The organism is Pseudomonas sp. 1L-B-1-E-C1 (assembly GCF_057291835.1).
The window spans coordinates 402,806-460,476 of record NZ_JBXAWN010000002.1 but is presented as its reverse complement, the minus strand read 5'-3'; the positions used below and the strand labels follow the sequence as shown (position 1 = coordinate 460,476).

44 protein-coding genes and 2 tRNA genes (2 of these 46 running past the window's edge) are annotated in these 57,671 nt (G+C 60.5%); 17 read left to right on the top strand and 29 right to left on the bottom strand.

All coding sequences use genetic code 11. The features are described 5' to 3' along the window. On the top strand, nt 1–131 hold the 3' portion of the coding sequence (gene nadE / locus AC0Z4S_RS05700; RefSeq protein WP_253498559.1) for an ammonia-dependent NAD(+) synthetase. The gene continues 697 nt to the left of window position 1, outside the view; 131 of the gene's 828 nt are visible here — the last part of the coding sequence; the start codon falls outside the window, past its left edge; the stop codon is at nt 129–131. Nucleotides 132–243: 112 nt separating this feature from the next. Here the strand turns inward: nadE and AC0Z4S_RS05695 are convergent, their stop codons facing one another. Then, nucleotides 244–1,410: a hypothetical protein gene (locus tag AC0Z4S_RS05695; protein ID WP_485622358.1), complete on the bottom strand. Its 1,167-nt coding sequence runs from the start codon at nt 1,408–1,410 to the stop codon at nt 244–246. Between the two features lie 200 nt (nt 1,411–1,610). After that, entirely contained in the window at nt 1,611–2,057 is a 447-nt protein-coding gene (gene azu / locus AC0Z4S_RS05690; protein ID WP_042608962.1) for an azurin, read from the bottom strand. Between the two features lie 341 nt (nt 2,058–2,398). Here azu and AC0Z4S_RS05685 point away from each other — a divergent pair, with 341 nt between their 5' ends. Together AC0Z4S_RS05685 and AC0Z4S_RS05680 are read left to right on the top strand one after the other, a co-directional pair. Then, nucleotides 2,399–2,986 carry a cytokinin riboside 5'-monophosphate phosphoribohydrolase gene (locus AC0Z4S_RS05685; RefSeq protein ID WP_485622357.1) on the top strand — a complete coding sequence of 196 codons (588 nt, stop codon included), beginning with the start codon at nt 2,399–2,401 and terminating at the stop codon, nt 2,984–2,986. A 68-nt stretch (nt 2,987–3,054) separates the two neighbouring features. Next, a complete protein-coding gene (locus AC0Z4S_RS05680) occupies nt 3,055–3,261 on the top strand; it encodes a hypothetical protein (protein ID WP_485622356.1) in 207 nt (68 codons plus the stop codon). Between the two features lie 210 nt (nt 3,262–3,471). Here the strand turns inward: AC0Z4S_RS05680 and AC0Z4S_RS05675 are convergent, their stop codons facing one another. The 4 genes from AC0Z4S_RS05675 to AC0Z4S_RS05660 all read right to left on the bottom strand — a co-directional run bounded on the left by AC0Z4S_RS05675 (nt 3,472) and on the right by AC0Z4S_RS05660 (nt 12,839). Continuing rightward, a complete protein-coding gene (locus AC0Z4S_RS05675; RefSeq protein WP_485622355.1) occupies nt 3,472–4,362 on the bottom strand; it encodes a transglutaminase family protein in 891 nt (296 codons plus the stop codon). After that, nucleotides 4,362–6,848, bottom strand: coding sequence for a circularly permuted type 2 ATP-grasp protein (locus AC0Z4S_RS05670; protein WP_485622354.1), 2,487 nt, complete (start codon nt 6,846–6,848; stop codon nt 4,362–4,364). Before AC0Z4S_RS05670 ends, AC0Z4S_RS05675 begins: the two co-directional genes overlap by 1 nt. An 88-nt stretch (nt 6,849–6,936) precedes the next feature. Then, entirely contained in the window at nt 6,937–10,212 is a 3,276-nt protein-coding gene (locus AC0Z4S_RS05665) for a transglutaminase family protein (RefSeq protein WP_485622353.1), read from the bottom strand. Between the two features lie 323 nt (nt 10,213–10,535). Further along, nucleotides 10,536–12,839, bottom strand: a complete 2,304-nt coding sequence (locus AC0Z4S_RS05660) for a YgiQ family radical SAM protein (RefSeq protein ID WP_042608967.1) — start codon at nt 12,837–12,839, stop codon at nt 10,536–10,538. A 226-nt stretch (nt 12,840–13,065) separates the two neighbouring features. Between AC0Z4S_RS05660 and AC0Z4S_RS05655 the strand changes: the two genes are divergently transcribed. Then, entirely contained in the window at nt 13,066–15,678 is a 2,613-nt protein-coding gene (locus tag AC0Z4S_RS05655) for a hypothetical protein (protein ID WP_485622352.1), read from the top strand. Between the two features lie 768 nt (nt 15,679–16,446). Next, complete coding sequence (locus AC0Z4S_RS05650) at nt 16,447–20,160, top strand: NEL-type E3 ubiquitin ligase domain-containing protein (RefSeq protein WP_485622351.1); 3,714 nt, start codon at nt 16,447–16,449, stop codon at nt 20,158–20,160. A 44-nt stretch (nt 20,161–20,204) separates the two neighbouring features. Here AC0Z4S_RS05650 and dnaB read toward each other — a convergent pair whose 3' ends face one another. From dnaB to rnr, 7 genes are all read right to left on the bottom strand, one after another. Continuing rightward, entirely contained in the window at nt 20,205–21,602 is a 1,398-nt protein-coding gene (gene dnaB, locus AC0Z4S_RS05645; protein WP_016771936.1) for a replicative DNA helicase, read from the bottom strand. A gap of 119 nt (nt 21,603–21,721) precedes the next feature. Continuing rightward, a complete protein-coding gene (rplI, locus tag AC0Z4S_RS05640) occupies nt 21,722–22,168 on the bottom strand; it encodes a 50S ribosomal protein L9 (protein WP_003221136.1) in 447 nt (148 codons plus the stop codon). Nucleotides 22,169–22,186: 18 nt separating this feature from the next. After that, nucleotides 22,187–23,080, bottom strand: a complete 894-nt coding sequence (locus AC0Z4S_RS05635) for a hypothetical protein (RefSeq protein WP_253498531.1) — start codon at nt 23,078–23,080, stop codon at nt 22,187–22,189. 36 nt (nt 23,081–23,116) lie between these two features. Next, complete coding sequence (gene rpsR / locus AC0Z4S_RS05630; protein ID WP_002551829.1) at nt 23,117–23,347, bottom strand: 30S ribosomal protein S18; 231 nt, start codon at nt 23,345–23,347, stop codon at nt 23,117–23,119. A 29-nt stretch (nt 23,348–23,376) separates the two neighbouring features. Continuing rightward, nucleotides 23,377–23,799, bottom strand: coding sequence for a 30S ribosomal protein S6 (gene rpsF, locus AC0Z4S_RS05625; protein WP_038360383.1), 423 nt, complete (start codon nt 23,797–23,799; stop codon nt 23,377–23,379). A gap of 307 nt (nt 23,800–24,106) precedes the next feature. Then, on the bottom strand, nt 24,107–24,874 hold the full coding sequence (gene rlmB / locus AC0Z4S_RS05620; protein WP_252877333.1) for a 23S rRNA (guanosine(2251)-2'-O)-methyltransferase RlmB: 768 nt from the start codon (nt 24,872–24,874) through the stop codon (nt 24,107–24,109). Next, nucleotides 24,871–27,501: a ribonuclease R gene (gene rnr / locus AC0Z4S_RS05615; protein WP_485622350.1), complete on the bottom strand. Its 2,631-nt coding sequence runs from the start codon at nt 27,499–27,501 to the stop codon at nt 24,871–24,873. The genes rlmB and rnr overlap by 4 nt, the downstream gene beginning before the upstream one ends. A 227-nt stretch (nt 27,502–27,728) precedes the next feature. On the opposite strand from rnr, the gene AC0Z4S_RS05610 reads away from it, so the two are divergent. The 4 genes from AC0Z4S_RS05610 to AC0Z4S_RS05595 all read left to right on the top strand — a co-directional run bounded on the left by AC0Z4S_RS05610 (nt 27,729) and on the right by AC0Z4S_RS05595 (nt 30,956). Next, nucleotides 27,729–27,815: transfer RNA gene (locus AC0Z4S_RS05610), tRNA-Leu, on the top strand. 180 nt (nt 27,816–27,995) lie between these two features. Next, nucleotides 27,996–28,082: transfer RNA gene (locus AC0Z4S_RS05605), tRNA-Leu, on the top strand. Between the two features lie 298 nt (nt 28,083–28,380). Beyond that, nucleotides 28,381–29,391, top strand: a complete 1,011-nt coding sequence (locus AC0Z4S_RS05600) for an extracellular solute-binding protein (RefSeq protein WP_471878470.1) — start codon at nt 28,381–28,383, stop codon at nt 29,389–29,391. Next, nucleotides 29,391–30,956 (top strand): ABC transporter permease, encoded by a 1,566-nt coding sequence (locus AC0Z4S_RS05595; RefSeq protein ID WP_485622349.1) that lies wholly within the window; start codon nt 29,391–29,393, stop codon nt 30,954–30,956. Before AC0Z4S_RS05600 ends, AC0Z4S_RS05595 begins: the two co-directional genes overlap by 1 nt. A gap of 80 nt (nt 30,957–31,036) precedes the next feature. On the opposite strand, the gene AC0Z4S_RS05590 is transcribed toward AC0Z4S_RS05595, so the two are convergent. From AC0Z4S_RS05590 to AC0Z4S_RS05535, 12 genes are all read right to left on the bottom strand, one after another. Next, complete coding sequence (locus AC0Z4S_RS05590; RefSeq protein WP_485622348.1) at nt 31,037–32,971, bottom strand: methyl-accepting chemotaxis protein; 1,935 nt, start codon at nt 32,969–32,971, stop codon at nt 31,037–31,039. A 139-nt stretch (nt 32,972–33,110) separates the two neighbouring features. Next, a complete protein-coding gene (locus tag AC0Z4S_RS05585; protein ID WP_016771943.1) occupies nt 33,111–34,400 on the bottom strand; it encodes an adenylosuccinate synthase in 1,290 nt (429 codons plus the stop codon). Between the two features lie 54 nt (nt 34,401–34,454). Then, nucleotides 34,455–35,642, bottom strand: coding sequence for an ATP phosphoribosyltransferase regulatory subunit (locus tag AC0Z4S_RS05580; protein WP_016771944.1), 1,188 nt, complete (start codon nt 35,640–35,642; stop codon nt 34,455–34,457). Between the two features lie 313 nt (nt 35,643–35,955). Further along, nucleotides 35,956–36,825 (bottom strand): protease modulator HflC, encoded by an 870-nt coding sequence (gene hflC, locus AC0Z4S_RS05575; RefSeq protein WP_016771945.1) that lies wholly within the window; start codon nt 36,823–36,825, stop codon nt 35,956–35,958. Further along, nucleotides 36,825–37,991, bottom strand: coding sequence for an FtsH protease activity modulator HflK (gene hflK / locus AC0Z4S_RS05570; protein WP_253498517.1), 1,167 nt, complete (start codon nt 37,989–37,991; stop codon nt 36,825–36,827). Before hflK ends, hflC begins: the two co-directional genes overlap by 1 nt. A 96-nt stretch (nt 37,992–38,087) precedes the next feature. Next, nucleotides 38,088–39,389: a ribosome rescue GTPase HflX gene (gene hflX / locus AC0Z4S_RS05565; protein WP_042607805.1), complete on the bottom strand. Its 1,302-nt coding sequence runs from the start codon at nt 39,387–39,389 to the stop codon at nt 38,088–38,090. A gap of 12 nt (nt 39,390–39,401) precedes the next feature. Beyond that, nucleotides 39,402–39,668 (bottom strand): RNA chaperone Hfq, encoded by a 267-nt coding sequence (gene hfq / locus AC0Z4S_RS05560; protein ID WP_016771947.1) that lies wholly within the window; start codon nt 39,666–39,668, stop codon nt 39,402–39,404. A 95-nt stretch (nt 39,669–39,763) separates the two neighbouring features. After that, nucleotides 39,764–40,735 carry a tRNA (adenosine(37)-N6)-dimethylallyltransferase MiaA gene (miaA, locus tag AC0Z4S_RS05555; RefSeq protein WP_485622347.1) on the bottom strand — a complete coding sequence of 324 codons (972 nt, stop codon included), beginning with the start codon at nt 40,733–40,735 and terminating at the stop codon, nt 39,764–39,766. Continuing rightward, complete coding sequence (mutL, locus tag AC0Z4S_RS05550) at nt 40,735–42,642, bottom strand: DNA mismatch repair endonuclease MutL (protein ID WP_133337186.1); 1,908 nt, start codon at nt 42,640–42,642, stop codon at nt 40,735–40,737. The genes miaA and mutL overlap by 1 nt, the downstream gene beginning before the upstream one ends. Then, nucleotides 42,639–44,018 (bottom strand): N-acetylmuramoyl-L-alanine amidase, encoded by a 1,380-nt coding sequence (locus tag AC0Z4S_RS05545; protein WP_370593506.1) that lies wholly within the window; start codon nt 44,016–44,018, stop codon nt 42,639–42,641. Before AC0Z4S_RS05545 ends, mutL begins: the two co-directional genes overlap by 4 nt. Before the next feature lie 51 nt (nt 44,019–44,069). Continuing rightward, nucleotides 44,070–44,540, bottom strand: a complete 471-nt coding sequence (gene tsaE, locus AC0Z4S_RS05540; RefSeq protein ID WP_130910048.1) for a tRNA (adenosine(37)-N6)-threonylcarbamoyltransferase complex ATPase subunit type 1 TsaE — start codon at nt 44,538–44,540, stop codon at nt 44,070–44,072. Further along, nucleotides 44,528–46,027 (bottom strand): NAD(P)H-hydrate dehydratase, encoded by a 1,500-nt coding sequence (locus AC0Z4S_RS05535; RefSeq protein ID WP_485622346.1) that lies wholly within the window; start codon nt 46,025–46,027, stop codon nt 44,528–44,530. The genes tsaE and AC0Z4S_RS05535 overlap by 13 nt, the downstream gene beginning before the upstream one ends. A gap of 63 nt (nt 46,028–46,090) precedes the next feature. Here AC0Z4S_RS05535 and queG point away from each other — a divergent pair, with 63 nt between their 5' ends. Next, nucleotides 46,091–47,155, top strand: a complete 1,065-nt coding sequence (gene queG, locus AC0Z4S_RS05530; RefSeq protein ID WP_485622344.1) for a tRNA epoxyqueuosine(34) reductase QueG — start codon at nt 46,091–46,093, stop codon at nt 47,153–47,155. A gap of 99 nt (nt 47,156–47,254) precedes the next feature. Here queG and AC0Z4S_RS05525 read toward each other — a convergent pair whose 3' ends face one another. Further along, the gene (locus AC0Z4S_RS05525) at nt 47,255–47,869 is read right to left on the bottom strand and encodes a trimeric intracellular cation channel family protein (RefSeq protein ID WP_178081165.1); all 615 of its coding nucleotides are present in this window, start codon (nt 47,867–47,869) and stop codon (nt 47,255–47,257) included. 146 nt (nt 47,870–48,015) lie between these two features. Next, complete coding sequence (gene orn, locus AC0Z4S_RS05520) at nt 48,016–48,558, bottom strand: oligoribonuclease (RefSeq protein ID WP_227973551.1); 543 nt, start codon at nt 48,556–48,558, stop codon at nt 48,016–48,018. A gap of 107 nt (nt 48,559–48,665) precedes the next feature. Between orn and rsgA the strand changes: the two genes are divergently transcribed. The 3 genes from rsgA (at nt 48,666) to AC0Z4S_RS05505 (ending at nt 51,455) form a co-directional block, all read left to right on the top strand. Next, nucleotides 48,666–49,697 carry a small ribosomal subunit biogenesis GTPase RsgA gene (rsgA, locus tag AC0Z4S_RS05515; RefSeq protein WP_090280736.1) on the top strand — a complete coding sequence of 344 codons (1,032 nt, stop codon included), beginning with the start codon at nt 48,666–48,668 and terminating at the stop codon, nt 49,695–49,697. A 313-nt stretch (nt 49,698–50,010) separates the two neighbouring features. After that, complete coding sequence (locus AC0Z4S_RS05510) at nt 50,011–50,970, top strand: caspase family protein (RefSeq protein WP_485622343.1); 960 nt, start codon at nt 50,011–50,013, stop codon at nt 50,968–50,970. Next, nucleotides 50,970–51,455, top strand: coding sequence for a toll/interleukin-1 receptor domain-containing protein (locus AC0Z4S_RS05505; RefSeq protein ID WP_253498496.1), 486 nt, complete (start codon nt 50,970–50,972; stop codon nt 51,453–51,455). The genes AC0Z4S_RS05510 and AC0Z4S_RS05505 overlap by 1 nt, the downstream gene beginning before the upstream one ends. A 261-nt stretch (nt 51,456–51,716) precedes the next feature. Here the strand turns inward: AC0Z4S_RS05505 and motB are convergent, their stop codons facing one another. Beyond that, complete coding sequence (gene motB, locus AC0Z4S_RS05500) at nt 51,717–52,757, bottom strand: flagellar motor protein MotB (protein ID WP_042607790.1); 1,041 nt, start codon at nt 52,755–52,757, stop codon at nt 51,717–51,719. Nucleotides 52,758–52,760: 3 nt separating this feature from the next. Next, nucleotides 52,761–53,612: a flagellar motor stator protein MotA gene (gene motA / locus AC0Z4S_RS05495; protein WP_024011357.1), complete on the bottom strand. Its 852-nt coding sequence runs from the start codon at nt 53,610–53,612 to the stop codon at nt 52,761–52,763. Between the two features lie 165 nt (nt 53,613–53,777). On the opposite strand from motA, the gene AC0Z4S_RS05490 reads away from it, so the two are divergent. The 4 genes from AC0Z4S_RS05490 to AC0Z4S_RS05475 form a co-directional block, all read left to right on the top strand. Then, a complete protein-coding gene (locus AC0Z4S_RS05490; protein WP_485622342.1) occupies nt 53,778–55,316 on the top strand; it encodes an HDOD domain-containing protein in 1,539 nt (512 codons plus the stop codon). A 42-nt stretch (nt 55,317–55,358) separates the two neighbouring features. After that, nucleotides 55,359–56,192: a thiosulfate sulfurtransferase gene (gene rhdA / locus AC0Z4S_RS05485; RefSeq protein WP_485622341.1), complete on the top strand. Its 834-nt coding sequence runs from the start codon at nt 55,359–55,361 to the stop codon at nt 56,190–56,192. Beyond that, nucleotides 56,192–57,052, top strand: a complete 861-nt coding sequence (asd, locus tag AC0Z4S_RS05480; protein ID WP_485622340.1) for an archaetidylserine decarboxylase — start codon at nt 56,192–56,194, stop codon at nt 57,050–57,052. Before rhdA ends, asd begins: the two co-directional genes overlap by 1 nt. A 66-nt stretch (nt 57,053–57,118) precedes the next feature. Next, a protein-coding gene (locus tag AC0Z4S_RS05475; RefSeq protein WP_485622339.1) for a molecular chaperone crosses the window boundary here: on the top strand, nt 57,119–57,671 show its beginning. Its footprint extends 1,196 nt past the window's final position; only the first 553 of its 1,749 coding nucleotides appear in the window; its start codon is at nt 57,119–57,121; its stop codon lies beyond the right edge, outside the window.

The following is a 57,671-nucleotide window of genomic DNA, read 5'->3' as shown; positions in this document are numbered from 1 at the left end:
CCCATGGCGTGACCTATGCCGAGATCGACGCCTTCCTGCATGGCGAGCCGGTGCGTGACGAGGCGTTCAGGATCATTGTCGACACGTACAACAAGACCCATCACAAACGAGTCATGCCGTTCGCACCTTGAACGGACGTACCGCAAAGTTGCCACTGGCAGCGATGTCTGTGTTTGGAACATCAAAACCAGACGATCACTGCCAGCCGCTTCGGACCTGCAGCATAGTGGGTTTCAGCATTCTTCAATCCGCGAGCTTGGCATCCGTAACGGATTCGATCGTGATCGTGAAGTTATCGGACGGGTCGTCCGACGGCGGTTTGACGTTGAATATGTATGTTGCGGGAGGTAAAGCTTTGAGCGTTTCTGTCCAGTCGTTCTTGTAATAGACGGAGGTGTTGGCCATACCCTTGTCGCCATCACGAATCAACAATTTGAAATGCCCAGCAGCAACGCCGTGAAACGTAAGCAGAGTAGACGTGGTGGTGTCACCATCTTCAAGATCTGGGCCACTCGCGGGCGAGACGCGAGTAATCTCAGGCTTTTTCGGCGTCCCGACATAGAAACTCCGCGGTTCGGTCGCTTGACCGCCCGGGGCCTTGGCCGTCAGCGAATATCGTTTGTCGACAGGCAAATCCAGCTCCCCCCCCCAATTGCCTCCCACCACCGGAAAGTTTGTGATCGGTGTCGGGTCGTCATTATCGAATATCTCTACCGAATTGGACGTCGCTGTCCCGGCAATTGATAAATTGGTGTCCGGCGTAGCGGTTTCGTCCCCTACCGGGCCGGAGGAGTCTGTCAGAGAGGTTATGTCCACCTCGCCTCCAGACGCTGGCTCCACGGTCACGGAGTAGAGATTGGATTCCTTGCCGTCATCCGCCCGGGCCTTCAGTGCGTAGGTTTTCCCGGCTTGCAGTTCAAGATCGCCGCCCCAGCTACGATCCCTCTCGACCGTGAAAGTGGCGATCACGTCAGGGGCTGAATCGTTCAGTATCTTTATCTGACCTTCTTTTGCCAGGCCGCTAATGACCAGTTTGGTGTCCTTGGTAGTGCCTTCGTGCTCGATATCATCCCCGTTGGAATCTTTCAGCGTTTTGATGAACGGCTTTGTTACAACTGAAATCAATACGAATGCATCGGTGGACTCGTCCTCGAAGGTCACTCGAAATTCGTGCCTTCCTTCTGGTATGTCATCTATGAGAAAGAATCCGATCCCGTCTGTGCTCGTATCACCGGTGTATTTCAGGGCATCGTCCACTAGAAAACTCAACTTTACAGACGAAGGCCCGGTAACGCTGAAACTGGCTCTTTGGGAAAAAATCACGCTGCCACTGGAAACCGCCTGTCCACCAGAAACCACCTGGGTGATTTCCAGCGGCAGGAGTGTAGATTTTCTAATTTTGCCAATCATGAAGGACACCTTCTTGCCTAGCCTGAGAAGGTTCTATCTAGCCCCCTGTTTTAAAGATCGGTCTACTGTCAGAAATAACAGGTATGAGCCCACTTCGGACGAACGGTAACGGCTTTCCACATGAATGACGGATGCTGATGCAAAAAACGCCGCTGCGATCATCCCGCAGCGGCGTTTTATTTTGATTCCCTATCCCCGAGTTATTTCAGGGTTACAGTGCCTTTCATCATCGAAATGTGGCCAGGGAACGAGCAGAAGAAGCCGTATTTTTCAGCGGCATCCAGCTTCGACACATCGAAAGTCACCGAATCGGTTTCCTTGGCGCCGATGATCTTGGTGTGGGCGATGATGCGCGCATCGCCATCCTTCAGGTAACTCTTGTCGATCCCGGCTGCGAGGCCGTCGGTAGCGATTGGCTGCATGTCAGCTTCTTTGCTGATCACCAGATTGTGACCCATGACGTTCTTCGGCAGGCTGCCGGAGTGGGTCAGTTCGACGGTGAAGGTCTTGCAGCTCTTGTCGATCACGATTTCCTTGGTGTTGAAGGACATCTGATCGGTGGAATCAACGGTGGTTTTGCACTCGGCAGCCATCAATTGGCTGCTGGCCAGCGCCAGCAGGGATACCGCAACAACTTTGGAAAACATGGTGAATCTCCAAGGCAGGGTTAACAAAACACTAGTGGTGCAAAGACTGCCTGAAATCTTCGCAAGTTCCTATGACTTGAGTCAAAAATTGTATACAACTTTCCGGCTATGGCACTCATCGACACAATCTAACGGCCTTTTCATTTGGCCAGCCCTATGATCGGCCCACCTACTGAAACGGAGTGCCTGTCATGATCTTCAACGGCCTGTTGTGCAGCTTGCTCGCCGCCTACGCTTGTGGCGCCAGCGGTACTTTTGAATCACCCGAACGCGAAGTCTAGCCCTTGGACCGAGACGCGCCAGCCGGTACCCTGTGCGACTGATCGACCCAGGAGTAACGCATGTCGCTGAAATCCGTTTGTGTGTTTTGCGGTGCCAACGCCGGCACTGTTCCAGCCTACACCGAAGCCGCCGTCGCCCTTGGCCGGGCACTGGCCGAACGCAAGTTGACGCTGGTCTACGGCGGCGGCGCCGTCGGTTTGATGGGCATTGTCGCTGACGCTGCCCTCGCTGCTGGCGGCGAAGTGATCGGCATCATCCCGCAAAGCCTGATGGACAAGGAGATTGGCCACAAGAGCCTGACGCGCCTGGAAGTGGTCGACGGCATGCACGCGCGCAAGGCGCGGATGGCCGAACTCAGCGATGCGTTCATCGCCCTCCCCGGCGGCCTCGGCACGCTGGAAGAGCTGTTCGAAGTCTGGACCTGGGGCCAACTCGGCTACCACGGCAAGCCTTTGGGGCTGCTGGAAGTGAACGGGTTCTACAGCAAACTCACGGCTTTTCTCGATCATATCGTCGGCGAAGGCTTCGTTCGCACGCCACACCGTGACATGCTGCAAGTGAGCGAATCGCCAGATTCCCTGCTCGACGCCCTCGATCAGTGGCAGCCGACCGTCACACCCAAGTGGGTCGACCAAAAACCGGGTTAACCCCCGGACACCGATACAGGGCAGAATACGCGCCGCTCAACCTCACCTTCGACCCCAGAGGATCGCCCATGGCCAAACCCAATTACTCCTTCGCCAAACGTCAACGAGACCTGGCAAAGGAACAGAAGAAAGAGGAAAAGCTTCAGCGCAAGAAGCAAACCGCTGAAGAAGCGGCACTGAACCCTGACGGTGATGTGGCGACAGATGATGATGTTGATGCACCCGATGCACCCGATGCACCCGATGCACCGAAAGATCAGACGCCCGACGCCTGAGCCCCACCGGGTTTGATGATCGAATCAGGCCCTGCGGATTTGTGACGGGGCTGGCGGTTCCTGCTGCCGGCCCTCACAGCCCTGCTTTCCCTGAAACACCAAAATCCCCTGTGGGAGCGAGCCTGCTCGCGAATGCGGTATATCTGTTACAAATCTATTGGCTGACCTGACGCTTTCGCGAGCAGGCTCGCTCCCACATTTGAAAACTCATCAATTCTGCGGCATCACCGTGACCCGCACTTCCGGATCGTGATTACCGCCACCGAGAATTACCCCGCGCAGCGGCGACACATCGGAAAAATCCCGGCCCCACGCCAACGTGATGTGTTCCAGCGCCGGATGCACATTGTTGGTCGGATCGAAATCCACCCAACCCAGCACCGGGCAGAACACCGAAACCCAGGCATGTGAGGCGTCGGCGCCGATCAGACGTGGTTGCCCCGGCGGTGGCTGGGTCAGCAGGTAGCCGCTGACATAACGCGCCGCCAGCCCGCGTGAGCGCAGGCAGGCCAGCATCAGGTGGGCAAAGTCCTGACAGACCCCGCGTCGACGCTCCAGCACTTCCACCAGTGGCGTCGCCACTTGGGTGGCTTCGGCATCGAAGGTGAATTCGCTGAAGATCTTCTGCATCAGCGCCTGCACGCCGTGCAGCAACGGACGCCCCGGCGGAAAACAGCTTTGCGAGAACTCGACGAAGCTGCGCTTCAAATGCACATAAGGCGACTGGAACCGGTAGCGACAGGCTTCGAGCAAGTCGGCGGCCAACGGCTGACTGCTGTAGGTCAGCGCATCGCGGGTCTGCTCCCACGCCGGCGAGTGATTGAAATCCAGCGCCGGGCGCGCAAGCACCTCGACCGTCAGCCGGGCGTTGACCTGCAATTGGTCATGGGGCCGTTCAAATGCCAGCCGCGTCAGCGGATTACCGAATACATCCCGTTCATCCCGGCGCATGGTCGGCTCCGGGCTGATCAGCAACTGCTGTTCGGTGCAGCGCTGCCAGCTGCATTCGCGCGGCCACAGGTGCGCCAGTTGCTGCGCAAGGGAAACCGGGCTGTCGTAGTGATAACAGGTGTCGTGGAAGATCTGATACTGAGCGCTCATCAGACCGACACCGTGCGCTGGCTGACATCATCGACATGGGCGAAATGGCGCAGCGCCAGACGATCCGATACCTGGCCGCTGGCTTCGGCGATTTCCTGCAACAGATCGGCCAGACCATCCAGCGCAGCCCGCACGCTGGATTTGCCGAACAGCGGATTTTCCAGACAACCCAGATCAAATCGCGACAGGCGTTCGACCAATTGCGGCAGCACGGTCTCGCGAGGCGCGGAGAAATCGTCGTTCAGGCGTTTCAGAGTGCGGGTGACCAGTTTCAGCTGAAACAGCACGGCGTGGGGGTTCTGCTCATCCAGCAAGAGCAGATCGAGCACCGGAATCAACTGCGCCACGGCCAGGTAGCGCGAGCGATAGGTGATGCTGCTGTTACCCAGTTCCAGCAACCACTCCAGCCCCGCTTGATCAAACGCACCCGCACCGCGCAGAAACGCGGCCAGGCTGCTGCTGAGAAATTGCAGGCGTTCGATGCGCCGGCCGATCATCAGAAAGCGCCAGCCTTCGTCGCGGGTCATGTCATCCAGGGCAAACCCCGACAGCGCCGCCAGCGACATCACCAGACGGTTGAGGAAATCCAGCAACTCGCCGAAATCCGGCTCATCGACTTCCAGCTCCAGTGCTTCGCGCTGCAATTCGACCAGCGCCTGCCAGTTCTCGCGGGACAGCTTGCCGCGCACTTGCGACGCAGCCCACTGCAAGCGCTGCAAGTTGGAGCGCAGGCTGAACGACCAGTCCTCACCCAGCAGCGCAGCGAGCAGGCGCTCCGGCAGTTCGCCTTCATCCGGCAACAGCGCCAGTCGCTCACCGAGATCGACCGCCGCCTGCAACGCCTGCGGATCATCGCCATCGACATAGCGCGTGAGCATGATGCGCAGCAGCCGCGCGCTGTCATCACAGCGTTCGCAGTAGCGGCCGAACCAGAACAGGTTTTCCACCACCCGCGACGGCAGGTACGGATCACGGCGGACCAGATCGTGCACGCCGACATTGCGTTGCGCCTTCCATTGCTCGCCACTCGGCGCACGGTCGCTGAGCACCCAGGTGTCCTTGCTCGCCCCGCCGCGCTGCATCGACACCACCTCGGCATCGGCGTCGGCCGCCACTCGGGTCAACCCACCTGGCAACACGCGGTAGCCATCGTGGCTGGCCACCGCGTACATGCGCATGCCGATCGCGCGCGGTTGCAGTTGACCGTCATCGGCTTGCCAGACCGGCGCCTGCGACAGTTGCGCCAGTTCTTGCGCGACATAGGCATAAGGCCGCGCCTGCATGCGTTGCGCCAGCTCCAGGCGCTGACTTTCATTCAAGTCACGGCCGAAAACAGGCGCGAAGCTCTGCGACGGGAACGCCGGTTTGATCAACAGCTCAGGAAGTTTTTCCAGCGCTTGCGCCAGCACTGGTGCCTCCCCGCACCACCAGGTGGCGATCGACGGCAGGATCAGTTCTTCACCAAACAGGAATTGGTTGATCTTCGGCAGAAAGCCCAACAGGCCCGGCGATTCCAGCACCCCGCTGCCCAGCGCATTGGCCACCAGCACCCGCCCTTGACGCACCGCTTCGAGCAGGCCGGGCACGCCCAGCGCCGAGTCGGTACGCAACTCCAGCGGGTCGCAGAAATCATCGTCGAGGCGGCGCATGATCGCGTGCACCCGGCGCAGGCCGCTGAGGGTTTTCAGGTACACCGTGGCATTGCGCACGGTCAGATCGCCGCCCTCGACCAACGGATAACCGAGCTGGCGAGCCAGATACAGATGCTCGAAATAGCTTTCGTTGAAACGCCCCGGCGTCAGCAGTACCACCAGCGGCGCGTCCTCGCCCTCCGGAGCCTGTCGCGCCAGGGTCTCCTGCAACGTGCGGAAGAAGCCGGCCAGATGCTGCACCTTCAGATCCCGGTACAGATCAGGGAAAGCCCGGGAGACGATGGTGCGGTTTTCCAGCGCATAACCGGCACCGGACGGCGCCTGGGTGCGATCGGCGGTGACCCACCAGCGGCCGTCCGGCGTGCGCGCCAGATCCACGGCATACAAATGCAAAAAGGCTGACTCGGGCGGCGCAATGCCCTGACAGGGCCAGAGAAAATTGTTGTGCCCGAACACCAGCTCTGCCGGCAGCAGACCTTCGCTGATCAGCCGTTGCGGGCCGTACAGATCCGCCAGCACCGCATTGAGCAAGCGCGCACGCTGAGCGATGCCGGCGGACAATTGCTGCCACTCATCCGCCGCAATCACATGGGGTAGCAGATCCAGCTCCCATGGCCGATCAGCCCCTTTGGGGTCGGCATAGACGTTGTAGGTGACACCGTTTTCCTGAATCTGCCGCGCCAGCAAGGCCTGGCGCTGCACCAGTTGCGCGGGGCTGCTGCGCTGCAACTGATCGAACAGCCGCTGCCAATGCGCACGCACTGCGCCGCTGCCGTCGAGCAGTTCGTGGTAGGTGCCCGCGTTCAGCGGGTAGCGGTCTAGCAGGTCAGGCATGGAAAGCTCGGCAGACAGCAGGGAACGGTCAGACTAACGCAGGCACGTGACACGCGGATATACGAAAAATCCGCGTGTTGCGCAGGCTCTAGAAACGGCGCAGATCGATGGTCATCGGTAGCTCGTCATTGATTTCTACATGGGGTACGGGAAGTTTCCCCGGCGTGTGTCCGAGGCGGAAAAACCGCGCCATGCGCCGGCTCTCTGCTTCGTTGGCATTGACCGGCAAGGTTTCGTAATTGCGCCCGCCGGGATGGGCCACGTGATACTGGCAACCGCCCAGCGAACGACCCATCCAGGTATCGAGCAGGTCGAACACCAACGGCGCGTGCACCGGTATGGTCGGATGCAGACAGTTGGCTGGTTGCCAGGCTCGAAAGCGCACCCCGGCGACAAACTCGCCTACTCGTCCGGTCGGGTGCAACGGCACCGCGACGCCATTGCAAGTCAGCAGATAGCGCTGTGGCGGCAGGCCGTTGAGCTTGACCTGCAAGCGCTCCAGCGAAGAATCGACGTAACGCACCGTGCCGCCCGCCGTGCCCTCCTCGCCCAGCACATGCCAGGGTTCGAGGGCCTGGCGCAGCTCCAGCTCGATGCCGTTGACAGCATAATCACCGACCTTGGGAAAGCGAAATTCCTGATGCGCAGCGAACCATTCCGCACGCAACGGATAGCCGGCATGGTTGAGCTCGACGATGACGTCGGCAAAATCCTGCTCGATAAAGTGCGGCAGCAGAAAGCGGTCATGCAGCTCCGTGCCCCAGCGCGCCAGCTTCGGCGGCGCGTAAGGCTCGCGCCAGAACCTTGCGACCAATGCCCGCAACAGCAACTGCTGGGCCAGACTCATCTGCGCGTGGGGCGGCATTTCAAAAGCGCGCAGTTCCAGCAGACCCAGGCGCCCGGTGGCGCCGTCCGGCGAATACAGTTTGTCGATGCAGAATTCGGCGCGATGGGTATTGCCGGTGACATCGATCAGCAAATTGCGCAACAGTCGGTCAACCAGCCACGGCGCACACTCCTCGCCCGGCTCGGGCATCTGCGCGAAAGCGATCTCCAGTTCGTACAAGGCATCATTGCGCGCCTCATCGACCCGTGGCGCCTGGGAGGTCGGGCCGATGAACAGCCCGGAAAACAGGTACGACAGCGACGGATGGTTGTGCCAATAACTGATCAGGCTGCGCAGCAGATCCGGCCGCCGCAGAAACGGAGAGTCCGCCGGTGTCGCGCCGCCAAGGACAAAATGGTTGCCGCCGCCGGTGCCGGTATGGCGCCCGTCGATCATGAACTTCTCGGTGGTCAGACGCGTTTGCCGCGCCTGCTCATAAAGAAACTCGGTGCGCTCGACCAACTCGTCCCAGGTCGCCGACGGCTGCACGTTGACCTCGATCACGCCTGGGTCCGGGGTGATACGAAAATTGCTCAGGCGCGGATCACTCGGCGGCTCATAACCTTCCAGCAGCACCGGGCAGCGCAGCTCTTCGGCGGTGGCCTCAATGGCCGACACCAGTTCCAGATAATCCTCGACCCGCTCCAGCGGTGGCATGAACAGATACAGCCGCCCTTCGCGAGCCTCTGCGCAGAATGCGGTGCGGGTCAGCCAGTCCGCGGACTCATCGATTTTCGGCACCCGCTCATCCACCGTAGCCGGTTCGCCGTGCACACCAAGCTGCGCGGCATCCGGCAGTTGAGCAAAGTCCTGATTCGGATCGTTGGGATGGATGAACGGATATTCCGCCGCCTTCACCCACGGCTGCGACGCCAACGGCAAGCGATAACCCAGCGGCGAATCCCCCGGCACCAGGCGACAGTGCTCGTCACGCAGATACCAGCGCCCGCTCTGCCATTGATCGCCCTTGGCCGTGCGCGCCAGCGGCAGCACCTGACCGATCACCTTGTTCAGACCCTGACTGAAGACCTTGCGCAGCCGCGCGCGCTCCAGCGGTTCTTCCAGACGCGAATCTTCAGCGCTGACGTTGCCGGGCAACGCGCCCTCACGCCAGAGGTAGTAGAGGTGATCTTCGTAGGCCGGGAACACAAAGCGCACAGGCAACTTCAGACGCTCGGCAACACTGGCGAGAAAGCGTCCGGCCAGTTCCCCGTCGGCGGCGTAGTCCTGCTGTTCGTCGGCGATCAACGCGTCGTTGTGCCAGATCGGCTGACCGTCGCGGCGCCAGTAACAATTGAGCGACCAGCGCGGCAATTGCTCGCCGGGATACCACTTGCCCTGGCCAAAATGCACCAGCCCCTGCGGCGCGTATTGCTTGCGCATGCGCTGGAACAGTTCGGCGGACAGCCGGCGCTTGTCCGGCCCCAGCGCGGCGGTGTTCCATTCGGCGCCGTCCGGGTCGTCGATGGAGACGAAGGTCGGCTCGCCGCCCATGGTCAGGCGCACATCGCCTTCGAGCAGGTCGGCGTCGATCTGCCGGCCCAGCGCCTGAATCGCTCGCCATTGCTCATCGGTGTAGGGCTTGGTGACGCGCGGCGCTTCCCAGATTCGCTCCACTGACATTTCATGGCTGAACTGCGTCTCGCAAGGTTCGACCAGACCACTGATCGGCGCCGCCGAGGACGGATCAGGACTGCAGGCCAACGGGATATGCCCTTCACCGGCGAACAGCCCGGACGTGGCATCGAGGCCGATCCAGCCGGCGCCGGGCAGATACACCTCGCACCACGCATGCAGGTCGGTGAAGTCGACGTCGGTGCCGGACGGGCCGTCGAGGCTTTTCACGTCGGCGGTCAGTTGAATCAGGTAACCGGAGACAAACCGCGCCGCCAGACCGAGATTGCGCAGCAACTGCACCAGCAGCCATGCCGAGTCTCGGCAGGAGCCGGAAGCGTGCTGGAGGGTGTGCTCCGGGGTTTGCACGCCCGGTTCCATGCGGATCAGGTAGCCGATGTCTTCGCTGAGGCGCTGATTGAGCGCCACCAGAAAATCCACCGCGGGCAGCGGCGTGCGGTCGATGCTGTCGAGGTAAGCCTTGAAGGTTGGCGTCAGCGGCAGGGTTTCGAGGTACGGCGCCAGCTCCTTGCGCTCGTCGGCGGCGTAGCTGAACGGGATTCGCTCGGCGTACGGTTCGAGGAAGAAGTCGAAGGGATTGAACACCGCCATCTCGGCGAGCAGATCGACTTCGATGCGCAGCTCTGCGGTTTTCTCGGGGAATACCAGACGTGCCAGGTAATTGCCCTGAGGGTCCTGCTGCCAGTTGATGAAATGCTGCTCGGGCGAGACTTTCAGCGCATAGGACAGAATCCGCGTGCGACTGTGGGGCGCCGGGCGCAGGCGTACGATCTGCGGGCCGAGTTCGACAGCGCGGTCGTAGCGATAATGCGTGACGTGATGCAATGCGACATGAATCGACACGGCGTGCCTCCTGCGAGCCTGGGCGTAGAGGAAAGCGCGCAAGACTTATGCCATGCACAGGCCAGCGCGCTTTCTCGAAATGCTCAAGGCAGTACAGCACCAAAACCGGGCGAAGCGAGGAAATGCTTTGGCTCAGTTGCACGCAAATGTTGCGGACGCTGATTCTTGCCGTGTTTGATCGGACGCTTTCGCGAGCAGGCTCGCTCCCACATTTGGAATGCGTTCCCCTGTGGGAGCGAGCCTGCTCGCGAAGAGGCCAGCGGCAACAACTAATTTCCTGAGGCCTGATATGCAAAACGCCAACCCGAAGGTTGGCGTTTTCTTTAGCGCGGCACGACCGGCTTGCGCGTCGGCTTCGGTCCTTTGCCCTTCGCCGCATCCTTGCGCTCCTTGGCCGCCTGCTGGTTGCGGGCGAATGCCGCGGCCTTGGCCTGTTCACGCTTGTCCCATGGATTACCACCATCACTGGCACGCGGCGGCAGGCCGGTGTGCTGGGTGAGGATCTTGGTGGTCTTCTCTTTGGCGACCTTGTGGCTGCCGGCCGGAGTCGAGTTTTTGCGACGGGCGCTCTGGTAGCTGTCGGTGGCCGGCTGATGCGCCGGGATCAGTTGATCCTTGCCCGGGCCGATCAGATCGGCGCGGCCCATGCGGATCAGCGCTTCACGCAGCATCGGCCAGCCTTTCGGGTCGTGATAACGCAAGAACGCCTTGTGCAGGCGACGCTGCTCTTCGCTCTTGACGATGGTCACGCCATCGCTCTTGTAGGTCACCTTGCGCAGCGGGTTCTTGCCCGAGTGGTACATCGCAGTGGCGGTGGCCATCGGCGACGGGTAGAACGCCTGCACCTGGTCGGCGCGGAAGCCGTTGCCCTTGAGCCACAGGGCCAGGTTCATCATGTCTTCGTCGGTAGTGCCCGGGTGGGCGGCGATGAAGTACGGAATCAGGTACTGCTCCTTGCCGGCTTCCTTGGTGTACTTCTCGAACATGCGCTTGAACTTGTCATAGCTGCCGATGCCCGGTTTCATCATCTGGTTGAGCGGACCTTCCTCGGTGTGCTCCGGGGCGATCTTCAGATAACCACCGACGTGATGGGTCACCAGCTCTTTGACGTACTCCGGCGACTCGACCGCGAGGTCGTAACGCAGACCCGACGCGATCAGAATCTTCTTCACACCCGGCAGGGCACGGGCGCTGCGATACAGCTGGATCAGCGACGAGTGGTCGGTGTTCAGGTTCGGGCAGATGCCGGGGAACACGCAGGACGGCTTGCGGCATGCGGATTCGATTTCCGGGCTCTTGCAGGCGATGCGGTACATGTTCGCGGTCGGGCCGCCGAGGTCGGAAATGACGCCGGTGAAGCCCGGGACCTTGTCGCGGATCTCTTCGATTTCGCGAATGATCGACTCTTCGGAACGGTTCTGGATGATCCGCCCTTCGTGCTCGGTGATCGAGCAGAAGGTGCAGCCACCAAAACAGCCACGCATGATGTTCACCGAGAAACGGATCATGTCGTAGGCCGGGATCTTTTCCTTGCCGTACGCCGGGTGCGGAACGCGGGCGTAAGGCATGCCGAACACGTAGTCCATTTCTTCGGTGGTCATCGGAATCGGCGGCGGGTTGAACCAGACATCGACCTCGCCATGCTTCTGCACCAGCGCACGGGCGTTGCCCGGGTTGGTTTCCAGGTGCAGCACGCGGTTGGCGTGGGCGTACAGAACCGGGTCGTTACGGACCTTTTCCATCGACGGCAGACGAATCACGGTCTTGTCGCGGGTCATGCGCGGGCTGGCGAGGATCTGCACGACCTTGGCTTCCTGCGGATCTTCGACCGGCCCCTTCTCCTGCTCGATGGCGCAGGCCTGGGTGTCTTGCGTGTTGACGTACGGGTTGATGATCTTGTCGACCTTGCCCGGACGATCGATGCGCGTGGAATCCACCTCGTACCAGCCCTGCGGCGTGTCGCGACGGATGAACGCGGTGCCGCGCACGTCGGTGATGTCTTCGATCTTGTGGCCCCACGACAGACGCTGGGCAACCTCGACGATGGCACGTTCAGCGTTGCCGTACAGCAGAATGTCGGCGCTGGCGTCGATCAGGATCGAATTGCGCACGCGATCCTGCCAATAGTCGTAGTGGGCGATGCGGCGCAGCGAGGCTTCGATGCCGCCGAGCACGATCGGCACGTGCTTGTAGGCTTCCTTGCAGCGCTGACTGTAAACCAGGCTGGCGCGGTCAGGACGCTTGCCGGCCATGCCACCAGGCGTGTACGCGTCATCGGAACGGATTTTCTTGTCCGCGGTGTAGCGGTTGATCATCGAGTCCATGTTGCCCGCCGCGACACCGAAGAACAGATTCGGCTCGCCGAGCTTCATGAAGTCGTCTTTGGACTGCCAGTTCGGCTGCGCAATGATCCCGACGCGAAAGCCCTGCGACTCCAGCAGCCGGCCGATGATTGCCATGCCAAACGACGGGTGATCGACGTAGGCATCACCGGTAACAATGATGATGTCGCACGAATCCCAGCCAAGCTGATCCATCTCCTCCCTGCTCATCGGCAGGAATGGCGCTGGCCCGAAACATTCGGCCCAATATTTTGGATAGTCAAATAACGGCTTGGCTGCTTGCATGTCGACGACCGGTGTTGAAGTGAAAAATCGCGGGCGCGGAATATAGCACAAAATTTAACCAATTCCGACGGCAATGGTCGGTTTTCACGACAACGTGCCCTGCGCGCCTCCAGCAGAAAATCTCCGGTGAGCTTCAACCCGCCAGACAGCAGCAATGACGCTGAACACCTTGCAGAACCCGATGACCGGAGTTCTGCAACCGCCACTTTTTCAAGGATGAAGAAACATGGCCGTAAAACCGCCTCGCAATGGCAACATCCATGTGGACGTGGACGTCCACATCCGCTCGAACCGACCGATGGACGGCAGGACGGAAACCAGTGGTACGCCGGGCCGCAAAAACCTCGATCCGTGGCTCCTTGGCGAAAAACCGAAACCGCGGACACCGCCGCCCGGGGTGGCGGACGCCGATGCAATTCTGCCCGCCCCGCCTGTCATCCTCCACCGGACACCGGCCCCTGTTGAAATTCGTCTCTTCCACGATCAGTCGTTAAGGCGCTATTGGATCAAAACCGCGGCAAAACTGCCGCCCGCCAACGGCGAAGGATTCAGGATCTACAACAAACGACAGTACGTCGACGTCTCCGATGGCGGCGTCGTTCTGGTCGCGGTGGAGCCAGCCACCGGACAGTACCGGGCCCGGCTATCAAGCGAACTGCATGCCTCCGGGCCACTGCTGTTGCGCGATGTCGACAGCGGACTCTGGCATCCACTCAATGATGTCGACGCAACCCACGTACCGCTGACCGATGCAAGCCTTCAACCGTTTCGCACTGATCTGGATTTCAGCACATCCGAACCCGGCAGCGATGGGCTGTTTCGCCACGACGGCAAGCTCTACGTGGTCATCCACAACCAAGCGTACCAGGCAATGCTGGATCTCGACGCGTCGAGTCCGTCGCACAAGGTGTGGCGCATCGTTAACGCCAAGGATCCGGTCGCCACCGACAGCGCCAACATCTACCGGGCCAGTCGCAGCGGCGAAACCCGGGCCATCACTCGCAACGAGGCGGGCGTCTGGGTTTCTGTAATGACGGGGCTGAGAGGCGGCATGCCGCGCAATAACCCGAGGCAGGTCAATATGGCCCTGCTGATGCAACGTTATGAACCCTTCCAGAAAGCCCACACCGCTCTGATCGAATCATCCACGCAGTACGACGCGCTGTGGAGCGAGGCCCGACAACAGGCGGAAAGTCCCACAAGGACCGCGGCTCTGGTCGCCGTTGAGGTGCATTTGCTCAGGCACATCAGAAAACAGACGGCCTTCGTTCAGTCGCTCGTCGACAACAAGGACTGGATGACCATCCTCAAGGCCGGCGGGCTATTCAAGGAAGAACTGCACACCTTCCGGGTAGAACACGTCGAGTCCCTCAACAGGCTCATGGCCGTCATGGACCTCAGGGTCAGGCCTGAGACGACAGACCTGAGTGCCGACAGCTGCAGGAAAATCCTCACTCACCTGGACAAGAAGCTGAAGTTCCTCGAGGAGCGTCAGGTAGTGATGGAGCAGATCAGAAAAGCCTCCCCCGGAGCGGCCGCACAACTGGCGGAGCTCAGCCAACAGGTACCGACGGCGGAGCGCATCAACTTCAACAAACTGACGCTTTATGTGCACCTGTTTGCAGGCACTCCCGACCAGCCGCCAGACACCACAATGCCTTCGCTGTCTGCCATCGACCTGATCACCGGGGATCTGAGCAGTGTTCCAGAACGAGAGCACACCATGGCACTCCTGCTGGCCCTTGACCAGATCAGAGGGGACAAGAGTCGCTTCGAAATGCTGCTGAGCTCGCAAAGCCCCAAGGACCAATACCTTGAGCAGATCATTGCCTTGATCGAACCGATCGAGAAGAAGATTGACAGCACTTTGAACGAAATCCTTGACGTTTCTATGCCCCATTCCGATCTGCCGAGCCTCGACCAGGATATCGATTTCGACTTCATTCCGGCGCAACCCGTCTACGCCGAGACAGGGCGTCCCGCCCCCGCCAGGAAAATGTTCCGAACGCGCCGGCACGGCACTTACAGGGTACTGGTCGGGGAGACCGAGACCGCCCCGGACGGCAGCGTCATCATCAAGGTTGCCGATCCGTTGCGACCCGATTCGCCCCCCCGGCGCTACGAAAAAAGACAGGAAGAGTGGCTGCCAGTGCTGCCGCCAATCGTCCGTGTACCGCGAGCGCAACTGATCCGCGAAGCAACCGCGTCACTGGACAGCCATGAGCACCACATGGCCGATGCGCGCGTCCAGGAAGCCCAAAAAGCCAACCCGACGAACATCATGGAAACTCTGGGCACCGAAAGCGACCGGCTCAATGAGCAGGCCAGACGGCTGGAGGACCATGCAAGCCAGATCGAGGATAGCGTGATCGTCGATCTCGCCGCACGCCTGCGAACCGCAGCCGATGCCTTGACGGACCTGGGGCAGAAGATCCACATGCGGATGTACAAGGACAAAGACGTGCTGGACATCATGCGCCTGAACTATCTGATGGATCGCGCCGAAGTCAATGTCCGCAGGACGGTTAATCGCAAGGCGCTGGGCAAAGGCAAGGAAAGGGAGTTCCTGGACGTTTATTCCATCAGCGATAGCACTGACGGTGCGCCGTTGTGGGAAGCGCATTTTCACTATGACAGGCAGGACAGCCACCCGCTGGGCTTCAAAACCAGAGGCGGTCATTTGAAAACCCTTGAACAGAGCAGACTCGGGGTCAAGTCGCAGCGCCGCGATGAACTGGCCGGTCGGCCGCATACCGAGATCTGGCGCAATCATTTCGATGGCAAGACAGCGCAAAAAATATTCACCATGGCGGACAACGCCGCTGCGCTCTCCAGCTAAATGGCCATGCCCGGGCAACGGGCTTGTGCCTCCTGTAACAACCAACAGGCAATGACGCCGAACGTTATCGGCGCCCGTTCGCGGGCGCCTGACAAGCAAACTTGCAAGGAAGTAAAAATGTCACCACGACTACCCTTCAAAGGAACCGTTGAACACTCTGCACGACCGCCCCGGCAAGGCTCGGAAACAGCAAGGCCCGAGACGCCGCCGCGTGTCGATTTCGGCCCGTCGACCTCACGGGGAACACTAACCCCTGAAGGGCCCGGCAGACCTGCAAGCGACGCTGACCCGGATACCGTCACGCCGATACCGGCGGTAACGATTCGTGAGTCAGCGCCCCCAAGGGCCGCACTCACGCGTGAGCAATGGCCCCTGGAGCATTACTGGATCACCGTCCCCCCTGATTTACCAGGTCCGAACGCCGAGGGTTTCCGGATGCACAAGGGACGCCGGTACGTCGATGTTCCCAATGGGGGTACGGTGCTCCTTGGAGTCGACACGCTTACCCGTCAGTATCGAGCCCGGTTATCAACCGATCTGGAGGCCCTCGGCCCGGTACTGCTGCGTGACGCCGAAAGCGGGCTCTGGCATCCACAGGATGCCTCCAGACCAGCCCCGCCTGCATCGACCGAACCTGTTACAAGTGGATTGCCTCGGCCCGGCGCAGAACATGCGCGGCCGGTTCAGCGACGATTGGCAGACCGGGTTGCCGCCATCGTCAATCGACTGCGCAGTCCGCACGCTCGCGCAAAAAGGCTGTATCCCTCCATGAGCGAGGAACAGATTGACGCATACCTGCGCTCGCTGGGCAGCGACATCGAAGGCGGGCTGAGTCGACGCGAAACAGAATACAAAACGCTCAAGGACCAACTGACGCTCTGGCGCAACGCGTCGTCCACGACGTCAGGCGCAGCAAAAGACTGGGCAGAACAGGTCGCCCTCGAAATCAAACGCTGCTTTCGTCGCGAGACCGGCACATCGTTGAGGCTTGCACCTGGCAGCGGCACCCTGCCCGCGTTGAAGGCTGATTTCAGCCATGTCCGCGACCTGGCCCTGGACTCTGTGACCTGGACGCCCGCAGCCGACACGTTTCTCACCGGCTTCTCGCGCCTGGAGCAATTGACGATCACCCGCGCCACGCTGGACAGACTGCCGGTAGCCCTGGCGCAGATGGGCGACCTGCGAACGCTGGATCTGAGTGCAAACCGGATTCTGCTGGACACACCAAACGCAGCGACACTTACCGCACTCGGCAATATTGAAACCATCAACCTCTCGCACAATCCGCTGAGTATCGCGCCCGACTTCAGCGCACTGACCGGTTTGAAAGCGTTGAACTTGAGCAATACGCAGCTGGATCAGTGGCCTACAGGATTGCGCAACCTGAAGGGTCTGCACATCGTCGACTTGCGCAATAACCGATTGCAGGAAGTACCGCAGACACTGCTCGATCCCCCCGCCGCGCAGCTCGAAGCCACCGTCAGACTCAACGGCGTCACCCTCATCGAGGGCAACGACTTTGCGCCCGGCTATTGGAAAACCCTGGAACTGTACTGGCGCCGCCTCGCCACGGATCATCCGGCACTGCCCGGCCCCGCTCATCCGCAGGGTCTGAGGCTGGCCGAAGACATTGCCGAACTGGCGATGGTGCAGAGGATGTACCCGGACAAGGATACCCAGGCCGCCAGGGATTATGTTCTGCATCTGAGTGATGAAGCACTGACCCGACGCCTGCAAGAGTTCGAGTTGCTTGAATCGCAACTTGAAAATCATGTGGCCGATAATCACAACCGTGTATCGATAGATGTGGAAGGTCGCACCGTTAACCTCGGGGCGCCGCGACGTCTGGCCAGAATCATCAAGGCCTGCTGGCTGCAAGAGTCGGGCGCAATCCTCAGGATACCGCCCGGCAGTGGACCATTGCCGGCACTGACGGCGGACTTCAGCCATGTCCGGACGCTGGACCTTCAGGCCGTCCATTGGTCGGATGCTGGCGAGACATTCCTCGCCAATTTCACCCAACTGGAAACGCTCTCCATCAATCACTCCAGTCTTCGCAAATTGCCGGCCTGCATAGGTGATATGGACAAACTGGTTTACCTGGATCTGAGTTCGAACAGCCTTGAGCTGGATGAATCCAGTGCTGCAAAACTGAGTGCGTTGAGCCGGTTGAAGATCGTCAATCTGTCCCGGAACCCACTGAAAAAGTCCCCCGATTTCAGTGCGATGTCCGGGCTGACAGGCCTGGACCTGCATGACACGGGGATCGACCAGTGGCCCGCCGGCCTGCTGGGCAACACGGCGTTGACGGCCCTTGATTTGCGCAACAACCACTTGACTGAAGTACCAGAGGCCCTCATCAACCCGGTACCTGAACAATTGGTCTCGACCGCGAAAATCAACGGTGCCACATTACTGGAGGGCAATGACTTTCCTTCCGGCTACTGGAAAACATTCGATCGTTACTGGCGACGCGTGCACGCTGCACACCCCGAACTGATGAACCCGGCACATCCCGCGGCATTTGACAGCGATAACTCCAGGGCGCAGCGATACCGGCGTTTGTATCCGCTCAAAAGTATCAAGATGTGCAGGGAATATATCTGGAGCCTGGAGAAGGGTACCGTCGGCACAAGACTGGCGAGTCTCGAGCTGGAGTTCAGCACCCTGAAAACTCAATTGGACGCCTGGGTTTTTTCTGGAGGCGGCAACCGCCAACGGTATGTTCGCGCGAACCGGTTGTTGATCAACGCAGAAACCCGCCACGATCGAACGGCGGCAAGTCGACGGATCATCAGTTGCTGGCGACGTGAAACACCGCAAAAACTGGCCAATGACAGCACCCCCATCGGCCTTGAACTGGATCTCAGCGGCCTGAGGTTGCAAAGCCTGCCGGATATCGATGTGGACTTCAGTCACGTTGGCTCACTCAACCTGAGCAGTATGGGCCTGAGCACCTCGCCGGAAGGTTTTCTGACCCGATTCCGCCATGTCCGCTGGCTGGATCTTTCGCGCAATCAACTGCGCGAGTTGCCCCCGGCCGTGGGCGAGATGAATGGTCTGACCCGACTGTTCCTGGAGAAAAACCAGATTGTCCTGACCGACGAGACTGCCCGCATTCTTTCAGCGCGCACCACACTGCGAGCATTGGGCCTGCATGACAATCCACAGTTGGCCGTCGTCCCGGACTTCAGCGGGATCATCGACATGCGCTCGATGAGCCTGGCCAACACGGGCATCACCACCTTTCCTGCCGGCATTGCCGATCAGCCGCTATTGGATACCGTTGATCTGAGCAACAACCGGATCGAGGAAATCCCCGATTCCGTCATCGCGCCGCCGGACGAGCGACTTGCCCACACGGCCCGCGTCAACAACGTAACCGATATCTCTCATAATCCGTTGTTGCCAGAGACGCGTGCCCGGTTGAACCGTTACAACGCTCGATTGATAGAAGCAGAGATGCCGCTGACCGGCCCGAACAACCTGATCGACACAGCAGACGGCCACGTGCCTGTGGTGCCACGAATGACCACAGATAATCCAATGGCTCGCTGGACTGTCGGAATGTCGATCGATCAACTGTCAGCCCGACGAGTGCAATGGCAAACACTGCGCGACCTGCCAGGGTCGGATGGCCTGTTCAATACACTTGACCGCCTGCTGCATGTTCCCGCCGGCCATAACGACCTTCAGCAACGGGTCTGGAAGCTGATCGACAGCATTACCGAAAACAGTCCGGAATCCGAACGCCTGCGCAGCGAGCTGTTCGAACGTTCGGGCGAGGCGGCCTGCTGTGATCGGGCCGCTTTCACGTTCGCCAATCTGGAAACCCGGATGATGATGCATAACGCACGTAGCCTGGCTCGCGATCAAGCACAAGGCCCGCAACTGACAGCACTGTCCAAGGCGTTGTTTCGCTTGCATGAAGTCGACAAGATCGCATCGGCGGACATTGCACAGCGAGAGGCGAAAATCCTCGAATCCAGACAGGGCCAGGGTGCGCCGTCGCTTGCGGCACCGCATGTGTCTGAGGAAGTCGAGATCAGGCTTTTCTATCGCCACGGTCTGAAGGACCGCTTGCAACTGCCGGGGCAGCCTGAGCGCATGGGTTTCGGGCATCTGGTCAATGTATCGAAAGCACAAATAGATGCCGCGTACGAAAAAGTCATCGCACTGGATCACTCGCCGGAAGAGTTTCAGGCTTTGTTATCGAGGGAGTTCTGGCAGGAGTTTGTCATCCACAAATACCAGTCTCAATTCGAAAAGCAGCGGCAGCCGTTTCAGGAGCGACAGGCAATTCTCGACAAGGCGTATGCCGCCAACACCCTGTCGTTTGACGATTACGATGCGCAATCCAGAGCACTGCAGGCACCGCTTGCGATCGAGGAAGCCGCATTGATCGAAACGCTGACCCGGCAAGAACTGGACGAGCAAGCGAGCCTCGGCACTGTCGAGAAAGCCGCGGGCGAAGACGCATAAGGCAACTAAAGACGACGTGTTGGCCGAATGATTTCGGCCAACACTTATTCGTCGTCGTCGAAATTGTAACTGCCCGGCGCCAGGTTTTCGAAGCGCGTGTACTTGCCGATGAACGCCAGCCGAATAAACCCGATCGGGCCGTTACGCTGCTTGCCGATGATGATTTCGGCGATGCCCTTGTGCTCGGTTTCCGGGTGATACACCTCGTCGCGATAAACGAACATGATTACGTCGGCGTCCTGCTCGATCGCTCCGGATTCCCGCAAGTCGGAGTTCACCGGGCGCTTGTTGGGGCGTTGTTCGAGGGAACGGTTGAGCTGCGACAGTGCGACTACCGGGCAGTTGAATTCCTTGGCCAAGGCCTTCAAGGATCGGGAGATCTCGGAAATCTCGTTGGTACGGTTGTCACCACTGGAACCGGGGATCTGCATCAGTTGCAGGTAGTCGATCATGATCAGACCGACGTCGCCGTGCTCACGCACCAGACGCCGGGTCCGCGCGCGCATCTCGGACGGGCTGATACCGGCGGTGTCATCGATGAACAGTTTGCGATCGTTGAGCAGGTTGACCGCCGAAGTCAGGCGCGGCCAGTCATCGTCTTCGAGTTGGCCGGAACGCACCTTGGTCTGATCGATACGGCCGAGCGAGGACAGCATACGCATGATCAGCGATTCGCCTGGCATCTCGAGGGAGTACACCAGCACCGCCTTTTCGCTGCGCAACACGGCGTTTTCCACCAGGTTCATCGCGAAGGTGGTCTTACCCATCGACGGACGACCGGCAACGATGATCAGGTCGGACGGCTGCAAGCCGCTGGTTTTCTCGTCGAGATCCGTGTAGCCAGTGGACAGGCCGGTGATCGCGTCGGCGGTGTTGAACAGGGTATCGATGCGGTCGATAGCCTTGGTCAGCAGCTCGTTGACGCCGACCGGGCCACCGGTCTTCGGCCGCGCTTCGGCGATCTGGAAGATCTGCCGTTCGGCTTCGTCGAGGATTTCTTCGGCAGTGCGGCCTTCCGGGTTGAAGGCGCTGTCGGCGATCTCGGTGCTGATGCCGATCAGTTGGCGCAACGTCGCCCGCTGGCGGACGATCTGCGCATAGGCCTTGATGTTGGCGACGGACGGCGTGTTTTTTGCCAGTTCGCCAAGATAGCCGAGGCCGCCGACCTGCGACGTCTGACCTTCCTTGTCCAGCTGCTCGGCAAGGGTCACGACGTCGATCGGCGAGTTCTGATCGGCCAGTTTGGCGATCGCACGGAAGATCAGGCGGTGGTCATGTCGATAGAAATCGCCGTCGGAGACTTGATCGAGCACGCGTTCCCAGGCGTTGTTGTCCAGCATCAGACCACCGAGTACGGCCTGTTCGGCCTCGATGGAATGCGGCGGCACCTTCAGGGCAGCGGTTTGCAGATCGTATTGCTCGGGAGCGGAAATATCGTTCATGGCCACTTGAGTATTAGTGAAAAGCAGGGAATTCAGAAAGACAAAGGGCACGACCTGTAAACAGGATCGTGCCCGATGTTAACCGCCTGACGGACAAGCCGCCAGCCGATCGATGTTGCTTAAGCTGCTACCACGACAACGCGTACGGTGGCTTCAACTTCGGCGTGCAGGTGCACGGCCACGTCGAATTCACCCACGTTGCGGATGGTGCCGTTCGGCAGACGAACTTCGCTCTTCTGCACTTCAACGCCGGAAGCGGTCAGTGCGTCAGCGATGTCGTGAGTACCGATCGAACCGAACAGCTTGCCTTCGTCGCCAGCGGTGGCAGTGATGGTCACTTCCAGCTCGGCCAGTTGGGCAGCACGGCTTTCAGCCGATGCCTTACGGTCTGCGGCAGCTTTTTCCAGCTCGGCGCGACGCTCTTCGAACGCAGCCAGGTTGGCAGCGGTCGCAGCGGTAGCCTTGCCGAAAGGCAGCAGGTAGTTACGGCCGTAACCGGCCTTAACGTTTACTTTGTCGCCCAGGTTGCCCAGGTTGGCGATTTTTTCCAGAAGGATCAGTTGCATGTGAAAATCCTCTAACTTTTAACCTTCACCGTTCGCGCTGTCGGTGTCTTTCGACACGTGACGACCGCGAAAATCAATCAGGCTGTCGACAATGGCCAGAACCACGAGCAACGGATAGATCAGCTGCATGAACAACAGCAGCGTGACGTACAACCCCACGAGCCAGAAACCGGCCAGTCGCTTCTGCCCGACCAGCCCGTGCATCAGGGCCAGCCCGGCGAACACCAGCGGTACACTGCACAACGGCGTCAACATGGCCATCTGTGCACCGAGATTCGGGCCCAGAAGCATCAACGCCAGCAGTAACATCGCCGGCCCCAGCGGGATGCGGATGGCGCGAAACTCGCGACCGAAACCACCCGGGTTGTACAACAACGCCTGCCAATGCCGCCCGACAATCAGGCTCAGCACGCTGACGATCTGCAACAAAGCCGCAATCAGTCCGGTCAGGACCGGTGCAATCAGGGACGCGAAACGCGCTTGCTCATCGACCGACAATTGCTTGTAGGTCTCACCGAGGAGCGCTGGCATGACCTTTATGAGGGCCTGTGCAAGCATCTCGATCTGGGCCGCAAACGCGACCCCGAGCACCACTGAAAACACCACTCCGATCACTACGCTGACCAGCAGCGTGCGGACCCAGGATTCGCTTGCGCGCAAAACCAACGCAAGCCCCGAAGACCCCAGCAGCACCAGAAGTGCCCGTGGGTCATCGGCATACAGCCACCAGATCAAGGCTGGCAGCAGTCCCAGCGACAGAACGCCAAGGGCGTCCGTCAATCCGCGCCGCAGCAGCACAAGGCTCCCGGCGGCAGCACCCAACCAATACAACAACGGCAATGTTGCACATCCGGCCACCACGAGAGTGGCCTGCATTCGGCCTCGCATGATGAACTCAGCTAAGGCGCGCATGCGTTCAATCCTTTGCTACTTGTCGACTGCCCGGTCTCAGCGGCCGTGGCTGTCGGTGTAGGCCAGCAGGGCCAGGAAGCGGGCGCGCTTGATAGCGGTGGCCAGCTGACGCTGATAACGAGCTTTGGTACCGGTGATGCGGCTTGGAACGATTTTGCCGGTCTCGGATACGTAAGCTTTCAGAGTGTTGAGATCTTTGTAATCGATCTCTTTCACGTCTTCAGCGGTGAAGCGGCAGAATTTACGACGACGGAAGAAACGTGCCATTTGATAGGCTCCTTAATAAGGTCCGTGGATTACTCGTCAGCGTTATCGCTGTTGTCGCTGTCATCACTATCAGCGCTATCAGCGCCTTCGTGCTCAGGACGGTCGCGACGCTCACGGCGCTCACTGCGGTTTTCTTCAGCCTTGAGCATCTCGGACTGGCCGGTAACGGCTTCGTCGCGACGGATGACCAGGTTACGGATCACTGCATCGTTGTAGCGGAAGTTGTCTTCCAGCTCGGCCAGGGCCTTGCCAGTGCACTCAACGTTCAGCATCACGTAGTGAGCCTTGTGAACATTGTTGATTGCGTAGGCCAGTTGACGACGGCCCCAGTCTTCCAGACGGTGGATTTTGCCGCCGTCTTCTTCGATCAGCTTGGTGTAACGCTCAACCATGCCGCCGACTTGCTCGCTCTGATCCGGGTGGACCAGAAAGATGATTTCGTAATGACGCATGAATGCTCCTTACGGGTTGTAGCCTGCCGCTCAAAAACGGTCAGACAAGGAGTGAATGACACTTATGGACTTGCTGGCGCGGGGCACATGCGTGCCTGCCGTCACAGCAAGGGGCGCAATTGTAGAGAAGGGACAGAAGAGGTGCAAGGCAATTGGTGATTATTTGAACAACCACCGATCTTCCAGACACCTTGAACAAATGTGGGAGCGAGCTTGCTCGCGAATGCGGTCTGTCATCCAACAAATACGTCGACTGACACTCCGCTTTCGCGAGCAAGCTCGCTCCCACATTTGAATCGTGTACGACTCAGGACTTCTTCGCGGCAGCCTTGGCTTTTGCACCGCGCTGACGCTGTGCTTCGAACAGGCAAACACCGGTGGCGACCGACACGTTGAGGCTGCTGACGCTGCCGGCCATCGGCAGGTTTACCAGATAGTCGCAATGCTCGCGGGTCAGGCGACGCATGCCTTTGCCTTCGGCGCCCATGATCAGGATGGTCGGCCCGGTCAGGTCCTGGTCATAAATGCTGACCTCGGCCTCACCCGCTGTGCCAACAACCCACAGACCGCGCTGCTGAAGCTTCTCCAGAGTACGCGCCAGGTTGGTCACGGCCACCAGTGGGATCACTTCCGCCGCGCCGCAAGCCACTTTACGCACGACCGGAGTCAGCGTAGCCGACTTGTCTTTCGGCACGATCACCGCCAGCGCACCGGCCGCATCGGCCGAACGCAGGCAGGCGCCGAGGTTGTGCGGGTCGGTCACGCCGTCGAGCACCAGCAACAACGGCGCGCCTTCGGTGCGGTCGAGCAACTCGTCGAGCATCGCCTCGCCCCAGACCTGGCTCGGACTGACTTCCGCGACCACGCCCTGATGTACGCCTTCAACCCAGGCGTCCATTTCGCGACGTTCGGCCTGGCCGACCTGAACACGGTTTTCATTGGCCAGTTCGACCAGCGTCTGCACACGCGGATCGTTGCGGCTTTCCGCCAGCCAGATCTGCTTGACGCGTTTGGGATGGTGACGCAGCAACGCTTCTACCGCGTGAACGCCGTAGATTTTTTCCAACTGACTCATGACTTCGCCTTCGGTTTACGCGCCCCGCCGCTTTTGGCTGGAGCGGAGCCCGCTTTTGGCGGGCCCTTACGGTGTTTGCTCGGTTTGGCTGGCTTGCCGTCGGTCGCCCTGTCAGGCGCCGACCGCCCGGTCTTTCCCCCGGACGCCGCTTTACCACCGTTTTTCGCATCGGCCAGCAAGGCCTTCTTCAATTCACGGCTTTTGCGCAGCTCGGCGTTTTTCGCCACGGCATCGCTCGGGCGATAGGCTTCGGCAACCTTTTCCTTGGCCGGACGACGGCTGGCGGTTTTTGCTGGAGCCTTTTCTTCCGAAGCCTTGGCAGCAGGCGCAGCGGTTTCGGCGCCACGTTTCTTGCGACCGATCGGCGCGCTGATGGTTTTTTCCGCCATCTCGAAGTCGATCTTGCGTTCGTCGAGATCAACGCGCATGACCCGCACTTCAACGGTGTCGCCAAGACGGAAACTGCGACCGGTACGCTCGCCCGCCAAGCGGTGATGCACTGGATCGAAGTGGTAGTAATCGCCCGGCAGCGCGGTGACGTGCACCAGGCCTTCGACGTAGATATCGGTCAGCTCGACGAACAGACCAAAACCGGTCACGGCGGTAATCACGCCCGGGAACGACTCGCCGACGCGATCCTTCATGAACTCGCACTTGAGCCAGTTCACCACGTCACGGGTCGCTTCGTCGGCGCGGCGCTCGCTCATCGAGCACTGCTCGCCGAGCTGCTCCAGGGCCGCTTCGTCGTACGGATAGATGCGCGCCTTCGGAATGGTCATCGCACCGGCACGACGAACGTGCGGGGTGTCCTGTTTGGAATGGATGACGCTGCGAATCGCGCGGTGCGTGAGCAGGTCCGGGTAACGACGGATCGGCGAGGTGAAGTGAGTATAGGCTTCATAATTCAGGCCGAAGTGACCGTCGTTTTCAGCGCTGTACACCGCCTGACTCAACGAACGCAGCATGACCGTCTGGATCAGATGGAAGTCCGGACGATCCTTGATGCTCGCCAGCAGGGCCTGATAATCCTTCGGCGATGGACCATCCTTGCCTTTGTGCAGGGACAGGCCGAGCTCACCCAGGAAGGCGCGCAGCTTTTCCAGACGCTCTGGCGGCGGACCGGCGTGGACGCGATAAAGCGCAGGAATTTCGTGCTTCTTGAGGAATTCGGCAGTGGCGACGTTGGCCGCCAGCATGCACTCTTCGATCAGCTTGTGCGCATCGTTACGCACGGTCGGACGGATTTCGGCGATCTTGCGCTCGGAACCGAAGATGATCCGGGTTTCCTGGGTTTCGAAATCGATCGCGCCGCGCACGTGACGAGCGGCCAGCAACACTTTGTACAACGCGTAGAGCTGCTTGAGGTGCGGCACGACGTCGGTGTATTCGCCACGCAATTTACGCGCTTCGGTAGCTTTCGGCGTTTCCAGCATCGCGCTGACCTTGTTGTAGGTCAGACGGGCGTGGGAATGGATCACCGCTTCGTAGAAGCAGTAGTCGGTCATTTCGCCGGACTTGGAGATGGTCATCTCGCAGACCATGGCCAGGCGATCCACTTGCGGGTTCAGCGAACACAAGCCGTTGGACAGTTGCTCCGGCAGCATTGGAATCACGCGCTCGGGGAAATACACCGAGTTGCCGCGAACCTGAGCTTCGTTGTCCAGCGCCGAGCCGATTTTCACGTAGCTGGAAACGTCGGCAATCGCCACGTACAACTTCCAGCCGCCGGAGAACAGGCGCAGCTTGCCCGGTTTGGCTTCGCAGTAGACCGCATCGTCGAAGTCGCGGGCATCTTCGCCGTCGATGGTGACGAACGGCAGATGGCGCAAGTCGATGCGCTTTTCTTTGTCCTTCTCTTCGACTTCCGGCTTCAGTTTGGCCGCTTCTTTCAGCACGGCTTCAGGCCAGACGTGCGGAATGTCGTAAGTGCGCAGGGCAACATCGATTTCCATGCCCGGCGCCATGTAGTTGCCGACCACTTCGACCACATCGCCTTGCGGCTGGAAGCGCGGCGTTGGCCAGTGGGTGATTTTCACCTCGACGAACTGACCGATCTGCGCATTGGCGTTGCGGCCCGGAGTGACCAGCACTTCCTGCTGGATCTTCGGATTGTCGGCAACGACGAAACCGATACCGCCTTCTTCGAAGTAGCGGCCGACGATGGTTTCATGAGCGCGGGACACCACTTCGACGATCACGCCTTCGCGGCGACCACGACGGTCGAGCCCGGACACCCGCGCCAGTGCGCGGTCACCATCGAACACCAGGCGCATTTGCGCCGGGCTCATGAACAGGTCGTCGCTGCCGTCGTCCGGCACGAGGAAGCCGAAGCCGTCACGGTGACCGCTGATGCGGCCGAGGATCAGGTCGAGCTTGTCCACCGGCGCGTAAGTGCCACGGCGGGTGTAGATCAATTGAGCGTCGCGCTCCATGGCGCGCAAGCGGCGGCGCAGGGCCTCGATCTGGTCTTCTGTGGTCAGACCAAACTCTTCGACCAGTTGCTCGCGGGCAGCAGGCGAACCCCGATCGGCGAGGTGCGCCAGGATCAGTTCGCGGCTGGGAATAGGGTTTTCGTATTTTTCCGCTTCACGAGCGGCCTCGGGATCGAGGGACTGCCAATCGGCCATTAGAGAGTTTTCACCTTGTCTATATGCGGGTTAGTTTGGCATAGGCGCCGGGAAACGGGAAATTTCCGACTCTATAAGGCTTTACAAGGCCCTGTGTCGACGCTCTGATACGGTTTTGAACACCGCTGGTAAAAAAATTCAGTTTTTTCTGCAGCAGGGGTTTACAGTTAAAAAGGCGCTCCGTATAGTGCGCGCCATCGACGACGCACAACAGCGCTTTCGATGATGCCCAGGTGGTGAAATTGGTAGACACGCCAGCTTCAGGTGCTGGTGACCTTACGGTCGTGGAAGTTCGAGTCTTCTCCTGGGCACCAATTTCGAGTTTGAGACTAGATCAGTTTCAAGACTCACACAAAACCCGCGAAAGCGGGTTTTTTGCATTTGCAGGAAAGCTTTTGTTCACACTGATTTATTAAAACCAAATCAGGGGTTTACAGATCAAAAAGGCCTCCGTATAGTGCGCCACATCGACAGCGGCAACGCTTACGATGATTGCCCAGATGGTGAAATTGGTAGACACGCCAGCTTCAGGTGCTGGTGACCTTACGGTCGTGGAAGTTCGAGTCTTCTTCTGGGCACCAATTCAAATTCAAGGTCCAGGCCTTGGATTTCACAAAAACCCGCGAAAGCGGGTTTTTGCGTTTCTGGCCTCCTGAATTTCCCGTAGGTCTGGTAGGAGCTCGTAGGAGCTGACGAGTGCAACGAGGCTGCGATCTTTTGATCTTGCTTTTCCCCGTAACTCGCAGGAGGCAGATCAAAAGATCGCAGCCTTCGGCAGCTCCTACCCGATCCCCTTGTCCCGCACAAGGCGCACTTGAGAAACAATATCGTTTATCATTGTTGCAAGTTTTTGCAATGCGACAGTGAGGAACCCTGCGAATGACGTTTCGAAATACCCTGCGCCGAGGCCTGACCTTCACCCTCCTCGGCCTGGCGCTCGCCACTCCCCTCACCCAGGCTGCCGATGCGGTTTCCCTGACTCTCTACAACGGCCAGCACAAGGAAGTCGGCGATGCGATTGCCAAGGCTTTCGAAGCCAAGACCGGCATCCACGTCAACGTGCGCAAAGGCAGCAGCAATCAGCTCGCCAGCCAGATCATCGAAGAAGGCGACCGCTCTCCCGCCGACGTGATCTACACCGAAGAATCGCCACCACTGAACAACCTCGGCGAACAGGGCCTGCTGGCAAAGGCCGACGACGCCACCCTGGCGGTTCTGCCGGAAAAATATGTAGCAGCAAACGGTACCTGGATCGGCGTTACCGCCCGCGTCCGCGTGGTGGCATTCAACCCGAAACTGATCGATGAAAAAGATCTGCCGAAATCGGTAATGGAATTTTCCGACCCGCAGTGGCAAGGCAAGGTCGGTTTCGTGCCGACCAGCGGCGCCTTCCAGGAGCAGGCCGTAGCGATCATCAAACTGCACGGTCGCGACGCTGCCGAAGAATGGCTGACCGGCCTGCGCGCGTTCGGCAAGACCTACAGCAACAACATGGTCGCCCTCAAAGCCGTAGAGAACGGCGAAGTCGCCACGGTGCTGGTGAACAACTACTACTGGTTCGCCCTGCAACGCGAGAAAGGCAAGCTCGACTCCAAACTGCATTACTTCACCGGCGGCGACGCTGGCGGCCTGATTACCGTGTCCAGCGCTGCCGTGCTGAAGTCCAGTAAACATCCAAAAGAAGCCCAGCAATTCCTCGCTTTCATGGCCAGCGAAGAAGGCCAGCGCGTGATCACCCAGACCACCGCCGAATACCCGCTGCACAAAGGCATGGAGTCGGACCGCGGTCTCAAGCCGTTCAGCGAACTGGAAGCGCCGAACGTCACTCCGGCGGATCTGGGCAATGCTGAAGAAGCGCTGGAGCTGGAACGCGAAGTTGGCCTGAACTGATGGCTGCATCGTTATCGGCCCCCGCCACGCGCGGGGGTTATGTGCCAAGACGCAAACGGCCGTCGATATGGCTGGTGCTGCCGGTATTGCTACTGGTGGTACTAAGCCTGTTGCCACTGGCCTATGTCGGAGTGAAAGCCTGGCAGGCCGGCTGGGCCGAGGCTTTGCATTTGTTGTGGCGTCCGTATGTGTTTGGCTTGCTGCGCAACACGTTGGCGTTAATGGTCGGCGTAACGATTACCTGCGCCGTGATCGGCCTGTCGCTGGCATGGCTACTGGAACGCAGCAATCTGCCGGGGCGACGCCTGTGGGGCGTGATCCTGTGCCTGCCGTTTGCGGTGCCGGCGTTTGTCAGCAGCTTCACCTGGGTGTCGCTGAGTGCACAGTTCGAAGGCCTCGGCGGAGCGATTCTGGTGATGAGCCTGTCGAAGTATCCGCTGATCTTCCTGCCAGTCGCGGCGACCCTGCGAAATCTCGATCCCTCTCTCGAAGAATCCGCCCGCACGCTGGGGCAGAATCGCTGGGGCGTGTTTTTCCGCGTCACCCTGCCGCTGTTGTGGCCATCGCTGTTGGCCGGCTCGCTGCTGATTGCTCTGCACATGCTAGTGGAATTCGGCGCGCTATCCATCATCGGCCTGCAGACCTTTACCACGGCGATCTACCAGCAATTCGAACTGGAATTCAGCAACGCCAACGCAGCGATGCTTTCGGCGGTGTTGCTGGCGTTGTGTCTGCTGTTGCTGTGGCTGGAGTTGCGTGTGCGCGGCAAGGGCCGGCATGTGCGCACCGGCCAGGGCGCTGCACGACAGGCTGAACATGTAAAGCTTGGACCGTGGGCGGCACTCGGTCAGTTGTATTGCCTGCTGCTGGCGATTATCGGCAGTGGCATCCCGCTGGGAATGTTGGCCTACTGGCTGGCGGTCGGTTCGTCGGCGGCGTTCCCGGTAGCAGCGATCACTGAGGCGCTGTTGTCGTCGTTGGCATTGTCGTTGGGCGGCGCGGCGCTGTGTCTGGTGCTGGCAGTGCCGGTCGGGCTGCTGGTGGTGCGCTATAAAGGCCAATTGGCAATCTGGGCCGAACGCCTGCCTTATCTGCTGCACGCGCTGCCGGGCCTGGTGATTGCGTTGACGCTGGTGTATTTCGCTCTGCATTACGTGCCGGTTCTATACCAGACCTCGGGCTTGTTGCTGATCGCCTATGCGCTGCTGTTTCTGCCACTGGCGCAGGCGCCGATACGTACGGCACTGAACAAGGCTGCGCCACAGCTGGAAGAAGCGGCGCGGACCTTGGGCGCATCGTCGTTTACGGCGTTTTGCCGGGTGACCTTGCCGATCATTTTCCCGGCACTGGGCGCGGCGTTTGCGCTGGTGTTCCTCGATGCGATGAAGGAATTGACGGCGACGTTGCTGCTGAGTCCGACCGGGCTGAACACCTTGGCGACCGAGGTCTGGGCGCATACCGCGAATGTCGAGTTTGCGGCCGCAGCGCCTTATGCGGCGTTGTTGATTGTGGTCTCGGGGCTGCCTGTGTATTTGCTGACGACGCGGATGTATCTGAGCCGCTAAAAGATCGCAGCCTTCGGCAGCTCCTACATCGGAATTTGCGTTTCCCTGTAGGAGCTGTCGCAGGCTGCGATCTTTTGATCTTAAGCCCTGAATTGCCCCAGGCTGGCTTTCAATTGCGCCGCCAGACCATCCAGCACCTTGCCACTGGCCGTGGTTTCCACCACTGCCTGCGCCGCTTTCTCGGCCTGCGCATGAATCGTCTCGACCCGCCCTCGCACTGCCTGCGCTCCCTGCGCCTGATGCGCAGCTGCCTGCGTCGCCAGACCGATCGCCGCGTGCACCTGCTCGACCGAAGCCTGCACCGACTGTTGCAGCCGCGCACTGTCGCGCAATACCAGCAAACCTTCGCTGGCCTGCCGTCCGGCCTGACCAATCGCTTCGACCGCCTCACGCGCGCCCTGCTGCAGCGCGACGATGTGCGCCTGGATATCGCCGGTGGAGCTTTGCGTTTTGCTCGCCAACGCACGCACTTCGTCCGCGACCACGGCGAATCCACGACCGGTCTCGCCCGCCCGCGCCGCCTCGATCGCCGCGTTCAACGCCAGCAGATTGGTCTGTTCGGCGATGCCGTGAATCACCGTCAATACCACTTCAATCTGTTCGCTCTGCTGCGCCAGTCGCTCGATGACTTTCGCCCCGGTATCGACCTGCCCGGCCAGTGCTTCGATCAGGCCGCCGACCTTCGCCGAGGTTCGGGTGTTTTCATCGGTGGCCTGACGAATTTCAACGACCTGTTTCAATGCCGCCTGCATTGCCTGGCTTTCCGACTGCGCCTCATCGGCCATTTGCGAAAGAGCACGCAGGCTTTCCGCGACCTCATCACGCTGCATTCCGGCAGCCGCATCGGCGCCAGCATTGCGCAGGGTCATTGCGCCAATTTCCACACCAGTACGCTGAGCGACGTCGCCCGCCTCACGCACGATCGGCTGCAACTTGTCGACGAAGCGATTGACCGCCGAGGCCATGTCGCCGATCTCATCCTTGCTGTTGATCTGCACACGCTTGGTCAGATCGCCCTCGCCTGCCGCCAGATCGTCCATCGCCGCGTTGAGCATTTTCAGACGATTGACCACTCGATGACCAAGCACCACCGCCAGCAACAGCAGCACGCCACAGCCGACCAGCGCCAGACCGAGACCGATGCGCCAGCGCAATGTCGCGGCCGCCTCTTGAACGGTTTGCGCGGTGTTGGCTTTCATTTCGCCAGCGGTTGCCTGCGCCGATTGCAGGCGTGCCTGCATGGCCTTGGCGCTGTCCGCTGCTGCGCCTTTGAGGCTGTCGCCGACCAGTTGATCGCTGCTGGCAATCAGCGCCAGAAAGCGCTTGTCGAGCTCGGCCAGATCGGTTTCCACCGAGGCCGTGGAAACGCCCATCAGCACCTTGCCGATTTCCACGCCATTGGGATTGATCGAGGCCTCAAGGTAGTAGACCGAAGGATCGTTTTTCGCCGCATCCAGGACTTTATCCAGCGCACGCTCGCCCTGGCCTTTTTCCAGCAAGGCCTTGTTGATCGGGTTTTCACGATTGAGATAACGGGTCAGATGCTGGCCAGTGGCGTCGTCGTACACCACGAACAGCACGTTGGGATTGCGCTGGGCGCGACGAGCGAACTCCGAGAGCGTCGGCACGTCGCTGTCCCACATGGCACGCGGCGCTACGGATGCAAGCAACTGCGCCATGTCGTTGGCCGAATCCTTGAGGTCCTTTTCCAGCGTCGCCCTTAGTTGCGCCTGCTCATCTTTGAGACGCGCGGACAGGCCGACCGTCAGGCGCTGACGAGTGCTGGCCGATAACGCATCAAGACTTGAAGTGACTTCACGCCCGGCCTGCTCCAGTTCACCGGAGAGCTTCTGGCTGTCGGCACCCAGGCGCACGGCCAGATCGGCTTCCAGCGCCGTGACCGTGCTCCGCGTCAGGGCAACCGCCACCAACACCTGCACCAAAAGGGCGATACCAAGGGTAACGAACACCGGCCGCAACAAACGGCTTTGTAACAGTGAGAGAACGGCTGACACTTTAAATCCCTCTACTTCTGACGCCATTAATTTGATGGCACTCTTGTAGACAGATTCACAGCAAAGGTCATGCCGTCCAACAGGCATAAACGACAAAGGCCCCGATTAAGGGGCCTTTGTTTTTTACATCAACGACTTATCAGGCAAACGGATGACGCAGAACGATGGTTTCGTTGCGATCCGGGCCCGTCGAAATAATGTCGATCGGCGCGCCGATCAACTCTTCAACGCGTTTGATGTAGGCACGAGCATTGGCCGGCAGCTCTTCCAGGGTCTTGGCACCCACGGTCGATTCGCTCCAGCCCGGTACTTCTTCGTACACAGGCTGCAGGCCTACGTAGCTGTCCGCATCGGTCGGCGCAACGGCATTGCCTTGCGCGTCTTTGTAGCCGACGCAAATGTTGATGGTTTCCAGACCGTCGAGCACGTCCAGCTTGGTCAGGCAGATACCCGAGATGCTATTCACATCGATAGCACGACGCAGGATGACGGCGTCAAACCAGCCGCAACGACGGGCACGGCCGGTGGTCGCGCCGAACTCATGACCTTGCTTGGCCAGATGCGCACCGACTTCGTCAAACAGCTCGGTCGGGAACGGGCCGGAACCGACGCGAGTGGTGTAGGCCTTGGTGATGCCCAGGATGTAGTCGAGGAACATCGGACCAACGCCCGAACCGGTCGCCACGCCACCCGCGGTGGTGTTGGAGCTGGTCACGTACGGGTAGGTGCCGTGATCGATATCGAGCAACGAACCTTGCGCGCCTTCGAACATGATGTCCTTGCCGGCACGACGCAGGTCGTGCAGCTCGGCAGTCACGTCGAGCATCAGCGGCTTGAGCAGCTCAGCGTATTCCTTGCACTCGGCCAGAGTCTTTTCGAATTCGATGGCTGGCTCTTTGTAGTAACCGACCAGCATGAAGTTGTGGTAGTCCACCAGTTCACGCAGTTTGTCTTCGAAGCGCGGCATGTTCAGCAGGTCGCCGACACGCAGGCCACGACGGGCAACTTTATCTTCGTAAGCCGGGCCGATGCCGCGACCGGTAGTACCGATCTTCAGCTCGCCACGGGCCTTTTCACGGGCCTGGTCCAGCGCGACGTGGAAGGACAGGATCAACGGGCAGGAGGGGCTGATACGCAGGCGCTCGCGCACCGGTACGCCTTTCTCTTCCAGCTTGGTGATCTCGCGCAGCAGGGCGTCAGGTGCAACCACCACGCCGTTGCCGATCAGGCATTGCACGCCTTCGCGCAGCACGCCCGACGGAATCAGGTGCAAGACGGTTTTTTCGCCGTCGATCACCAGCGTGTGACCCGCGTTGTGGCCACCCTGGTAGCGCACTACGGCGGCAGCATGTTCGGTCAGCAGATCAACGATCTTGCCTTTGCCCTCATCACCCCACTGGGTGCCCAGGACTACGACATTCTTACCCATAACACTTGTCCTCATTCGCGCAAACTTGGTGCCGGCGATGGCCGGCAGGAAAACTCAAGAAGCCAGTGGCGATACTTGCCAAAGCCCGTTCTGCTGAATCAATTGCCGGTCGCAGTCCGCATCACGGGCGGCGGCCAAAGGTTGTCCAGGCAACGCCTGAACGACACGCTGACCCTCACTGCGCAACTGGCAAACCTGCTGCCAGAGTGCTGCATCCGTACTGTCAGGCATCCAGATACCGCCAGACGGTAGCTCGATCTCAGCACGCCCCAGGGTCACCAGGGTTTTCAAATCGGTAGAGAAGCCGGTCGCCGGACGGGCGCGACCGAAGTCGGCGCCGATGTCGTCGTAACGACCGCCCTGAGCAATGGACTGACCAACGCCCGGCACGAACACCGCGAACACCACACCGGTGTGGTAGTGATAACCGCGCAATTCGCCGAGGTCGAAATACAACGGCAACTGCGGGAAGCGCACGGAAAGCCGCTCGGCAATCGCCAGCAGATCTTCCAGCGCCGCCAGAACCGGCGCCGGCGCATTGGCCAGACGCTCGCGGGCAGCGCTCAACACTTCACGGCCGCCGCACAGATCAACCAGTGCGCGCAGCATGCCCGACAGATCCGCAGGCAGACCTTCGGTGAGGGTAATCACTTCATCGATGGCCTTGCGCTGCAACGCGTCGAACAACTGCTGCTCGACCTCACCGGACAAACCGGCGGCGCGCGCCAGACCACGGTAGATGCCGACATGCCCGAGGTCCATGTGCACATCCGGCACGTCGGCCAGTTGCAGCATGGCCAGCATCAGGCTGATGACTTCGACGTCGCTGCTCGGGCTGGCGTCGCCGTACAACTCGGCGCCCAACTGGATCGGGCTGCGCGAGGACGACAGTGCACGCGGCTGGGCGTGCAGCACGCTACCGGCATAGCACAGACGGCTCGGGCCTTCGCGACGCAGGGTGTGCGCATCGATGCGCGCGACCTGGGGCGTGATGTCGGCACGGAAACCCATCTGCCGGCCCGATTGTGGGTCGATGACCTTGAAGGTACGCAGATCCAGGTCCTGGCCCGCGCCGGTCAGCAGGGATTCCAGGTACTCGATATGGGGAGTCACGACAAACTCGTAACCCCAGCTCTGGAACAGATCCAACACCTGACGACGCGCGACTTCAATGCGCGCCGCCTCCGGTGGCAGTACTTCTTCGATGCCATCTGGCAGCAGCCAGCGGTCTACCGTTGCCATTACGCCATTCCCCTTTGATCCGGGCGGCCAGCACGAGGGCGAGCCTTGAGTGAAGCAGAAAATGACCGGAGCGTTCAAAACGCACGCGCATGAACGACGCAGCGAAAGGCCTGTTACCGGCTTCGCCCATCACTTTCCTCGAAAAACGCTCGGGCCGTACAAACCCGAAGCCTGCAACAAAAACAGCAATCAAACGTGCAGACGCAAAAAAGCCGGGAATTTCCCGGCTGCCGCATCATACACACGTTTTCCGAAAGGATCACCCCGCCCGAGGTTTTAGCCGCCGGGCGGAATGATTCAGGTCAACGGCGTGTCAAGGCTTGGCTTTTTCCAGGTAACGGAAGAAGTCGCTGCTTGGGTCGAGGACCAGGACGTCGGATTTGTTCGCGAAGCTTTCACGGTAGGCACGCAGGCTACGGTAGAAACCGTAGAACTCCTGATCCTGACCGTAGGCCTTGGAGTAGATCGCAGCAGCCTGGGCGTCACCGTCACCGCGAACCTCTTCGGATTCACGATAGGCTTCGGCCAGCAGTACGCGGCGTTGACGATCGGCGTCGGCACGGATGCCTTCGGCCAGCTCGTTACCCTTGGCGCGGTGCTCGCGAGCCTCACGCTCACGTTCGGTGCTCATACGCTCGAACACGCTGCGGTTCACTTCTTTCGGCAGATCGATGGCCTTGACCCGGACATCGACCACTTCGATGCCCAGCTCTTTTTCCGCCATCTTGTTCAGCGACGCGGTGATGTCGGCCATCAGCGCATCACGCTCACCCGACACGACTTCGTGCAGGGTGCGCTTGCCGAACTGGTCACGCAGGCCGGATTCCAGACGACGGGACAGACGCTCGTCGGCAATCTGCTTCAGACCCGAGGTCGCGGTGTAGAAGCGCTCGGCATCTTTCACCCGCCACTTGGCATAGGCATCGACCATCACGGCTTTCTTTTCCAGAGTCAGGAAGCGCTGCGTCGGTGCATCCAGCGTCAACAGACGCGCGTCGAATTTGCGCACCTGGTTAACGTAAGGCACTTTCACATGCAGACCCGGCTGGACGTCGGCCTGAACCACACGACCGAATTGCAGCAGCACCGCGCGCTCGGTCTGAGCGACGATGTAGAAGCAATTCCAGCCTACCAGTACCACGACGACGCCAACGATCAGGGCGATCAGCGATTTATTGCTCATCAGCGGGTCTCCCTTGTACGCGTCTGCGGCACGTCAGTGACATGCGGCGTGACGTCCGTGTTGTTGCTGGCGGCCGAACCGGTCACCGGTGCGCTACCCGAACTGTTCTGGATCATTTTGTCCAACGGCAGGTAGAGCAGATTGCTCTGGCCGTTCTTGTTGCCGGTCACGAGCACCTTGCTGGTGTTGCTGAAGACTTCCTGCATGGTGTCCAGGTACAGACGCTCGCGGGTGACTTCAGGTGCCTTGCGATACTCGGCGACCAGCTTGGTGAAACGATCGGCCTCACCCTTGGCGCGCGAGATGGTCTCGTCGCGGTAACCGTTGGCATCTTCGATGATGCGCTGGGCCTGACCACGGGCTTCCGGCACCACGCCATTGGCGTAGGTTTCGGCCTGGTTGCGCGAACGCTGCTCGTCTTCACGGGCGCGGATCACGTCATCGAAGGCTTCCTGTACTTCACGCGGTGCCGCTGCACTCTGTACGTTGACCTGGGTGACAGTGATACCGGTGCGATAGGTATCGAGGAAACGTTGCAGACGCTCCTTGATTTCGCTGGCCATCAATTCACGACCTTCGGTCAGCACCTGGTCCATGGCGGTGGAACCGACCACGTGACGCAGTGCACTTTCGGTCGCGTGCTGCAGGCTGATTTCCGGCTGATCGACGTTCAGCACGAAGTCCTGCAGGTTGCTGATCTTGTACTGCACGGTCAGCGGCACTTCGACGATGTTTTCGTCTTCAGTCAGCATCTGGCCCTGCTTGGTGTACGCACGCTCACGCGTCACGTTCTCCATGTACTTTTTATCAATCGGCGGGAAGTAGATGTTCAGGCCGGGGCCGACAGTCTCGTAGTACTTGCCGAAGCGCAGCACCACGGCCTGCTCCTGCTCGTCCACCACGTAAACCGCGCTGTACAGCCAGACGGCCGCCAGCACGACCAGGCCGATGCCGAGCAGACCGCCGAAGCCGCCACTGCTGCGCCCCGAACCACCGCCGTCATCACCGCGTTTCTTACCACCACCGAACAACCCGTTCAGGCTTTCCTGCAGCTTTCGGAAGGCCTCGTCGAGATCCGGTGGCCCCTTGCGGTCGCCGTTATTGCGGCGCTTGCCACCCCAGGGATCCTGATTATTCGAGTTGCCACCCGGCTCATTCCAAGCCATAGCGCTCTCCATCTGATAAAGCAAAGACGCACCCACGGCGCGCCGACCAATGCTACAGAATGCCTGCCGTCGCGGCACAACCGCTTTGTCAGGCTTTTATTGCAAAGTGTGTTGCTCGATGAATTCCATCGGCTGCAATCCTTCGCGGCTTACCAATCGATTCAGCTCGATCCGGGGCAAACGAACGGCCAGCAGGCTGACACCTTCTTCATCGTATTCTTCTTTCTGCACCGCCCCGAGTTCGAAGAACTGCGCACGCAGTCGAGCGAATCGTTGCGGCAAGCGCAAGGTACCGACGAACAGATCACTGCCGAGCAACTCGGCTATGGCCTGTTCAAGCAACTCCAGACCGCTGCCATCACGCGCCGACAGCCAGACCCGTTGCGGCTTGCCATCGGCATCGCGCTGGATCTGCGGCTCGACGCCTTCAAGCAAATCGAGTTTGTTATAGACCTCGAGGATCGGCAAGTCCTGGGCACCAATCTCGCCCAGCACGACCATCACCTGCTCGATCTGCAACATGCGATCCGGTTCGGCCGCATCGATCACGTGCAACAGCAGGTCGGAATTGCTCGACTCTTCGAGCGTAGACCGAAATGCCTCGACCAGCTTGTGCGGCAGGTGACGAATGAAACCCACAGTGTCGGCCAGGACAATCGGACCGAGGTCGTCAAGCTCAAGGCGGCGCAGGGTCGGGTCGAGTGTGGCGAACAGTTGATCGGCCGCGTACACGTCGGATTTCGTCACGTTGTTGAAGAGTGTCGATTTGCCGGCGTTGGTGTAGCCCACCAGCGAAACGGTAGGAATGTCCGCACGGGATCGGCCACGGCGCGACTGTTCGCGCTGACTGCGCACCTTCTCCAGCCGCCCCTTGATCTGGCGCAGGCGGACCCGCAACAGACGGCGGTCGGTTTCCAGCTGGGTTTCACCCGGGCCGCGCATACCGATGCCGCCACCCTGACGTTCAAGGTGAGTCCAGCCGCGAACCAGCCGGGTGCTCATGTGGTCAAGCTGGGCCAGTTCGACCTGCAGCTTGCCCTCATGGGTACGTGCGCGTTGAGCGAAAATATCGAGAATCAGCCCGGTGCGGTCGATCACGCGACACTCGAAAACACGTTCGAGGTTGCGTTCCTGACTGGGCGTGAGGATGTGATTGAAAATCACCAGATCGGCTTCTTCAGCCTTGACCAGGTCGCGCAGTTCCTCGACCTTGCCGCTGCCGATCAGATATTTGGCGGTTGGCCGATGACGCGGCACGTTAAAAAACGCAACGGTCTCGGCGCCAGCCGAATTTGCCAACTCCTGAAACTCCTGCGGATCTTCGCGCGCCTCAGGGTCCTGTCCATCCAAGTGAACGAGGATGACTCGCTCACCACCACCGTGGCGCTCAAAGAACAAAGGAGACTCCTATCAGGCGTTACCCGGCGCTGCATCGGCATCGCCCTGTTCGTTTTCGGTTGCGCTAGGCAGACGAATTGGACGAACCGGCACGACGGTCGAGATAGCGTGTTTGTAGACCATCTGGCTGACGGTGTTTTTCAGCAGGATCACGAACTGGTCGAACGACTCGATCGTTCCTTGCAGCTTGATACCGTTGACCAGGTAGATGGAAACCCCGACTTTCTCTTTACGTAAAGTGTTCAGGTAAGGGTCTTGTAGCGAATGCCCTTTTGACATGTGCCGCACTCCTTTAAGGATTCAATAATAAAAACAGATAAATTCAGATGGCTTCGGCCGTCACACCCCCAAGGATAGACGGCAATTGCAAGGACTCAGCTCAATATGGAGATGGTCCCAAGGTATTTCAAGGCGCGTGGCAGATTGTCGCAATCAAGACTGTCCAGCCAGTGTAAATCGTCCCAGCTGCGCAGCCAGGTAAACTGGCGCTTGGCCAATTGGCGCGTGGCGATGATGCCCCGCTCCTGCATCTGGGCCAAGGTCAGCTTGCCGTCCAGGTAATCCCAGACTTGGCGGTAGCCTACCGCACGTATAGACGGCAACCCGGCATGCAGGTCACTTCTTTTACGCAGGGCTACGACCTCGTCGATGAATCCCTGTTCCAACATATTTGTGAATCTTTGTTCAATTCGCTGGTGCAGAACCTGACGATTCGCCGGAGCAATGGCCAGGTTCGCGACAGTATAGGGCAATTGTTGGCGTCCCGAAGCGGCTGCTTCAGTACTTTGCGCAGATTGTTGCTCGCGCAGGGCGGTCATGCTCTGCCCGCTGACTCGATACACTTCCAGCGCCCGACTCAAGCGTTGCGGATCATTTGGATGAATGCGCGCCGCCGACACCGGATCGATTTGCGCCAATTGATCGTGCAGCGCTTGCCAGCCCAGACGTGCAGCTTCTTCCTCGATCTGCGCGCGCACCTCGGCATCGGCCGCCGGCATGTCCGCCAGACCTTCGACCAGCGCCTTGTAATAGAGCATGGTGCCGCCGACCAGCAGCGGGATCTTTCCCCGCGCAGTGATTTCGGCCATGGCCTGCAACGCGTCGCGACGGAAATCGGCAGCGGAATACGCTTCAGCGGGGTCGAGGATGTCGATCAGCCGGTGCGGGTATTCGGCCAACAACTCTTTCGAAGGTTTGGCCGTGCCGATGTCCATGCCGCGATAGACCAGCGCCGAATCGACGCTGATCAGTTCGCACGGCAGCACCTTGCTCAGCTCGATGGCCAGATCGGTCTTGCCCGCAGCGGTCGGGCCCATCAGAAATATTGCTGGAGGGAGCTGGCTCATCAACGACCGCGCAGGAACAGTTTGTCCAGATCGTCCAGGCCCAGTTGGGTCCAGGTCGGTCGGCCATGGTTGCATTGGCCACTGCGCTCGGTGTTTTCCATATCGCGCAGCAGGCCGTTCATTTCCGGCAGGGCCAAGCGCCGGTTGGCGCGGATCGCGCCGTGGCAGGCCATGGTGCCGAGCAGTTCGTTGAGATGCGCCTGGATACGGTCGCTGGTGCCGTATTCCATCAGATCCGAAAGCACGTCGCCGACCAGTCGATTGGCTTCGGCCTGCTTGAGCAATGCCGGAATCTGCCGGATCGCCAGGGTTTCCGGCCCCAGTCGCTGCAATTCAAAACCAAGTCGCTGAAACCACGCCGCATGTTCTTCGGCGCAATCGGCCTCGCGCTGACTGACTGCCAGCGACTCCGGCACCAGCAACGGCTGGCCACTGAGACCTTCGCTGGCCATGGCGATTTTCAGGCGCTCGTACATGATCCGCTCGTGGGCGGCATGCATGTCCACCAGCACCAGGCCATGGGCGTTCTCGGACAAAATATAGATGCCCTTAAGCTGCGCCAGTGCATAGCCGAGCGGCGGAATATCTTCCTGACCGGTCGGCAGTGCGCTGGCATTGGCTTCAGGCAGCGGCGCGAAAAACTCCTTGTAAGCAGCTTGCGCCTCGGCAGCAGGCAGCGCCGACTGCGGACGCGGCGTGTATTGATACTGATAAGCGCCGCCAGCGCTGGCGCCGGACGAAGTATTGAACACCGGTTGCGCCTGCGGCTGCTCCAGCAGCGCATTGGCGGCCAGACGCATCTCGCCCTGTGGGCCGAATTCGCCCGCCTCGATCCCGCTCGGCCGAACGATCGCCGTGGTGACCGAGCCGGCCAGTTGATCTTCCGGACGCACATCGCCCAACGCGCGGTGCAGCGTGCCATACAGGAAGTCGTGGACCATGCGCCCGTCACGGAAACGCACTTCGTGTTTGGTCGGGTGCACGTTGACGTCTACCGCTGCAGGGTCGACTTCGAAAAACAGGGCGAAGGTCGGGTGCCGACCGTTGAACAGCACGTCGCGATAAGCCTGGCGTACCGCGTGGGCCACCAGTTTGTCGCGCACCGCTCGGCCGTTTACGAAGAAATACTGCAAGTCAGCCTGGCTACGGTTGAAGGTCGGCAAACCGACCCAGCCCCACAGGTGCAAGCCATTGCGTTCGATCTCGATCGGCAGCGCCTGCTCAAGAAAACCCGAACCGCAGATCGCCGCCACACGCCGTGCGCGGGCTGCATCATCGTGGGCCTCGTGCAGGCTGAGGATGGTCTTGCCGTTGTGACGCAGATGAAAGGCCACGTCGAAGCGCGCCAGCGCCAGACGCTTGATCACTTCTTGCAGGTGATCGAACTCGGTTTTTTCGGTCTTGAGGAATTTACGCCGGGCCGGGGTGTTGAAGAACAGGTCGCGAACTTCCACCGAAGTGCCGACCGGATGCGCCGCCGGCTGCACGCGCGGCGCCATGTCGCGGCCTTCGGTTTCGACCTGCCAGGCCTGATCGGCATCGCGGGTGCGCGAGGTAAGGGTCAAGCGCGCCACAGAGCTGATCGACGCCAGCGCCTCGCCACGGAACCCCAGGCTCATCACCTGTTCGAGGTCTTCGAGGTTGCGGATCTTGCTGGTGGCGTGACGGGCCAGGGCCAGCGGCAGGTCATCGGCGGAAATACCGCTGCCGTCATCGCGCACGCGCAGCAACTTGACGCCGCCCTGCTCGACATCGACGTCAATACGCTTGGCGCCGGAGTCGAGGCTGTTTTCCAGCAACTCCTTGATCACCGAAGCCGGGCGCTCGACCACCTCACCAGCGGCGATCTGGTTCGCCAGTCGTGGGCTGAGCAGCTCGATGCGCGCAGTGTTCAATACCTGGTTCATTCTTTCGACGCCAATTCGGTGCCAGGAATGGTCAGGTGCTGACCGACTTTCAGCTCATCGCTTTTCAGGTTGTTGGCGGCACGCAAGGTGGCTGGCGAGACCTGATAGCGCACGCCGATCATCGCCAGGGTTTCCCCCGGGCCGACCCGGTGGTCGCGCGGGCCTTGGGCAATCTTGCCGGAATCACGCAGCCAGGCGATGTAGGTGCCCGGTGGCGGATTCTGCTGGAAGAACTGGCGCACGCCGCTGCTGATCGAACGGGCCAGTGCTTGCTGGTGGCTCGATGCAGACAGTTTGTTCGCTTCGTTGGCGTTGGAGATAAACCCGGTTTCGACCAGGATCGACGGAATGTCCGGCGACTTCAGCACCATGAACCCGGCTTGTTCCACCCGCTGTTTGTGCAGCGGCGTGACCCGGCCAATGTTGGTCAGGACCTTCTGGCCGACGTTCAGGCTGGAAGTCAGCGACGCGGTCATCGACAGGTCGAGCAACACACCGGCGAGCATGCGGTCCTTGTCGTCGAGGCTGACGTTGCCGGCCCCGCCGATCAGGTCGGAACGGTTTTCACTGTCGGCCAGCCAACGCGCAGTCTCGGACGTAGCGCCACGATCGGACAGGGCGAACACCGACGCACCGAAAGCAGCGGCGGACGGCGCGGCGTCGGCGTGGATCGAGACGAACAGGTCGGCGCCCTTCTTGCGGGCGATCTCGGTACGCCCGCGCAATGGAATGAAGTAGTCGCCAGTCCGGGTCAGTTCGGCGCGGAAGCCTTTCATGCCGTTGACCTGACGCTGCAGTTCGCGGGCGATCTGCAGCACCACGTCTTTCTCACGCTGGCCGCGCGAGCCGGACGCGCCCGGGTCTTCGCCACCGTGGCCGGCGTCGATCACGACAATGATGTCGCGCTTGCCGGCCGGGGCTGGCGGCAGCTTGATTGCAGGTTCGGTAGGGGTCACCGGCACGGCCGGCACGGTCGCCACCGATGGCGTAGGGGCCGGCGGCGGCGCGGCATCAGCCGGATTGTCGAACAGATCGACCACCAGACGGTTGCCGTACTGCGCGTTCGGCGCCAGCGAGAAGCTTTTCGGAGTGACGGCTTTTTTCAAGTCGATGACCACCCGCAGGTCGGTCGGCGTACGCTGGGCCGAACGCATCGCAGTGATCGGCGTGTTCGCAGTCTGCACATTCAACGGCGCGCCGAGGGTGGCGCCATTGATGTCGATCACCAGCCGGTCCGGGGCAGTCAGGGTGAAAACGCTGTGCTGCACCGGGCCACTCAGGTCGAAGACCAGTCGCGTGTTGTCCGGCGCCCGCCACAGGCGCACGCTGTTGACCTTTGAATCGGCCACAGCGTTGACGGTTACTGCCATCAACATCAGTCCAGCGGCAGCCACCAACGCGCGAAAGCGCATACCAAACCCCATCATTTAATTGGATTCCAATGCCAAAGCGGCACACCAGGCCTCGCCGCGCGAGCCCTGGGCTAAAATTTTCAGCGAACGCCCGCTGTCTTGCGGGCCAATGGTAATGGTCAGGTCAGGCTTTGGCAAAAAGCCTGCACCTTTATCGGGCCACTCGATCAGACACAGGGCATCGTCTTCGAAGTAGTCGCGGATGCCGAGAAACTCCAGTTCCTCCGGATCGACCAGACGATACAGGTCAAAGTGGAAGGCGCGAATGTCACCGATTTCGTAGGGCTCGACCAAAGTGAAGGTCGGACTTTTTACCGCACCGACATGCCCCAGCCCACGAATGATGCCCCGCGACAGGGTGGTTTTGCCCATGCCCAGGTTGCCTTCAAGAAAAATCAGGCCATGGCCCTGGGTCACGCGGGCGATCCGTGCGCCAAAGTCGCTCATCGCCTGTTCGTCGGCCAGATACAGGGTTACTTCAGACACGGTGCATGCTCCTCCAACAACTGACGGATGGCTGGAATCAGATCACTGGCCGCCAGCCCACGGCCGAATTTCCCTTGTTGCACGCCGGCATTGGCGTGCAGCCAGACGGCCAGACTTGCAGCGGCGAACCCGTCCATGCCTTGGGCCAGCAATGCGCCGGTCAGACCGGCCAGCACATCACCGAGCCCGCCAGTGGCCATCGCCGGATGGCCTTGATGACACAGAGCCAGACGCCCATCGGGATGGGCGATCAGACTACCGGCGCCTTTCAGAACCACTACCGCTGAATACTTTTTGCTCAACGCCAATGCAGCCGCCGGGCGATCCGCCTGCACTTCGACGGTACTGACGCCAAGCAATCTCGCCGCCTCGCCCGGATGCGGGGTAATCACGCAATCCTTGGGCAACTGGACAAAATCGCTGGCAAGCAGGTTCAACGCGTCAGCGTCCCACACCTGCGGCAGCGACGCATTGGCGGCTGCCGACAACAAGGCGCGACCCCAGCTCGCCTGACCGAGGCCCGGCCCGACCACCAGCACTGAAACCTTTTCCAGCAGGCCCATCAGTTGATTGGCTGACGAGGTGCCGAGCACCATCGCCTCCGGCACGCGAGTTAGCGATGCCGGCACATGCTCGGGACGGGTCGCCAGCGATACCATGCCCGCGCCGCTGCGCAAGGCCATTTCAGTGCTGAGCAGAATCGCCCCGCCGAAACCATGATCGCCGCCAATCAGCAGCACATGGCCAAAGCGGCCCTTGTGCGAGGTCGGCGCGCGGGGCGCAAGTGCTGGAAGATTAGCGGCACTGAGGCGTCGAGCGCAGACAGGGATGTCACTGAAGGTTTCGGCAGTGGCCTGCAGATCGTTGAAGACCAGTTCACCGACATGATCTGCCGCATCGCCGGTCAACAGCCCGACCTTCATACCAATGAACGTCACCGTGAGATCGGCGCGTACCGCGACACCCAATTCCCGACCGGTATCGGCGCACAGCCCGGATGGGATATCGACGGCCGCCACCGGCAACCCGCTGGCATTGATGGCGGCGACGGCAGCGGCATACGGTTCACGCACTTCTCCACTGAGCCCCGTGCCGAGCAGGGCATCGAGGACGACACCGCACAGTTCGCTTTGCGCCTGCCAGCCCTGCACCACAACGCCTGCGGCCACGGATTCGGCATAGGCCAGTGCGGCATCACCCTGCAAACGTTGCGGATCGCCGACGGCGAGAACTCGCACCGCCCAACCAGCCCGCAGCGCCAACGCGGCGACCAGATAACCGTCGCCAGCATTGTTGCCGTGCCCGGCCAATACCGTCAGCTCGTTCGCTGTGGGCCACTTGCGCGCCAGCGCGCGCCAGGTCGCGCGGGCGGCGCGCTGCATCAATTCGAAGCCCGGCGTGCCAGCGGCGATCAGCCGGGCGTCGAGTTCGCGCACCTGCGCGGCGCGGTACAGCGCGTCGGGTAATTCATCTTTCGTCTGCGGCATGCGTCTTCGGGCTCCGATGTCTGGCAGAATTATACGCACCTCAGCTCCGGTTTCTCTCGCCTCATGTCCGCCATCAGCACAGACCTGCCCGCCCTCGCCCAATCGATCAAGGATTGGGGCCGCGAGCTGGGCTTTCAGCAAGTCGGCATCAGCGGTCTGGACCTGGCCGAGCACGAGCAGCATCTGCAACGCTGGCTTGAGGCCGGCTATCACGGCGACATGGACTACATGGGCGCCCATGGCAGCAAACGCTCGCACCCCGAAGAGCTGGTGCCGGGCACGTTGCGCGTGGTTTCCCTGCGCATGGACTACTTGCCGGGCGATACCGAAATGGCCAAACGCCTGGCTGAGTCGGAGAAGGCTTACGTGTCGCGTTATGCCTTGGGCCGCGATTACCACAAATTGATCCGTAAACGTGTTCAACAATTGGCCGACAGGATTCAGGCGCAGATCGGCCCATTCGGTTTCCGTGCCTTTGTCGACAGCGCGCCGGTGCTGGAAAAAGCCATCGCCGAGCAGGCGGGACTGGGCTGGATCGGCAAAAACACCCTGGTGCTCAATCGCAAGGCTGGAAGTTATTTCTTCCTCAGCGAGCTGTTCGTCGATCTGCCGCTGCCGGTGGACGAACCGCACAGCACCGAACACTGCGGGCGTTGCACCGCATGCCTCGATATTTGTCCGACCAACGCCTTCGTCGGCCCATACGTGCTGGACGCTCGGCGCTGCATTTCCTATTTGACCATTGAGCTGAAAACCGCGATTCCCGAAGAGTTGCGGCCGTTGATTGGCAATCGGGTATTCGGCTGCGATGACTGCCAGATCGTCTGCCCGTGGAACCGTTTCGCCCGTCCGACCGGGGAAAGCGACTTCAAGCCTCGGCACAATCTGGATAACGCCGAACTGGCCGAGCTGTTTTTGTGGAATGAAGAAAAATTCCTCAGCAGCACCGAAGGCTCGCCGCTACGACGGGCGGGGTATGAGCGCTGGTTGAGAAATCTGGCGGTGGGGCTGGGTAATGCGCCTTCAACGATCCCGGTGCTGGAAGCCTTGAAGGCGCGCCGCGATTTTCCTTCAGAGCTGGTGCAGGAACATGTTGAGTGGGCACTGAAACAACATGGAATCGGGTAACCCCTGTAGGAGCCTGCGAAGGCTGCGATCTTTTGATCTTGTTTTTAAGGGCAAGATCAAAAGATCGCAGCTTTCGGCAGCTCCTGCACAGGGATCGCGTCACGGCGCGTCGTTGTAGACGAACTTGGGCATTTCCCAGTGAAAACGGATCGCCAGCAGGCGTAGCAGGAAGCCGCCAAACAGCGTAATCAGAATCGCCTGCTCGCCCGGCACGTTCAGATACAGGCACAGCATGTAGCACCACGCGGCGGCAAACGAGACGCTGGCGTACAGCTCGCGCCGGAAAATCAGCGGAATGTCATTACAGAAAATATCGCGAAGGATGCCGCCGAACACGCCGGTAATCACGCCGCTGACCGAGGCCACCAGCATGCCATGGCCCATTTCCAGCGCGGTCATGCAGCCGATCAGGGTAAACGCAACCAGACCCACGGCATCGAGCACCAGAAACAGCGAGCGCAGATGACGCATCCAGCGGGCAGTGAACACCGTAAACATCGCTGCGACCGAGGTCAGCACGAGGTATTCCGGATGCTTGACCCAGGTCAGCGGGTAATGCCCGAGAAGCACGTCACGCACCGAACCGCCACCGAGCGCCGTGATGCAGGCGATCAGCACCACACCAAACCAGTCCATGCCGCGTCGTCCGGCAGACAGCGCGCCGGTCATGGCTTCGGCGGTGATGGCGATCAGATAGAGCATCAGCAGCATGATGGCAGTCCAGACAGGAAGGCGCGCAGTCTAGCCATTTCGGTCATGCGATCCAATGTAGGAGCTGCCGCAGGCTGCGATCTTTTGAATTTGATTTTAAACAAGATCAAAGGATCGCAGCCTGCGGCAGCTCCTACACAGCGATCGCGTCAGAACTTGATGAAATGCTTGCGGTAGTGCTGCAACTCGGCAATCGATTCGCGGATGTCGTCCAGCGCCAGATGGGTGCTGCCCTTCTTGAAGCTGTCGCGCACGTCCGGCGCCCAGCGCGCGGCCAGTTCCTTGAGCGTGGAGACGTCGAGGTTGCGATAGTGGAAGTAGCTTTCCAGCGCCTTCATGTGGGTATAAAGGAAGCGACGGTCCTGGCAGATGCTGTTACCACAGATCGGCGACTTGCCCTTCGGCACCCATTGTTCCAGGAAAGCGATGGTTTCGGCCTCGGCCTCAGCCATGCTGATGCGGCTGTCGCGCACACGCTGGGTCAGGCCAGAGTTGCCGTGGGTGCGGGTGTTCCACTCGTCCATGCGCGCAAGCACTTCGTCGCTGTGGTGGATGGCGATCACCGGCCCTTCGGCCAATGTGTTCAGCTCACTGTCGGTGACGATGGTGGCCATTTCGATGATGACATCGTTGTCCGGGTCCAGACCGGTCATTTCCAGGTCGATCCAGATCAGGTTCTGCGGGTTTTGCATATTCGGGCTCCTAGGCAATGCTGCGCAGTTTAGCCTAGGCCGGTGCCCGGGCGTGCTAAACTCGCGGCCGTTTTACCTAATCGCTGCATTCTTCAGACGGAACACCCATGGCCAAACGCCAACTCAATCGTCGTCAAAACTGGCGCATCGAAAAGATCCAGGGCGAGCGCGCCGCACGCGCCGCCAAACGCGAGTCCTCGGCGGTTGAAGCCCTCGAGGGCGGCGACCTTGGCCCTGAACAACACGGCCTGGTGATCGCCCACTTCGGTGTGCAGGTCGAAGTCGAGGCTGTCGACGGCGAACTCGCAGGACAAGTGTTCCGCTGCCACTTGCGCGCCAACCTGCCGGCGCTGGTCACCGGCGACAAAGTCGTCTGGCGCGCCGGCAACCAGGGCATCGGCGTGATCGTCGCGCAACTGCCGCGCAGCACCGAACTGTGCCGTCCGGACAGCCGTGGCCAGCTCAAGCCGGTCGCTGCCAACGTCGACATGATCGTCATCGTTTTCGCGCCGCTGCCCGAGCCCCACGCCAACCTGATCGACCGTTATCTGGTCGCCGCCGAACACGCTGGTATCCGCCCGCTTCTGCTGTTGAACAAATTCGACCTGATCGACGAGCAGAACGCCCCGGCGCTGAACGCGCTGCTGGCGGTGTACCGCACGCTGGGTTATCCGGTGCTGGAAGTGTCCGCCCACCACGGCAACGGCATGGAACAGTTGCAGCAGCAGCTCGACGGGCGCATCAGCGTATTCGTCGGCCAGTCCGGCGTCGGCAAGTCGTCGCTGGTCAACAGCCTGCTGCCGGAGGTCGAAACCCGTGTCGGGCCGTTGTCCGAGCTGTCCGGCCAGGGCACGCACACCACCACCACCGCGCGCCTGTTCCACTTCCCCGGCGGCGGCGAACTGATCGACTCCCCGGGCATCCGCGAATTCGGTCTGGGCCACGTCAGCCGCGCCGACGTCGAAGCCGGTTTCATCGAGTTCGACGACCTGCTCGGCACTTGCCGTTTCCGCGACTGCAAGCATGACCGTGAACCGGGTTGCGCGTTGCTCAAGGCGCTCGAAGACGGTCGCATCCAGCAGCAGCGCATGAACAGCTACCGCTCGATCATCGCCAGCCTGCCTGAAAACGGCTATTAAACAGCCGCGCCGGCAGCCCTGCGCCACGGGCTGCCGGTTGTCAGACTGCATCTGACGCACGCCTCTCCCCCTTAAACATCAGCCTTGTCTGTAGGCTTTTGCGCGCCTGCTCGCAGGACCCTTCTGTTTTGCCGCGCAGACCTTGTAGGTCTTTGCCAGCGGCCTACATTCGTTTCCTCCTTCGCTTACCGCGATCTCAGAGGAATCCAATGCAAAGCTGTCATTCATTCATCAGCCATTCGTCCCGCAGCGCCCACTTGCGTAGTCCCCACAGAATCGTCAGCGCGAACAGCCTGCTCACGGTGGTGTAACCATGCGCAAGGCACTGTTTATCGGCATCAATGACTATGCGCATATTTCCGGGTTGAGCGGCTGTTGCAACGACGCCATGGCCATGGCCTCGGTACTGAAAACCAACGCCAATGGCGACCCCAACTTCAAGAATGTCGTGTTGACGTCCGCCGAGGATTATCTCAGCCGGGAAAAGCTCGAAGACCAGATCCGCGAACTGTTTTCCGGGGATTGCAACGTGGCTTTGCTGTACTTCGCCGGCCATGGCGGTTTCGATGCCGACACTGACGAAGGCATGTTGATCGCGCAGGATTACCGCAACGCCAAGGACGGCATCCGCATCAGCGACATCCTCAACTGGGCGGACAAAGCCACGCGGATCAAAAACAAGGTGATCATCCTCGACTGCTGCGAAAGCGGTTCAGCCGGCGAAGTCCGCGCCTTGCGCAGCGAAAGCAGCATGGTCAGCGAAGGCATGACGATCCTGACCGCCTGCAAAAAAGCCCAGCCGGCGATGGAGGGCATGCAGCACGGTGTGTTCACCAGCCTGCTCCTGCAAGCGCTGCATGGCGGCGCAGCGAACATCCTCGGCAGGATCACTCCCGGCAGTCTGTATTCCTTCGTCGATAACGCTCTCGGTGCCTGGGAACAGCGCCCGGTGTTCAAGACCAATGTGTCGCAGTTCATTTCCCTGCGTGAAGTCTCGCCGCTGATCCCCAAGCAAATCCTGCGCAAATTGCCGGACTGGTTCGCCGAAGCCGAATCGGTGTTCCCCCTCGATCCCAGTTATGAGCCCACTGAAAAAGCGTTCGTGCCAGAACATGGCGAGGTTTTCGCCCAGTTGCAGAAGTGCAACCGCCACAGCCTGATCGAGCCGGTCGATGCCGAACACATGTACTACGCCGCCCTCCACGCCACCGGCTGCCGCCTGACGGCACTCGGCGCCTATTACCGCGAACTCGCCCTCAAAGGACATTTCTGATGCCAGTCTTTATCAGCTACCGCCACCTGGATCGCGCGCATGCGATCGCCATCAATACCCGTCTGACCCAAGCGAAGATCAGGACTTACCTTGATGTCCTCGACCCGGAATCGCAAACCACCGATGACATTACCGGAGTGATCACCCGCAACATCACCGAGTGCACGCACTTGCTGGCGGTGGTGTCGGAGAAGACCGCGCTGTCGTGGTGGGTACCATTTGAAATTGGCGAGGCGACGATCAGTAACCGGCGGATCTGTACGTTCAAAACCGGGCCTGCTGAACTGCCGATCTACCTGGACAAGTGGCCAAAGCTGAGCACCGCCAGTGACCTGGATTTCTTTATCGATGCATATCGTGATGAGGTGTCGAACCAGCGCTCGATCACACTGGACTCGTTCAGCGACTCGGTGAAAGGGGCTTACAAGCGCGATGCAGAGATGTTTCATGAACAGCTGAAGAACCGGATTCGTCGCGGGTTCTAGAACGCCGTCACGTCTGAAAATCCCCTCACCCTAGCCCTCTCCCAGAGGGAGAGGGGACTGACCGAGGTGAATGTTCCAAGTACGCCGACCTGAAATACTGAGTCGAACTCGAATTCGAAAAGCACACAAATCGGCTCCCTTTCCCCCTCGCCCCCTTGGGGGAGAGGGCTGGGGTGAGGGGGGTGCGCTTGGCAACGCACCAAATACAAAGCCGAAAATCAGCCCAAAAAAAACCGACATCACTGTCGGTTTCTTTTTCAATCATTGCTTCGGCGCTGGCGCGGCCCCACCCGGCTCAGCCGGCTTCGGCGCGGCGTCATCGAACAGATTCAACCGTTCGCGCAACTCATGCGCCGGCACCGGCTGCTTGTCCGCTGGCAACGCATTCGGATCAACCGGGGCTGCCGGAGCAGCACCGTTCTGACCCTGATCTGCCGGTTTCGCCGCCTCAGGACCCTGCGCACCTTCGATCGCCGCCTGGGCTTTTTTGGTCAGCACGACAATGTCGATCCGGCGATTGACCGGGTTGAACGGGTTTTCCCGGTCGAACAACGCCGACGAGGCATAACCGACCACCCGCGCCACCTGCGCATCCGGATAGCTGCCGGCGACCAGTGCCCGACGCGCGGCGTTGGCGCGGTTGGCCGAGAGTTCCCAGTTGCCGTAATCGCCAGTGCCAATGTACGGCTTGGCATCAGTGTGGCCGCTGATGCTGATTTTGTTCGGCACCGCTTTGATGGTGTCGGCCATGGCCAGCAGGATGTCTTCGAAGTACGGTTTCAGGCGCGCGGAACCAGAGTCGAACATCGGCCGGTTCTCGGCGTCCATGATCTGGATGCGCAAGCCGTTCGGGGTGATTTCGAAGAGGATCTGATCCTTGAATTTCTGCAGCTGCGGGTTTTCGTCGACCTTGTTCTGCAGTTCTTGCAGCAGCAGTTCGAGACGCTCCTTCTCCACCTGCTCGGCCATGCCTTCCACCTGCTCAGTGTCGACCGTGACCTTGTCCGGTTGCGGCTGCGATTTCACTTCCGGGTTGAGGGTGTTTTCCGGCGCCAGGGTCGGTGTACCACCGAGGTCGATGATGTACGGCGTGCCGCTTTCGGAGAAGCCGACCGGGTCCTTGAAATAACCGGCGATGGCGATCTTCTGTTCCGGCGTGGCGGTGGACAGCAACCACAGCACCAGGAAGAACGCCATCATCGCCGTGGCAAAGTCGGCGAAGGCGATTTTCCACGCCCCGCCGTGGTGCCCGGCGGCAATGCGCTTGACACGCTTGACGATGATCGGCTGATTATTTTCCATGACTTAACGACCGCGAACCGCTTGTTCCAGCTCGGCGAAGCTTGGACGGTGCGCCGGGTACAGAACCTTGCGCCCGAACTCGACCGCCAGCGACGGCGGCATGCCGGACGCGGAAGCCACCAGCGAAGCCTTGATGGCTTCGTAGACGTTCAGCTCTTCCTTGGCATCGTGCGCCAGGGAGTGCGCCAGCGGGCCGAAGAAACCGTATGCCGCGAGAATACCGAAGAAAGTACCTACCAGTGCCGCACCCACGTGCAGACCGATCGACGCCTGGTCGCCCTCGCCCAGCGAGGCCATGGTCACCACGATACCGAGTACCGCCGCGACGATACCGAAACCGGGCATGCCGTCGGCGATGCCGTTGACCGCGTGCGATGGGTGTTCGAGGTCTTCCTTGAGGCTGTACAGCTCCATGTCGAACAGGCCTTCCAGTTCGTGCGGAGCCATGTTGCCGGAGGACATGATGCGCAGGTAATCGCAGACGAACGCGGTCATGCGTTCATCCTTGAGCACCGCCGGGTACTTGGCGAAAATCGGGCTCGCGGCCGCATCTTCGATGTCGCCTTCAATCGCCATCATGCCTTCGCGGCGGCTCTTGTTGAGGATCTCGTAGATCAGCCCGAGCACCTCCAGATAGAAGGTGTGGGTGAAGCGCGAACCGAACATGCTCAGGGATTTCTTGAGCACGTGCATCGTCATGTAACCGGGGTTGGCCTGGAGGAATGCGCCGAGGGCCGCACCGCCGATGATCATCACCTCGAAAGGCTGGATCAGGGCGGCAATCTTGCCGTGGGAGAGCACGTATCCGCCGAGCACGCTCGCGAATACGACGATGATGCCGATAATTTTAGCCATAGGTAGAAGGTACTTACTGAGTCGGGTTCAAGGTCATATTCGGAAGTTAAAAAATCTCTTCTTCTACTTATCGGCAAAACTGCGCCAGACTATAGCCAGTTCAGGCGAAAAGCCAATTTAGCCCATGCCGGGCGCGTCTACAGTCAGTGAAGATCTTGTCCAGACATGGCTAATGAAACGAACATTGCGTCGGTAAAACCGACCACCCTCCAGGCGTGGGTCAAGCTGCTCGACAGCGTCCGTCTGCCCGTGCCACAAGAGGCTCACGACAAAGTCTGCCGGGCGATCCGCGACAATCGCAGCTCGCTGCGCGACATTGCCGATCTGATGCAGGACAGCCCGGCGCTGGCCTTGAGCATCATCCGTGAGGCGAATCGTCACACCCACGGCACCATGGCCGCGCCAGCGGAAAATCTTGAGGTAGCGATCAATCGCCTCGGCCTTGCGCGTACCGAAGAATTGCTCGCGCGCCTGCCTGCAGAACCGCACAGGCAGATCCCCAAGGCCTTGCGCCAATTGCAACTGATCAGCCAACACGCGACGCAACAGGCCAACGGCTTTTTTGCCAGTCGCCTGGCGCGGCTGTGGCAGGACATTCATTGGGGCAGCCTGTTGTTTTTGTCGCCGCTGTGGCCGTTGGCACTGACCTATCCACAGTTGCTGGAAGAATGGGAACTGCGGGTGATCCACAAGGGCGAGTCGGCGCGTGTGGTTGAGAAGCAATTGTTCGGCGTGCGCCTGTTGAGAATTGCCGAAGCGCTGGTCCATGCCTGGCACCTGCCGATCTGGGTCGAGCAAGGCTACAAATTGCTGCTCAGCGAACAACGCGAACTGGTCAAGGTATTGCGCATCGCCCGTGACAGCGAACACCCGCTGCGCCAGCAGAATCGCCTCGACGATGACCCGACGCTGCGGCGCTGGCTCAATCAGCCGGCCAATACTGTGCTGCTGGCCAACGGCTTGGCGCTGTCGGCGCAACAGGCCTGGGACAGTCCGCACAGCAAGCGCTGGCAGTACCTGACCAGCCTGTATTTGCAGATTTCCATGGACGAAGTGCAGCAACAGTTGCACCAGCAAGCCGCGAACAGCGCGCGCCAGCATGCAATGCCTGATTTGTGGCATCCGGCGGTTTCGCTGATCTGGCCGTGGGGCAGCCGTCGTTTGCCTGCCGGAATGCTGCCGGCAGCGGCACCGAATGTCGAAGATTTGAGCCAGTGGCGTCGGCAATGCGCCGAACTGCTCGCCGAGCCCAGTCGCTTCACCAATGCCATGAGCCTGACCGTCGCTGCCCGCGAGGCACTGGTGGCCAGCGGCATGCGCCGGGTGATGATTCTGATGGCTGACCGCACGCACTCGACTCTGCGCGTACATCAAACCGCCGGCCTGCCCAAGGACGCGGCGGCTCTGAGTTTTGTCGTCAGCCAGAGCAAGGTACTGCAACGCTTGCTCGCCCAGCAGGCGCAGGTGCGCATCACTCCAGAGAACAACGCGCAGTTCTCTGCCTTGTTACCCGCGAGCCTGCGCACACTGTTTCGCGGCGAGCATCTGTTCCTGCGGTCACTGGTCAACAACGGCCGGGTGATCATGATCGTCGTCGCCGATCAGGGCGGCGGGCCGTTTGCCGACATCACCGAGCAAGCCTTCGGCAAAACCGCGCAGTGCATCGAAAAAGCCCTGCACAGCTTTAGCAGCCGTGGCCAATGAGCCTGCGCTACAATCCTCCCCTTTGTGCTCTGGAGACCTCACATGTCTGACTTCTCTGGCTTGCCGCTCGTCATCGAGCCGAGCGACCTGCTGCCGCGCCTGGAGTCCCCGGAACTGATTCTGGTGGACCTGACCAGCCCTGCCCGGTATGCCGAAGGTCACTTGCCCGGCGCACGTTTTGTCGACCCGAAGCGCACTCAGCTCGGCCAGCCACCAGCGCCCGGGCTGATGCCGGCGAAAGCCGATCTGGAAGCGTTGTTTGGTGAGCTCGGTCATCGCAAAGATGCGGTCTACGTCGTGTATGACGATGAAGGCGGCGGCTGGGCCGGGCGCTTCATCTGGCTGCTCGATGTCATTGGCCACGACAAGTACCACTATATAGACGGTGGCCTTCCGGCCTGGCTGGCGGACGGCATGCCCATGTCGATTCAGGTGCCGGCCCCGGTCGGTGGACCGGTCTCGCTGACCCTGCACGACGAACCGACCGCCACCCGCGAATACCTGCAAAGCCGTCTCGGCGCGGCCGATCTGGCGATCTGGGACGCGCGCGGGCCGCTGGAGTATTCCGGCGAGAAAGTTCTCGCAGCCAAGGGCGGTCATATTCCTGGCGCGGTCAATTTCGAATGGACCGCCGGCATGGATCAGGCACGCCAGTTGCGCATCCGCAGCGACATGCCGCAGATCCTCGAAAACCTCGGGATCACCAAGGACAAGGAAATCATTACCCACTGCCAGACCCATCACCGGTCGGGCTTCACTTATCTGGTGGCCAAATCCCTCGGTTATCCGCGGGTCAAGGGCTACGCCGGTTCCTGGGGCGAATGGGGCAACCACCCCGACACGCCTGTCGAGATTCAAGCTTCCAAGGACAACTAATGAAAGAGCGTCTGTTTATCCTCAGCCAATACCTGCTGCCGCATCACCTGCTGTCGCGCCTGGCCGGCTGCATCGCCGAATGCCGCGTGCGCTGGTTCAAGAATGCCTTCACCCAATGGTTCGCCAAGCGTTATCAGGTGGACATGTCGCAAGCACTGGTCGAAGACCTGACCGCTTACGAGCACTTCAACGCCTTCTTCACTCGTGCCCTGAAAGACGGCGCGCGTCCCCTGGACGAAACCCCGGGCGCGATCCTCAGCCCGGCCGACGGTGCGGTCAGCCAGCTCGGCCCGATCGAGCACGGCCGCGTGTTCCAGGCCAAGGGTCACAGCTTCAGCGTCCTCGAATTGCTCGGCGGTGACGCGGCCAACGCGGCGCCGTTCATGGGCGGCGACTTCGCCACCATTTACCTGTCGCCGAAGGATTACCACCGCGTGCACATGCCGCTGGCCGGCACCCTGCGGGAAATGGTCTACATCCCGGGACGAATTTTCTCGGTGAATCAGACCACCGCCGAAAACGTTCCCGAGCTGTTCGCCCGCAACGAGCGTGTGGCGTGCATTTTCGACACCGAGCGCGGGCCGATGGCCGTGGTGCTGGTCGGCGCGATGATTGTCGCTTCGATCGAAACCGTGTGGGCCGGTCTGGTCACGCCACCGAAGCGCGAGTTGAAAACCTTCCGCTACGACGAAACCGCACGCGCGCCAATCCATCTGGAAAAAGGCGCAGAACTTGGACGCTTCAAGCTCGGTTCGACGGCGATCGTGCTGTTCGGCCCTGATCAGGTGAAGTGGGCTGAAGAGCTGGTGGCCGGCTCGCCGGTGCAGATGGGCCAGGGTCTGGCACTGCCGAAAGCGTGATGCTGTTCGCGGAAGCAGCCGAGGCTGCTTCCGCAAACCGCGGCAATTGCTGCTATGGTTTTGCTCATGAGCCAGAACCTCTTCCCTCCCAAGCTACGCGCTCCGACTCCTACGCAAACACGCCTGTCGTTTTGCGACGCCAGCCCGCGCGACCTCAAGCGCTGGATCGCCGGCCTGCCCAAGGCCAACATCGGCGAAACCGCGCGGCTGCTCTATCAGGGCCTGGGCGAACTCAACCTGCTGCTCACCCCCAGCGATAATCGCCTGCAACTGCTGGAGTTGCTGCGGCCCGAGGTGTATTTCGTCTGCCAGCATCTGGAACGGCATTTCCTGCATCAGGCGATCATGCTCGACGAGCGTTCGCGCAAGGTCAGCAACCTGTGCCAGGCGCTGCAAGGCCAGTTGGCCATCGGTTATAAGCAGATCGTCCTGCGCATCCTGCCCAAATACAGCAAGGACCGCGGGACGCTGGTCAGCACCGCCTTGCAACGCGCCGCGCATGCCCTGAAGGCGCAACTGGTGCGCGCCACGCAGCTGTACAGTTCACCGCCGGAACACGTGTGGTTCGAATTGCATCAGTTGTATCGCAGCGCTGCGCAATTACAGCTGCAACAACGGC

Bases quoted from the DNA above. Each gene is read 5' to 3' on its own strand.
- AC0Z4S_RS05650 (WP_485622351.1), top strand. From the start codon at position 16,447: ATGAGCGAGGAACAGATTGACGCATACCTGCGCTCGCTGGGCAGCGAC.
- queG (WP_485622344.1), top strand. From the start codon at position 46,091: ATGTCCGCCATCAGCACAGACCTGCCCGCCCTCGCCCAATCGATCAAG.
- rhdA (WP_485622341.1), top strand. From the start codon at position 55,359: ATGTCTGACTTCTCTGGCTTGCCGCTCGTCATCGAGCCGAGCGACCTG.
- mutL (WP_133337186.1), bottom strand. From the start codon at position 42,642: ATGAACCAGGTATTGAACACTGCGCGCATCGAGCTGCTCAGCCCACGA.
- rlmB (WP_252877333.1), bottom strand. From the start codon at position 24,874: ATGAGTCAGTTGGAAAAAATCTACGGCGTTCACGCGGTAGAAGCGTTG.
- AC0Z4S_RS05635 (WP_253498531.1), bottom strand. From the start codon at position 23,080: ATGCGCGCCTTAGCTGAGTTCATCATGCGAGGCCGAATGCAGGCCACT.
- AC0Z4S_RS05685 (WP_485622357.1), top strand. From the start codon at position 2,399: ATGTCGCTGAAATCCGTTTGTGTGTTTTGCGGTGCCAACGCCGGCACT.
- AC0Z4S_RS05490 (WP_485622342.1), top strand. From the start codon at position 53,778: ATGGCTAATGAAACGAACATTGCGTCGGTAAAACCGACCACCCTCCAG.
- AC0Z4S_RS05655 (WP_485622352.1), top strand. From the start codon at position 13,066: ATGGCCGTAAAACCGCCTCGCAATGGCAACATCCATGTGGACGTGGAC.
- azu (WP_042608962.1), bottom strand. From the start codon at position 2,057: ATGTTTTCCAAAGTTGTTGCGGTATCCCTGCTGGCGCTGGCCAGCAGC.
- AC0Z4S_RS05545 (WP_370593506.1), bottom strand. From the start codon at position 44,018: ATGTTGATGGCAGTAACCGTCAACGCTGTGGCCGATTCAAAGGTCAAC.
- motB (WP_042607790.1), bottom strand. From the start codon at position 52,757: ATGGAAAATAATCAGCCGATCATCGTCAAGCGTGTCAAGCGCATTGCC.
- rplI (WP_003221136.1), bottom strand. From the start codon at position 22,168: ATGCAACTGATCCTTCTGGAAAAAATCGCCAACCTGGGCAACCTGGGC.
- AC0Z4S_RS05595 (WP_485622349.1), top strand. From the start codon at position 29,391: ATGGCTGCATCGTTATCGGCCCCCGCCACGCGCGGGGGTTATGTGCCA.
- rnr (WP_485622350.1), bottom strand. From the start codon at position 27,501: ATGGCCGATTGGCAGTCCCTCGATCCCGAGGCCGCTCGTGAAGCGGAA.
- hfq (WP_016771947.1), bottom strand. From the start codon at position 39,668: ATGTCAAAAGGGCATTCGCTACAAGACCCTTACCTGAACACTTTACGT.
- orn (WP_227973551.1), bottom strand. From the start codon at position 48,558: ATGCAAAACCCGCAGAACCTGATCTGGATCGACCTGGAAATGACCGGT.
- rsgA (WP_090280736.1), top strand. From the start codon at position 48,666: ATGGCCAAACGCCAACTCAATCGTCGTCAAAACTGGCGCATCGAAAAG.
- AC0Z4S_RS05675 (WP_485622355.1), bottom strand. From the start codon at position 4,362: ATGAGCGCTCAGTATCAGATCTTCCACGACACCTGTTATCACTACGAC.
- hflK (WP_253498517.1), bottom strand. From the start codon at position 37,991: ATGGCTTGGAATGAGCCGGGTGGCAACTCGAATAATCAGGATCCCTGG.
- AC0Z4S_RS05585 (WP_016771943.1), bottom strand. From the start codon at position 34,400: ATGGGTAAGAATGTCGTAGTCCTGGGCACCCAGTGGGGTGATGAGGGC.
- AC0Z4S_RS05600 (WP_471878470.1), top strand. From the start codon at position 28,381: ATGACGTTTCGAAATACCCTGCGCCGAGGCCTGACCTTCACCCTCCTC.
- AC0Z4S_RS05505 (WP_253498496.1), top strand. From the start codon at position 50,970: ATGCCAGTCTTTATCAGCTACCGCCACCTGGATCGCGCGCATGCGATC.
- AC0Z4S_RS05535 (WP_485622346.1), bottom strand. From the start codon at position 46,027: ATGCCGCAGACGAAAGATGAATTACCCGACGCGCTGTACCGCGCCGCG.
- asd (WP_485622340.1), top strand. From the start codon at position 56,192: ATGAAAGAGCGTCTGTTTATCCTCAGCCAATACCTGCTGCCGCATCAC.
- AC0Z4S_RS05580 (WP_016771944.1), bottom strand. From the start codon at position 35,642: ATGGCAACGGTAGACCGCTGGCTGCTGCCAGATGGCATCGAAGAAGTA.
- motA (WP_024011357.1), bottom strand. From the start codon at position 53,612: ATGGCTAAAATTATCGGCATCATCGTCGTATTCGCGAGCGTGCTCGGC.
- hflC (WP_016771945.1), bottom strand. From the start codon at position 36,825: ATGAGCAATAAATCGCTGATCGCCCTGATCGTTGGCGTCGTCGTGGTA.
- AC0Z4S_RS05660 (WP_042608967.1), bottom strand. From the start codon at position 12,839: ATGCAAGCAGCCAAGCCGTTATTTGACTATCCAAAATATTGGGCCGAA.
- dnaB (WP_016771936.1), bottom strand. From the start codon at position 21,602: ATGAACGATATTTCCGCTCCCGAGCAATACGATCTGCAAACCGCTGCC.
- AC0Z4S_RS05670 (WP_485622354.1), bottom strand. From the start codon at position 6,848: ATGCCTGACCTGCTAGACCGCTACCCGCTGAACGCGGGCACCTACCAC.
- AC0Z4S_RS05695 (WP_485622358.1), bottom strand. From the start codon at position 1,410: ATGATTGGCAAAATTAGAAAATCTACACTCCTGCCGCTGGAAATCACC.
- rpsF (WP_038360383.1), bottom strand. From the start codon at position 23,799: ATGCGTCATTACGAAATCATCTTTCTGGTCCACCCGGATCAGAGCGAG.
- rpsR (WP_002551829.1), bottom strand. From the start codon at position 23,347: ATGGCACGTTTCTTCCGTCGTCGTAAATTCTGCCGCTTCACCGCTGAA.
- AC0Z4S_RS05680 (WP_485622356.1), top strand. From the start codon at position 3,055: ATGGCCAAACCCAATTACTCCTTCGCCAAACGTCAACGAGACCTGGCA.
- AC0Z4S_RS05510 (WP_485622343.1), top strand. From the start codon at position 50,011: ATGCGCAAGGCACTGTTTATCGGCATCAATGACTATGCGCATATTTCC.
- miaA (WP_485622347.1), bottom strand. From the start codon at position 40,735: ATGAGCCAGCTCCCTCCAGCAATATTTCTGATGGGCCCGACCGCTGCG.